The sequence below is a fragment of the Ciceribacter azotifigens genome, from assembly GCF_048159625.1.
In the GTDB taxonomy this organism is placed as follows: domain Bacteria; phylum Pseudomonadota; class Alphaproteobacteria; order Rhizobiales; family Rhizobiaceae; genus Allorhizobium; species Allorhizobium azotifigens.
Window position 1 is genome coordinate 109,582 of record NZ_JBLQTA010000010.1, and the last position, 55,569, is coordinate 165,150.

Here is a 55,569-nt window from a genome sequence, read left to right on the forward strand (position 1 = left end):
GGCTGCGATCCCTCACCGATCCGCGGCTCGCCGACGCGCTCATGGCGATCCTCCTGCTCTCGCCGCAGGTCCCGCTCATCTTCATGGGCGAGGAATTTGCCTGCGAACAGCCTTTCGTCTTCTTCTGCGATCACCCGCAAGAGGTCCGCGAGGCCGATTACCAGGGCAGGCTCCGGGAAGCGCGCAATTTCGGCTCGGACCATTCGACCGACATCGAAAGACTGCCGGACCCGAACGACCGCAAGACGTTCGAGGCCTCGAAGCTGGACTGGGCGGCCGCGGAGACGGAGCGAGGCCTGGCCTACCGGGCGTTCGTCGGCGATCTCATCGAGGCGCGGCGGCGGTTCGTCTGGCCGCTCACGGCCGGCGCGACGGCCATGGGCGGCAGGATCGTCGAGCAGAGGGAGGGTCTTGTCGCCGTCGACTGGGAATTCGCGGAAGGAAAACTGGAACTGCGGGCCAACCTTACCGGTTCATTGTCAGAAGTGCCGGCCGTGGAGGGCCGGATCGTCCACCGCTGGCCGAAGGATGCGACGACGGCACGAACCGGCGTGCTGGAGCTCGCACCCTACGCCGTCTGCCTCGCCGCCGGCCGGCACGGGTGATGCTAGGAAAAACGAAGGGAGAAAAGAAAAATGGAACGGGAGTTCTTGGACATCGTACCGCATTCGAACGGCTGGTGCTTCGTCGGGAGTGGCCTGCGCTCGCCGGCCTATCCGAGTTATCACCTGGCGCTCGCCGCGGCAAAGAAACTGCGCTCAGAGCGTAAGAGCGGCAAGCCACCCGTCCTTCGCAGCCTCGATCTCAAGGGGCGCCTGCTGCCGATCGACGACCGCCTGGTGTTTCCCGAACCACGCTTTGGCGGTTGAGAGCCGGGCCTACTTCTCCTCGGCCCTCTGCTCGAGAGCGGCCTGAAGGTCCTTCGCGAGTGCCTCGATGCGCGGCGGAACCGGGCGGCTCTCGATCTCCATCAGAAGCAGTCGCAGCCTGGCGTCGACGACGTTGCCGATCGGCTTGCGGCTTTTTCGGTCTTTGGTTTTGCTCAAGCCTGGTCCCCGGAGATTGCCGCGCGCCGCTTGCAAGGTCGAAGCGCACGATGGAACATGGCGAGGAAGATCTCCTCTCCTCATCGGAGAATATGCCCCGGCGCGATCCTTTTCAACGCATTCGCCCCAGACGAGCGCAGGCAACTTAACGTAGAAGTCTCGGGAACCAGGACCGGCCTGTCGCGTTGACCGGGAACACCCGCACTGCTGGCAACCAAGAGGATTACCGGTCGTGACCACGTATCCGCAAGGAACTGTTGCGCATCACGAGCTCGTCGACCTCATACCGGCCCTGCGCGCCTTCGCCAGGTCTCTCTGCCGAAAACCGGACGAAGCCGACGACCTCGTGCAGGAGACGTTGATGAAGGCGCTCGCCAACCTGGACAAATTCGAACGCGGCACCCGCCTCAAGTCCTGGCTCTTCACCATCATGCGCAATACCTTTCTCACCCGCAGGCGCACGGCCGATCGCGAGCCGGTCGGAATAGAGGACTGCGTCTCGCAGATGCCCCAGATCGCCGCCGACCAGGAGGGCAGTTTGCGTCTGTCCGACGTCAAGCGCGCCCTTTCACGCCTGCCACAGCACCATCGCGAGATCATCGTCCTGGTCGTGATGCTCGGCGAGCGCTACGAGGATGCGGCCGTCATCTGCGGGTGCGCCGTCGGAACGGTGAAGAGCCGCCTCTTCCGTGCCCGCCAGCGGCTGCAGGCCGAACTCGGCGAGCCCGCCGAGATCGCGAATTCGATGCCGTGAGGCCGGTCTCATCATCGAAGGGCAGCCGGCGCGGCAGGGTTGCCTCTGACTCCGCGGACAGTCCGGGAGTTCGGCGTGAGCAGCCGGCGCGGGACGCGGCCCGCGCCGGCAGGCGGTTCACGCATCGCCTCAGTGCGCGTGGGCGCCGCCCGGGCGAGCGACCTTGCTGAGGCCCGAACCGGCGGCCTGCGCATCTCCGAGCGCGGCATCGCCGATCGAGATGACGCCGGTCAGCCGCTTGTCACGGTTCACCACCGGCAGGCGGCGCACCTTGATCTTGCCCATGTTGCGCGTCACCTCGTCGATATCCTCGTCCTCGAAACAGTATTTGACGTCGCGCGTCATCACCTCGCGCACCTTCGCATCGGTGCCGAGGCCATCGGCGAGCGCGCGGGTGACGAGGTCACGGTCGGTAACGGTCCCGATCAGCCGGTCATCCTCGCCGACGGGCATGAAGCCGATCTCCCGATCGGCCATGATTTTGGCGATCTCGGCGATGCTCTGATGCGGCCTGGCGACCTGGACGTCGCGCGACATGATGTCGGACACTTTCATGGCAATGCTCCTTTCTTGAGCGGAGACGACGCCGTCATCCGCGGTCGGCGACCGGCGTTCCCGCCGCCACGACGCTTTTCGGCCGGCGGACGCGGCGTTCGTGTCCCAAACCGGAGCCAGGCCCAAAAGGTTCCCCGAAACGGCGCCTCCGGAACAAGCGTGGCAGGCAACCGTTCGGGCGAAATGAGCACCGACGGCAAAACGATCCCGGCCGGACCCGCCCTCACCTCAGACCACCCACACGCGCGGTCCCTGGCTGCGCTGAAGGAGGAAGCCTCGGGCTGCGAGCGGTGCGAGCTCTACCGAAGTGCGACCCGGCTCGTTTTCGGCGAGGGCCCTAGGGATGCGCGCGTCGTGCTCGTTGGAGAACAGCCGGGCGACCGCGAGGACATCGCCGGACGTCCCTTTGTCGGCCCCGCCGGGCGCGTGCTCGACGAGTGCCTCGCCGAGGCGGGCATCGACCGCAACATCTGCTACGTCACCAATGCGGTCAAGCATTTCAAGTTCAGCCAGCGCCGCAAGCGACGGCTGCACTCGCGACCGAATGCCGGTGAGGTGCGGGCCTGCGCCTGGTGGCTCGGAGCCGAGCTTGCCGTCCTGCGCCCGCAGCTGGTGGTCGCCCTCGGTGCGACCGCCGTTTACGCCCTCCTCGGCAACGGCATCAAGGTCACCGCGGCACGCGGGCAGGTCATCGCGCCGCCCTCCGGCCCGCCGGTGCTTGTGACGATCCATCCTTCCTACCTGCTGCGCGTCCGCGGCCATGCCGATGTCGCGGCGGCGCGGCGATCCTTTGTCGATGATCTGCGGCATATCGGCGAGCATGCAGGGAACCCTTGAGGCCTCCGGGGGTTCTCCCTGTCTCGACAATCGAAACAAAACACGGAGAAGAGACGCCATGAGCGAACTGCGCGACAACTATATCGGCTGGATTCGGGACGCCCACGCGATGGAAGAGCAGGCGATCACAATGCTCACCTCGCAGGCCAAACGCCTCGACAACTATCCGGAACTGCGGACCCGCATCGAGCATCACATCGAAGAGACCCGTGGCCAGTCCGAGGCGCTGGAGCGCGTTCTCGACCGTCTCGACGGCGATCCGTCGATGCTGAAGGATGTCGCCGGCAAGTTCACCGCAACCATGCAGGGGATGAGCGGCATCTTCGCAAGCGACGAGGTCGTCAAGGGGACGCTTGCCGGCTACACCTTCGAGCACATGGAAATCGAGAGCTACCGCGTGCTCATCGCAGCGGCCGAGGCGGTCGGTGACACGCAATCGAAGGCCGTCTTCGAAACAATCCTGCAGCAGGAGGAAGCGATGGCGAATTGGCTTGCCGCCAATACCGACAGGACGGTGAAGACCTATCTGGCCCGGGCCGAAGCCGACCTGCAGGCCAGTCACTGAGGGCCGGAAGGCCGCGACACACGGAGCAGACGATGACCGATCCCCGACGCCGACAAACGGGCGACACCGCCGCCCAAATTCGCGGTGACATCCAGCGGGGATTGACCGGAGACAAGCGGCGAGGCTTCGACCCGGCGGCCGCGCCGCTCGAAACGGACGGTGAGGCGGCGGGGACGCCGCTGACCGCGCAGGAGGCGCGCCTGGCACGCGTCGGTGAACGGGCCGGCCGCCCCGTCGACCGGTCGGAGGATTTCGACACCGCGATGCGCGGCGATGACGAGGCGGTGCCCCGGTCACTGCGCAGCCGCCACATCGCGCTGGCCATCCTTCTCGCCCTCGTCGTCGCCACTCTGGTGATCACCGTCGCCGGTCTTGGTCTGCTGTTGTGAGGACATGGGCTAGTCGGCTCCCCCCACCGACTGCCTGTCTCAGGCAATTCCGGGGGTTTCGGGTTCCGATGTCGCTTCGCGGTATTCGATCCCGGGCCTTGGTCCGTGTTGAGGCGGCGATCACCTTGTTCACTGCAAGGTCCGGTGCAGACGAGCGCCCCATTCCGCATCGCGGACGAGGGGGAAGAAGCGGGTCCGACTTTCGCTCATCCATTGGACGAGGGTGCCTTTGCCTCCACGTTTTACGCTTGCTTCGACGCAGCCATAGATGTTGACCTCCACAGAGACCTCGAAGGCGTCGGCCTTCAGTCAATGTCGGCTTCCGCGGCAGATCCGATTTCCTCATCGGTATCGTGGAAGATATCCATGTCGTCCGAAATGCGCGGCCAATCCATGTTCAGGACGATCCCTCGGGCGATATAACTGCTGTCGGAACGGTTCCCGGCGATGGAGGCCATGATATCTCGCTGGGGCCGCGTCAGTGCCATCAGCGCCCGTCTCCAATTGCGAAATCATTTGTCGTCCCAATGCATAAGCTCGCGCATCACCGCGCTCCATGAGAGCGTTGGCGATAACTCGTGCCTTCTGCGGAAGATCATTCAACCCTTCGGTGTCGATATTGTCGAACACCCGGAGCCCGAATTTTTTGGTCGCGATCCTGATGAATTCCGCCAATCGCGCCTTCTCGCTGCGATGCTCCGCACGGAACTCGGCGGCAACCGTCAAGATTTCTTCACGCCGAGCTTTCGGCACGAGTACCTCTACCCTGACGAGATCGGATGCCCCTCCAGTCTCCCGATATCTTCTGATGCGCTCTTTCACAGACATATCCATTGCTCCTGCATTGGACAAATATCGACGTATCCGGGATACGCATCCAGCCTAGCATTAGTCACGGAAAGCAGCGCCATCATTCACCGTAGATCCGCCTAGAACTCGAGCTTCCGCCCAGGCGTAGCGCGATCCCTTCACCCTGCCCCTCTGGTATCATCATCCTCAAACACCCGCACACCAGCCGTTGTCCTTCGCCTCGCTCACCAGCCACTTTGCCAGCCATTCGACGTGGCGGCCCGGCTGGTCCGGCGCCACCAGCCAATAGCCGCGTCCCTTCGCCTCAAGTGTCCGGCCGACGGCGCGGAGAACGCCCGAGGACATGGATGCGTCGACGAGCCCCTCCCATCCGATCGCAATTCCCTGCCCCGTCAGCGCGGCCTGCACGACGAGCGAATAGGTGTTGAAGGTCAGGTCGACATGGCCGGCCTGCGCCTCCCTCTTCGCGCCGAAGTGCGACAGATAGGTCGTCCATTCGAACCACGGCGCCTGCGAGGGGCTGTCGAGGTGGATCAGCGTCGATCGGGCGAGCGAGGACGGGTCGTCGAACGGTCCGTTCCTCTCGGCGAACGCGGGCGTGCACACCGGCGTGACGACCTCCGGTACGAGCAGGACGGCGTCCGCCTTCACGTCGCTCTTCGCACCGAAGACGACGGCAATCTCGTTTTCGCCGAGACGGGTCTGCTGGAAGCGTTGCGTCGCGACGATCTGGATGTCCAGTTCGGGATGGAGTTGCCGGACCGCATGCATTCTTGGCATCAGCCAGAGCGCGGAGAAGGCATAGTCCGTCAACAGCCGGATCGTCCCGCGGTCGCGCTCGGCATGGAACCCGCGCACGGCGTCGTCGATGTCCCCGACCGCGCGCCGGGCGATCTCGAACAGCTGCCGCCCCGCCGGGGTGAGCTCGACGCCACGGTGGACGCGCTCGAAGAGCGCGACCCCCACTTCCTCCTCTGCCCGCCGGATGTGATAGCTGATCGCCGGCTGCGACATGTTCAGGACGTTTGCCGCGGCTGTCAGACTGCCCTGTCTCGTCGCCTCGACGAAGACGCGCATCCAGCCGAGGTCAACCGGTCGCTCTCGCATCGAAAATCCTTATGGCAAGCATCGAGAAAACCCGTCTTCACAGGGAAGGAAAATAGACCGACGAATACGGAAATCAAATAACAAGGGGAATGAAAATGAGGAAGACTCCTGCTGTCGCCGGCGTCACGCTGGCGATCCTTTTCTCCGTTTCGATCGCCGGAGCTGTCCATGCCGGTGAAGACGCGGCCTGTAAGACCATCCGGATGTCCGATCCCGGCTGGACTGACATCACCGCGACGAACGGCGTCGCCGGCGTTCTGCTTTCGGCGCTCGGCTACGAAGCCGAGGTCAAGACGCTTTCGGTGCCGATCGGCTACGAGGCAATGAAGAACAAGGAGATCGACGTCTTCCTCGGCAACTGGATGCCGGCGCAGAACGCCTTCATCGAGGACCTGAAAAAGGCCGAGGCCATCGAGATCGTCGCCCGGAACCTCGAAGGCGCGAAGTTCACGCTTGCCGTGCCGTCCTATGTCGCGGCCGAGGGCGTCAAGGACTTCTCGGACCTTCAGAAGCATGCCGACGAATTCGACCGCTCGATCTACGGGATCGAGCCCGGCGCACCCGCCAACGGCAGCATCCAGAAGATGATCGACGCGGGCGAGTTCGGTCTCGGCGACTGGAAGCTCGTCGAATCGAGCGAACAGGCGATGCTGGCCCAGGTGGAGCGGGCGGGCGAGAAGAAGGCGGCGATCGTCTTCCTCGCCTGGGCACCGCATCCGATGAACAACCGGTTCGAGCTCACCTATCTTTCCGGCGGGGATGCCTATTTCGGACCGAACTACGGCGGGGCCGAGGTCTATACGCTCGCCCGGACCGGCTGGCCGGCAATGTGCCCCAACGCGGCACGCTTCTTCAAGCAGCTCACCTTCGATATCGCCATGGAGAACACGCTGATGGGGAAAATCCTCGGGGGCGAGGAGCCGAAGGCAGCGGCCGCCGCCTGGCTGAAGGAGAACCCGCAGTCGCTCGGGCCATGGCTCGAGGGCGTGACGACCTTCGACGGCGCTCCGGGCGCCGAGGCCGTCAAGGCAACCCTCGGGCTCTGAGCAGGAAAGACGTTATGGCGCGACCCAATATCCTCGTCCTGATGGTGGATCAGCTGAACGGAACGCTGTTTGCCGACGGACCTGCCGAGTTCCTGCACACGCCGAACCTGAAGGCGCTGGCGGAGCGCTCCGTGCGCTTCGCCAACACCTATACGGCAAGCCCCCTCTGCGCACCGGCGAGGGCCTCCTTCATGTCGGGCCAGCTTCCGAGCCGCACACGTGTCTACGACAATGCTGCCGAATTTGCCTCCGACATCCCGACCTTTGCCCACCACCTGCGCGCGGCCGGTTACCAGACCTGCCTCTCGGGGAAGATGCACTTCGTCGGACCCGACCAGCTTCACGGCTTCGAGGAAAGGCTGACGACGGATATCTACCCCGCGGATTTCGGCTGGACGCCCGACTACCGGAAGCCCGGCGAGCGGATCGACTGGTGGTATCACAATCTCGGCTCCGTGACGGGCGCCGGCACGGCCGAGATCACCAACCAGATGGAATATGACGACGAGGTCGCCTACCACGCGACCCGCAAGCTCTATGATCTCGCGCGCGGCAATGACGACCGACCATGGTGCCTGACCGTCAGTTTTACCCACCCGCACGACCCCTATGTCGCGCGCAAACGATTCTGGGATCTCTACGAGGATTGCCCGGCGCTCGACCCGAAAGTCGGCGCCATCCCCTTCGACCAGCAGGATCCCCACTCACAACGCCTTCTCGTCGCCTGCGACCACGACGCATTCGAGATCAGCCAAGAGGACGTGCGGCGGGCGCGGCGCGGCTATTTCGCCAACATCTCCTATGTCGACGAGAAGATCGGCGAAATCATCGACGTGCTGGAGCGGACGGGGATGCGTGAAAACACCGTCGTGCTCTTCGTCTCCGACCACGGCGACATGCTGGGAGAACGCGGCCTCTGGTTCAAGATGAGCTTTTTCGAAGGGTCGGCACGCGTGCCGCTGATGATATCGGGCGCCGGCTGGAAGCCTGGGCTCGTCAGAACGCCCGTTTCCACGCTCGACGTTACCCCGACGATCGCAGCGATGGCCGGCATCGACATCGCGTCCGTGCGCCCCTGGACCGACGGTGAGGATCTCGGTCCCGTCGTCCGGGGAGAAGGCAACCGTGGATCCGTCCCCATGGAATATGCCGCGGAAGGCTCCGAGGCGCCGCTCGTCGGGCTCCGGGCCGGACCGTACAAGCTGACGCTCTGCGAGAAGGATCCTCCGCTTCTTTTCGATCTGGAAGAAGACCCCGACGAGTTGCGGAACCTCGCCGGGGACCCTCGCCACGCTGACGATCTCGCCCGCCTGACCGCCGAATGCAGGGAGCGCTGGAACCTTCGAGCCTTCGACGCCGCCGTCCGGGAAAGCCAGGCGAGACGCTGGGTCGTCTACGCCGCGCTTCGCAACGGCGCCTACTATCCGTGGGACTACCAGCCGCTGCAGAAGGCCTCGGAGCGCTACATGCGAAACCACATGGACCTGAACGTGCTGGAGGAAAGGCAACGGTTCCCGCGCACGTCCCCTTGAGCGCTCCGCGACACCGAGATGGAACGCCGATAGCTGCGCGCGCCCGACAGCGAACCGGGCTGGTCTGCCGAACTATTTGATTGTTCCGCATTTTTCTGCTAGGAACTGCAACTATGACGATGCATTTTGGATCGATGATCGTGCCTGCGGAATTCCCGGAGCTTGGCGCTCTCGTCTGGAACCGCGATCCCGCACGTCCAATGCCTGCCAGGGACGTATTTTCGCTCTACGAGCGCAACTGGCGCTTTGTGAACCGTGAACATCTCACCGACAGGGAACGCCTTCTCATTGACGAACTCACCGAAGAGTTCGGAAACGGCCGGATGCTGACCGCCTGATCGCGACGAACGTGCTCATGGCTTCGGAATGAACGAGTTCTGCTGTGACCTGCGGTAGGAAATCCAATGAGCTTCAGTCGACGTCAACATGAAAACATCGCGGACGTCCTCCGCTCGATGAACGGCGACCTTCTGCTCAGTTGCAGGTGCTTCTTTGGTGGCGGGACCGCAATCGTCCTGAAGAACGGCGAATACCGCCAGTCGCTCGACCTCGATTTCCTCTGCGCCGATCTCGATGGATACAGAAGACTGCGCAATGTATTCTTCGAGCAGGGGATCGGGGCCGTCTTTCCGGCCGAGGTCAAGCCTCTTCGGGAGATCCAGGCGGATGGTTACGGAATCCGCACCCTCCTCGAGCACAAGGGACAGCGCATCAGGTTCGAGATCGTGCGAGTAGCCCGCATCGACCTGAGCGGGAGTGTCGACCCTGTTCTTCTGGTGCCCATCCTCAGCGTCGAAGACATGTTCGCGGAAAAATTGCTCGCAAACGCCGACAGGTGTTTCGACCGGGCTGTGTGCTATCGTGATGCCATCGATCTTGGCCGTCTGGTCGAAACGCACCACCGCATTCCCGCCGTCGCAGTGGAAAAGGCCGAAAGGGCCTACGGCGCGGATATTGCCCGCAAGATGGCCGGGGTGCTGAACCTGCTGCTGGACCGAGGACTGGTCAAGGCGGTCGCGCGCGAACTCGACATGAGTGACGATGCCGCAATCTTCGCCGTTTCGAGCCTCCGGTTGGAAGCTCTGCGCATCTGGCCGGACGCGGGAATTCAGATCGAACAAGGTTCGGCCGGACACGCGCTGGAGGAACGAAACAACGCCTGACGCCCGGCCGACCCACCCGCTCAGTGTCCTGCTGAGCGGTGACTAAGCCGTCGCACCTTCTCGTATACGACGGCGAGATATCATCGTCCCCACTCCATCGCCCTCACCCGGCCATCGGCGGCGCAAGGCGGGCAAAGCCCTCCTGGCGGCGGTAGGGGAAATGCGGATAGGGTGCCGTGGCGGCGCTTGCTGCGTCGAGCCTCGCGACCTGCTCGTCCGTGAGCGACCAGCCGACCGCGCCGAGGTTCTGGCGCAGCTGCTCCTCGTTGCGGGCGCCGATGATGACGGAGGCGACGGTCGGCCGGCGGGTCAGCCAGTTGAGCGCCACCTGCGGCACGGTCCTTTCGGTCTCCTCGGCGATCACCTCCAGCGCATCCACGACGCGGTAAAGGTGCTCGTCCTCCACCGGCGGGCCGAAACTTGCCGTCTCATGCAGCCGGCTGCCCTCGGGCAGGGCCACGCCGCGGCGGATCTTGCCCGTCAGGCGTCCCCAGCCGAGCGGGCTCCAGACGAGGGCACCGAGCCCTTGGTCTGCTCCGAGCGGCATCAGGTCCCATTCGTAATCGCGGCCAATCAGCGAATAGTAGACCTGATTGGCCACATAGCGCGGCCAGCCATGCCGGTCGGCGACGGCGAGCGCCTTCATGATCTGCCAGCCGGAGAAATTCGACACGCCGACATAGCGGACCTTGCCGGCACGCACGAGGGTATCGAGGGTCGAGAGAACCTCCTCGACCGGCGTCGCCGCATCAAAGGCATGAAGCTGCAGGATGTCGATATAGTCGGTGTCGAGCCGTTTCAGCGCATCCTCGACGGCACGGATCAGCCGGAAGCGCGACGTGCCGGCGTCGTTCGGTCCCTCGCTCATCGGCAGGCCGGTCTTCGTCGAAATCAGCGCCTGGTCGCGCCGGCCCTTAAGCGCCGCGCCGAGCACGGTCTCGGACGCGCCGGCCGAATAGACGTCCGCCGTGTCGAAGAGGTTGACGCCGGCCTCGAGGCAGATGTCGACAAGACGGCGGGCCTCCTTGTCGTCGGTGTTGCCCCAGGCCCCGAAGAGCGGGCCCGAGCCGCCGAAGGTGCCGGCGCCGAAACTCAAGGCCGGAACCTTGAGGCCCGAGCGTCCGAGAAAGCGATAGTCCATGGGATTGTCCTTTCAGAGGATGGAGAAGATCAGATGGCGGAAGCGGAGCGCTGGCCCGTCGCGGCGGCGGTCACCGCCACGATGACCGCGGCCGTGGGGAAGAGGGCGGCCGCAAGCGGCACGAAGGCGAGGCCGGGCCCATGATCGATGACCGCACCGCCGGCCCAAGCACCAATGGCGTTGCCGAGGTTGAAGGCGGCGATGTTGAAGGAGGAGGCGAGGCTCTGGCCGGCGCCATCCGCCCGCGACAGGACCCACATCTGCAGCGGCGCGACGGTCGCGAAACCGGCGGCCCCCAGAGCACCCGTCAGAAGGACGGCCGTGACGGGCGAGCCGAGACCCGGAAACATGAGGGCGAGCACCAGCGCGAGCACGACGAGCGTCCCGAAGACGGTGGCAAGAAGGTTGCGGTCGGCAAGCCGTCCGCCGACCAGATTGCCGATCACCAGACCGCCGCCGAAGACGAGCAGGATCGGAGACACGGCGGCCGCCTCGAAGCCGGTGATGCGAGTGAGCATCGGAGCGATATAGGTGAACACGGCGAAGACGCCGGCATAGCCGAGAACCGTGGTGACGAGCCCGAGAAGGACGGGGACGCGCAGGATGGCTGAGAGGTCGCGCCGCCAGTCGCCTGTATCCGACGGCCGTCCGTCCCGCGGCACGAGTAGGGCGATGATCGCTATCGCCGCAATCCCGACCAGAGTCACTGCGAGGAAGGTCGCGCGCCAGCCAAAGTGCTGGCCGATCCAGGTGCCGAGCGGTACGCCGAGAATGTTGGCGGCGGTCAGGCCGGTGAACATGACGGCAATCGCCGAAGCCTTGCGATCCTCGGAAACCAGCCCGGTCGCGACCACCGAGCCCACGCCGAAGAAGGTGCCGTGGGCGAGTGCGGTGAGGATGCGGGCGGCCATGAGGATATTGTAGTCGGGCGCAAGGGCGCAGGCGGCGTTGCCAACCACGAAGACCGCCATCAGCGCCACGAGGACCGTCTTGCGCGGCCAGCGCGCGGTCAGCACGGTCAGAACCGGAGCGCCGACGACGACGCCGAGCGCGTAGCCGGAGATGAGCAGGCCGGCCGCTGCGATCGACACGCCGAAGTCGGCGCTCACCTCCAGCAGCAGTCCCATGATGACGAATTCGGTGACGCCGATGCCGAAGGCCCCGGCCGTCAGTGCGTAAAGAGCGAGCGGCATGATGACTCCTGTGATGGTGATGTCCGACACAGGAGATAGATATGGCGAGGGAGATGATATAGTATGCCGCTTGGCACATCATTTGTGAAATAGAGGAACAATGGCGCGAGCGGAAATCAATCGGTCCGGCGAAATGGAAGTGTTCGTCAGGATCGTCGAGCAAGGCGGCTTCTCGGCTGCGGCGCGCGCCTGCCGCATCACGCCGTCGGCGGTGAGCAAGCTCGTCGCCCGCCTCGAGGCAAGGCTCGGCACACGGCTCGTCAACCGTTCGACGCGTGCCTTCCAGCTCACCCCGGAGGGCTGCGCCTTCTATGAGCGGGCGACACGCATTCTCGCGGACATCGAAGAGGCCGAGCGCGCGGCAGGTGCCGGCGAGCAGCCGGTCGGGCGTATCCGGCTCAACACCAGCGCTTCCTACGCGACCCATATCCTGGCACCCGTTCTGCCGGAATTCCTGGACCGTTATCCCGAGATCACGCTCGATCTCGTGCAGACCGATATGATCGTCGACCTGCTTGCGGAGCGGACCGACGTCGCGGTGCGTGCCGGCCCGATGCGGAACTCCAGTCTCGTCGCCCGCAAGCTCGGGGAGGCGAGAATGGTGGTCGTCGCATCACCGGCCTATCTCGCACGCCTCGGCACGCCGCGTTCTATCGAGGACCTCGACCGGCACAACCGGCTCGGCTTCGGCTATGTGCGGACGGTCGATGGCTGGCCGATGCTGAAGGACGGCGAGACCGTCATCGTTCCGGCTGTGGGGCGCATCCAGGCGAGCGACGGCGAGGCGCTGCGCCGGCTGGCGCTCGAAGGCAACGGGCTCGCACGGCTCGCAGAATTCACGGCGCGCGAGGACATAGCCCAGGGTCGCCTTGTGCCGGTGCTGGAGGATTTCAATCCCGGTGACCGGGAGGCGTTCCACGCCATCCACATCGGCCAGGGCGGACCGCTCCCCTCGCGCGTGCGCGCCCTCCTCGACTTTCTCGCGGAAAGGGGACGGATTTCGTAGGCGCGCCTCCGGCCGGCCACGATGCCGGGGTTGCGCCGAGCGTCATTCGAGCCCGACGGCCCGCAGGATCGTCGCAAGATCCCGCTTCATGCTCCCCGACATGACGAAGTCGCCACGCAGCGCCTTTAATGCGTAACGTTCCCGCTCGATCTCGGCCGCGGTCCGGAATCCGAGTCGCCTCAGGATCGGAAGCGGCGGGCACCAGCCGTGGACCGCGTGCTGGAGGAGGAACGTCGCGACCAGCGCCGACAACCCGTAGAACCGCCTGTCGACCCGGGACCCGAGCACCAGTCCGAGGAGCGAGAACGTGGCCGCGTTCGCTTCGAGCACCCGTTCGACGTCCCATTCCTCGTCGAGGGTCCTGAGGCGCGCATCGATATATTGCGGCATGTTGGCGAAGAAGTGTATCCGCTCGCGCAGTTCGTCATCGATCCTGCGGTTGATCTCCGGAGCGGTCCTTTCGCGGACGCGGCTTGCCGTGGCGGTCATGGATAGCCTCCTGCGGAACACGGTTGCGGGACCGAACATCCGCCGCCGGCCTTTGTTCCGCCAAGGGAGATCCGCCAGCATGGCAGCGGTCGGATCATGGCCGGCGAAACAGCGCCATCGAACGGGCGGCGATCACCCGCGTCTGTCCTTCCTTCGAGGTCTCCCCGGTCTGGCCGTCGCTCGTCGTAAGTTCGAGCACCCACCCGGCGCCGCCGGTCTTCGGTAACCGGCAGTGAAGGTCGCGGTCCTCCGGATTGAAGATCAGCAGGATGTCGCTCCAGACACCTGCCTGCTGTTCGAGATCGGACCGGTGCAGCCGAAGGGTCAGGGCGTTGCCGCCGAGCCAGTGCTCGGGACGCTGCGGCCCGCCCTTGTGGTTGAACCAGTCGATCAGCGTGCCATCGCGCCAGTTTGCCCGCCGCAGGAGCGGCTGGGCGCGGCGAAGCGCAATCACCTTCCGGGCAAACTCGCGCAACTGGTGACAGCCTTCCGGCAGGTTCTCCCAATGCAGCCAGCTAACTTCATTGTCCTGGCAATAGGCATTGTTGTTGCCCATCTGGGAGCGGCCGAACTCGTCGCCGGCCACCAGCATCGGCGTGCCGTGGGAGAAGAACAGGGTGGCGAGGAAGTTCCGCCGCTGCCGCTCGCGGACCGCATTGATGGCCGGATCGTCGGTCGGCCCCTCGGCACCGTAATTGTGGCTCCGGTTATGATTGTGGCCGTCGTTGTTGCCTTCCTGATTGGCCTCGTTGTGCTTGTGGTCGTAGGAGACCAGATCGTTGAGCGTGAAGCCGTCATGGGCGGTGATGAAGTTGACGCTCGTCCACGGGCGGCGACCGGAGAAATCGAAGATATCGCCGGAGCCGAGCAGGCGTGCCGCAAAATCGGGGGCGCAGTTGTCCGCGTCGAGCCAGTAGTCGCGGCAGGAATCGCGATACTTGTCGTTCCATTCCGCCCAGCCCGGTGGGAAGCCGCCGACCTGGTAGCCGCCCGGTCCGATGTCCCACGGTTCGCCGATGAGCTTTCTGGTCGCAAGCACCGGGTCCTGGGTGATGGCGTCGAAGAAGCCGCCGCGCCGGTCGAAGCCCTGTGGTTCGCGCCCGAGGATGGTGCCGAGATCGAAGCGGAAGCCATCGACCTCGAATTCCTCCGCCCAGTAGCGCAGGGAATCCATCACCATCTGCAACACGCGCGGATGGGAAGTGTTCACCGTGTTGCCGGTCCCGGTGTCGTTCACATAGTATCGGTGGGAGTCCGCCATGGTGCGATAATAGGCAAAATTGTCGATGCCCTTCATCGACAGCGTCGGGCCGAGCTCGTTACCCTCGGCGGTGTGGTTGTAGACGACGTCGAGGATGACCTCGATGCCGGCGTCGTGGAAGGCGCGGACCATCGTCTTCAGTCCGTCCGCGTCTTGCGGCCCGCAATAGCGGGCGGCGGCCGCGAAGAACCCTATGGTGTTGTAGCCCCAGTAGTTGCGCAATCCCTTGTCGAGCAGGAGGCTGTCGTCGAAGAAGGCCTGGATCGGCATCAGTTCGACGGACGTGACGCCGAGACTGCGGATATAATCGACGGACGCCGGATGCCCGAGTCCTTCAAACGTGCCCCGCAAGTCCTCCGGAATGGCGGGGTTTAGCTTGGCAAAGCCGCGGACATGGGTCTCATAGACGATGGTATCCGCCCACGGCACCCGAAAGTCCCTGCGTTCGGCGCCCCCTTTCCGGCCCGGGCCAAGCACCCGGCATTTCGGCACACATGCGGCATTGTCGAGGGTGCTGAAGGAGAGGTCCTTCTCCGGGCTGTCGATCTCGTAGCCGAAATTGGCCTTCGAGGGCTTGAGTTCACCCACGAGTTCACGGGCATAGGGATCGAGAAGCAGCTTGTTCGGATTGAACCGGTGACCGTTCTCCGGATCAAAGGGCCCGTGCACCCGGAAGCCGTAGAGTGCGCCCGGCTTAACGCCGGGCACATAGCCGTGCCAGACCTCATTGGTGTATTCCGGGAGCTGTAGCCGGGCGACCTCCAGCTGGCCGGTTTCGTCGAAGAGACAGAGCTCCACCTTCTCCGCATGGGACGAGAAGAGCGCGAAATTCGTTCCCCCGCCGTCGGAGGTGGCGCCGAGGGCGTGCCCGTAGCCGGCGACGATCTTGAGGCCGGCGCTGCGATTATCCATGGACATCCCCTTCTGCGGATCGAGACCGCACCTCAATTCTCCGGCCTTCGCTTTTGTTCCCGCCGCGTCAATCGCGACCGCCGAGGAAGAGCGCCGTCGATAGATAGCCGAGGCTGAACGGCGCTCCGAAGGCGTAAAGCAACAGAACGACCACGAGCGGATCGTTCGCGAAGTCGCCGCCGGGCAATCCACCTGCCCGCAAGACAACGAACACACCCACGGAGACTCCGATCAGGAAGCAGCTTGCAAGATTGACGAGGACGAATGGATCAGACGCTGCATTGGCGTGTCTCCTCACGCCGACAACGGCTGGCACGAAGGACGGTTCCCCGTCCGACCGGAACGCTTGGCCCGATTGCGCGTTTACCGGCGGGATGAAGGATGTGTAGACGCATGGCCAAGGAGCAGCAGAACCTCGAAATCATGGAGCACCGCGCGTTTCAGGAGACGTTCTGGAGGGTCGAGCGGTTCGCCTGGCTGCTTTTCGCAGTCGTCCTCGTGGCGGTCACCCTCGGCATGACCGGTTCCGGCGGCCTGCTCTCGCGCTCGACGCTCTTGTCCGACCGCTCCGTTGCGGACGTGCCCCGATTTTCGCGTTGGGAAGCGCCCGACGAGATCTGCGTCACGCTCGCGCCGTCGAAGGATCAGAACCTGACGCTCGCAGCGGCATTCTTCTCCAAGTTCCAGATCGAAACCATGCAGCCTCCCCCTGCGCACACCGATCCGGGGCAGTCGTCGACGGTCTACCATTTCGGTTCGTCGGAGACGGAGCCGCTCCTGGTATCGATCAACCTGCGGCCGCTACATCCGGGGCAGGTCTCCTATTTCCTCGGCCTCAACGGCGAGCGCGTGTCGGCCGAGACCTTCGTCTGGCCATAGGGGGAAAGCATGGATTCGGTCATCCGCGGCTTTGCCATCTACTTCGTGCTTCTGATCGCCATCCGCTTTTCCGGACGGCGAACGATCGCGCAGATGACGGCCTTAGATTTCGTGCTGCTGCTGATCATCGCCGAAACCACCCAGCAGGCGATGCTCGGCGAGGACTTTTCGATCGTCAACGCCGCGACCCTCATCCTCACCCTGTTCGGCATCGACATCGCGCTCTCCTACGTCAAGAAGTGGCTGCCGAAGGTCGCGATCATGGTCGACGGAACACCGACGGTTCTCGTCCGTGACGGTGAAGTGGATACCGACGCGCTCCGCTGGGCCCGGCTCGACGAGGAGGACCTGCTCGCCGCCGGCCGGCAGCAGGGAGTGACCAGCCTCGACCAGATCCGCTTCGCGATCCTCGAGGCGAGCGGCGGGATCAGCGTCATTCCGAAAAAATGACGGGCGGCACCGGAGACACCGATGCGTTTCAGATGCCGAGCGCATCGCGCAAGGCGAGCCCTTCAGGCGTGCGGAAATCGAGATCGGCCTCGATGTGGTCGATGTGATGCAGCATCAGATTCGCCGCTTTCTCCCCGTCACGCCGCTCGAGGGCGTCGAGGATGTCGGCGTGCTCGTTGTGTCCGCAACTCGAGACACCCGTTCGGCCGTAAAGGGCAATCACCAGCGACGAACGCGCGATCAGTTCCTCCATGAAGCGCTTGAGGATCAGGTTGCCGGAGATCGATGCCACCATCAGGTGAAAATCACCGGAGGCCTTGATCTCCGCCCGGCGGGCGGCGGGGCCACGCTCGTTCATGTGGGACGTCTCTTCCTCGAGATGGCGCCGAAACGCCACGATGTCCGCCGCGGTGATGCGGTCGGCGGCCGCAATCGCGATCCCCGGTTCGATCAGCCGGCGCGAGGCGAAGACCTGGCGGGCCTCTTCCGGAGACGGACTGGAGACGAAGGCGCCGCGATTGCGCTCCATTCTCACGAGCCCCTCGAAGGCGAGCATCTGCAGCGCGGCCCGTGCCACCGTCCGGCTCGCGTCGAACAGCGCGCCGACCTCGCTTTCGGTCAGCTTGGTGCCGGGGGCAAGGCGTCTGTCGACTATGGCGCTCCTGAGCGACTCCCGGATCGCCGCCGACCGGTCGTCCGGCGCACTCTCCGAAGTGCTCGCCTTTTCCGTGGCATCCATGGCCTGTGTCCCGCTTCGCATTTCGCTCCAAACTAGCCGATCCGGCGATGAATGCAAAGATGCAGTGATATTGTGTACAATCTGCCCATAACATCGCCACCAGCCGTCCAGAATCTGGGCACAACGGACCATCAGCGGTCCGATGAACGACAGTCGACGCGCAATAGCCTTTCCGTTCCAGTCGGTTGATGCCTACCGGCCGGAACTGGCACGGGCGATGCATGCTCTCTTGCGGACCTGGAGAGCGCGTGCATGAGCAAAGCCGCAGACATAGACATCGCATCGATCACCAAGATCTACGGCACCACGACGGCCGTGGATGCGGTCAGCCTGAAGATCCGCGCCGGCACCTATTGCTGCCTCCTCGGCCCCTCGGGCTGCGGCAAGACCTCGACGCTCAGGATGATCGCCGGCCACGAGACGGTCAGCAGCGGCGACATCCTGCTCGGCAACACGATGGTGACCGACCTGCCGCCCGCCCGGCGCGGGACGGCGATGATGTTCCAGTCCTATGCGCTCTTTCCCCATCTCGATCTCGTCGACAACGTCGCCTTCAGTCTCAAGATGAAGGGCATGGGGCGGGAAGCGCGCCGCGCCAAGGCGCTCGAGATGCTGGCGCTCATGCAGCTCGAACCTTATGCAACGCGGAAACCGGCGCAACTCTCCGGCGGCCAGCAGCAGCGCGTCGCGCTTGCCCGCGCCCTGATCACCGATCCGGCGGTGCTCCTCCTCGACGAACCGCTCTCGGCGCTCGACCCCTTCCTCAAGGTGCGGATGCGCGCAGAACTGAAGAAGCTGCAGACCTCGCTCGGCATCACCTTCGTGCACGTCACCCACAGCCAGGAAGAGGCGATGGCGCTCGCCGACCTCATCGTGGTGATGAACGAAGGCAGGATCGAGCAGGCGGCGCCGCCACGCACCGTCTTCGAGCGGCCCGCGACCGCTTTCGTCGCCCGCTTCATGGGCGATCACAACGTGATTTCCGGCCGCGTCGTCGCATCGGACGCGGCGGGGCAGACGATCGAGGTGCCGAACGGCGGCCGCTTCCACGCAGATGGGCCGGCGGCGGAGACCGGCGCGCCGGCCGACATCGCGGTCCGCACCGATCGCATCCGCCTCGGCGAGCCGATCGCCCATGGCTGCGGCTTCCAAGGCATCGTCGGCAATATCGAATATCTCGGCGCGACCGTGCGGCTCTCGATCGCAGGCGCCGGCCTCGACGAATTCACCGTCGTGACGCGGGATACCGACTTCTTCGCCCGCCAGCCGAAGATCGGAGAAGCCGTCCCGCTCTCCTGGGCCTCGAGCGACGCGATCGTCCTCGGCCGCCCGCGAGGCCGCAATCCCTGAGCAACCAAGAAAAACCACAGAGGAGAACTGCGCATGACCGAGACCAATACGAAGAAGCAGGGTATTACCCGCCGCAACCTGCTGAAGACCGCCTCCGCGGCTGCCGGCCTCGCCGCCGGCTCCGGCGCAATCACCGGCTTCCCGACGATCTGGGCACAGAACCCGATCACGCTCCGCCAGTTCGGCACGGGCGTGTCGAACATCAACGCCATCGCCGAGAAGTGCAAGGCCGAGCTCGGCATCACGCTCGAGATGACGGCGACCGACAGCGACGCCGCCGCCCAGCGCGCCGTCACCCAGCCGAACTCCTACGACATCGCCGACGTCGAATACTGGATCCTGAAGAAGGTCTATCCGACCGGCGTGATCCAGCCGATGGAGACGAAGAAGCTGAAATACTACGACAAGGTCGTACCGCTGTTCAAAACCGGCAAGCTCCTGCCCGACAGCGTGATCGCGCAAGGGACGGCGCCGCACACCGTCGGCTATGTCGAAAGCAAGGACGCCAAGACCTTCGCTTCCGGCGAGACCGAGTTCTTCACGATGATGCCGACGATCTACAATGCCGATACGCTCGGCATCCGTCCGGACCTCGTCGGCCGCGAGATCACCAGCTGGGCCGACATCATGGACCCGGCGTTCAAGGGCAAGACCTCGATCCTCAACATCCCGTCGATCGGCATCATGGATGCGGCGATGATCATGGAGGCGATGGGCAAGATCAAGTATGCCGACAAGGGTAACATGACCAAGGAAGAGATCGACAAGACGATCGACTTCCTGATCGAGGCCAAGCAGGCGGGCCAGTTCCGCGCCTTCTGGAAGTCGTTCGACGAGAGCGTGAACCTGATGGCCTCCGGCGAAGTGGTCATCCAGTCGATGTGGTCGCCGGCGGTGGCCGCCGTCCGCTCCAAGGGCATCGCCTGCAAGTACCAGCCGCTGAAAGAGGGCTACCGCTCGTGGGGCGGCGGTCTCGGCCTCGCCTCGCACCTTTCCGGCGCGCAGCTCGATGCAGCCTACGAATACATCAACTGGTACACGTCCGGCTGGGTCGGCGGCTACCTCAACCGCCAGGGCTACTATTCCGCCTGCATGGAGACGGCCAAGGAATTCATGTCTGCCGACGAGTGGGGCTACTGGATCGAGGGCAAGCCGGCGGCAGGGGACATCCTCTCCCCCGAAGGCAAGGTCATGGAGAAAGCGGGTGCGGTGCGCGACGGCGGTTCCTTCGAAGAGCGCATGGGCAAGGTCGCCTGCTGGAACTCGGTGATGGACGAGGACCGCTACATGGTCCGCCGCTGGAACGAGTTCATCGCGGCGTGATTTCCACCCTCCCCTCGAGGGGGAGGGTCGGCGCATCGCGCCGGGGTGGGGTGCAGGTTTCCAATGGGTCACCCCCACCCGCGGCTTCGCCGCGACCTCCCCCCTCAAGGGGGAGGTCTCAGCACGGTCTCTCCCCCCTTGTGGGGAGATGGCCGGCAGGTCAGAGGGGGTATTCAATGCGGCTAACCGAGGGTGCAAGAACCATGACCGCAGTGCGATTTATCGGCGTTGGCGAGGACCGACCTGAGCGCTCCATCCGCCTGCCGGGCTGGCTCGCCTCCTATCTGCAGGCCGCGCCGCTGGTGCTCATCCTCGACGTCTTCCTTCTCGTTCCGATCGTCATGATCGGCGTCGTCAGCTTCTGGGACTACGATTTCGCCCAGATGTATCCGGATTTCGTCACCTTCAACTATTCCGAGACGCTCGGCTCGTGGGTCACCTGGAAGACCTATCTCAACACGATCAAGTTCGCGGCGATCGTCTGGGCGATCACGCTCTTCGTCGGCTTCTGGGTCGCCTATTTCCTCGCCTTCCATGTTCGCAGCGCCGCGATGCAGACCGTGCTCTTCCTCGTCTGCACGGTGCCGTTCCTCACCTCGAACATCATCCGCATGATCTCGTGGATCCCGGTCCTCGGGCGCAACGGGCTCATCAACAGCGCGCTTGTCTCCTCGGGCATCGTGACAGAGCCGGTGGAATGGCTGCTCTATTCCGATTTCGCGGTCGTGCTCGCCATGGTGCATCTCTACACGCTGTTCATGGTGACGCCGATCTTCAACACCATGATGCGCATCGACCGCTCCCTCCTGGAGGCGGCGCGTGACGCCGGCGCATCCGGCTGGCAGACGCTGGCAAACGTCGTCATTCCGCTCGCAAAGCCCGGCATGGCGATCGGCACGATCTTCGTCGTCACGCTGGTGATGGCCGATTTTTCGACCGTGCAGGTGATGTCCGGCGGCCAGAGTGCCTCGGTCGCACTGATGATGAAGAACCAGATGTCGCTGCTGCAATATCCGGCAGCCGCGGCGAATGCGGTCGTCCTGCTCGTCCTCGTCCTCCTGATGGTCGCAGCCATCCTGCGCGTCGTCGACATCCGCAAGGAGCTCTGACATGTACCGGGAAAAGCGTTCGCGCGAATTCTATGTCCTCGCCGCCTTCTTCGGGCTCTTCGTGCTGTTCCTCTACGGTCCGCTCTCGGCGATCCTCATCCTCTCCTTCCAGGGGCCGAACGGCGGCCTCACCTTCCCGCTGAACGGCGTGTCGCTGCACTGGTTCGCCAATCTCCTCGAACAACAGGCCGTCGGCGATTTCGGCGGTTCCTTCCGTCGCTCCTTCGCGCTCGGTCTGATGGTGATGGTGGTCACCGTCCTCGTGTCGCTGCTTGCGGGGCTCGCCTTCCGCCGCCGCTTCGTCGGGGCGTCGGCGCTCTTCTATCTCTCCGTCGCAAGCCTCGTCGTCCCCTCGATCATCATCTCGCTCGGGATCGGCGTGCTCTTCAGCCAGCTCGGATTGCAGCCGGCCTGGTATTCGTCGGCCTTCGGCGCGCACCTCACCTGGACGCTCCCCTTCGGCGTCCTGATCATGTTCGCCGTCTTCAACCGCTTCTCGCCCGCTTACGAGGAGGCCGCCCGCGACCTTGGGGCGAGTGCCTGTCAGACCTTCCGCCATGTCGTGCTGCCGATGATCGCGCCCTCCCTCGTCGGTATCGGCCTCTTCGGCTTCAGCCTCTCCTACGACGAGTTCGCCCGGTCGCTGATGACGTCCGGCACCTACAACACGCTGCCGCTCGAGATCTACGGCATGACCACCAACGTCACCACGCCGGTCCTCTATGCGCTCGGAACGGTGACCACGCTCTTCTCCTTCCTCGTGATCGGCGGGACGCTGGCGCTGATCTCCTTCATCAATCGCCGTCGTTGCGACGGTTGAGGTTGCCCATTCATGCGCATCGCCGTCATCAATCCGAACACGACCGCCAGCATGACCGCAACCATCGGAGATGCCGCCCGTCGCGTCGCCAATCCCTCGACCGTCATCGATGCGATCACCTCGTCGATGGGGCCGGCCTCAATCGAGGGCTATTACGACGAGGCACTCGCCGTGCCGGGGCTGCTCCTCGAAATCGTCAGGGCGGAGAAACAGGGCGCGGCGGCGGCGATCATCGCCTGCTTCGACGATACCGGCCTCGACGCCGCCCGCGCGCTCGCGTGCATTCCGGTCATCGGCATCTGCGAGGCGGCGTTGGCGGCGACCAGCTTCATCGCCCAGCGCTTCTCCGTCGTCACGACCGTGGAGCGCTCGCGTATTCCCGTCGAGGCGCTCGTCCACCGCTACGGCATGGCGGGGCGCTGCATGGTCCGCGCCGCGGACATTCCCGTCCTCTCGCTCGAAGACCCGCAATCGGACGCCCGCGACCGTCTGCGCAGCGAAATCGCCGCGGCGCTGAAAGGTGATCGGGCGGAAGCGATCGTGCTCGGCTGTGCCGGCATGGCCGATCTCGCCCTCGATCTCCGGCGCGAATTTTCCGTACCCGTGGTCGACGGCGTTGCCGCCGCCGTCAAGCAGGCGGAGGCGCTGGTGGCCATGGGCTTGTCCACGGCCAAGCGAAGCGCTTATGCTCGGCCGGTCGACAAGCGATATGACGGGGCGATGGGGGCCTTCGCGCCGTCAGCCATGGGGGTGTGATGGACGAGCCGCAGCCGGAAATCCGCATTCTCGACGGTGCCGGGGTCGAGCGCCTCGTCGGCTGGGCCAAAGACGAAGGCTGGAACCCCGGCCTCGCCGACGCCGCGGCGTTCCGGATGGCCGACCCGGACGGCTTCCTCGGCTGCTTCCTCGGCGGAGAACTCGTCGCCGGCATATCCGCCGTCGCCTACGGAGAGGACTTCGGCTTTATCGGTCTCTATATCTGCCGTCCGGAGTATCGCGGCAGGGGCTACGGCAAGCTGGTCTGGGATGACGGCATGACCCGTCTAGGAACGCGCACGATCGGGCTCGACGGCGTTCCGGCACAGCAGGCGAACTATGCCCGCATGGGCTTCGTCGCGGCCTATGACACGCTGCGCTGGAGCGGGCGGCCCGCGCATCCGCAACCGGGGGCCCATGTCGTCGCAGTGACACCGGAGCTTGTTCCCCGGATCCTTGCCTATGACCGCCCCCACTTTCCGGCCGAACGGGACGGCTTCTTGCGAGCATGGCTGGATGAGCCCCGCCACGCCCGGGCGGTGCTACGGAACGGAAGCGTGCACGGCTATGCCGTCGTCCGGGAGTGTCACGAGGGTTTCAAGATCGGGCCGCTCTTCGCCGACGGCCTCGAGGATGCCAAGGCCCTTGTCGCCGCCTGCGCGGCGGCCTCGGGCGGCGGCACGCTTCATATCGACGCTCCCGTCGGCCAGGAAGCTTTCGCCGAACATCTCTGGGCACTCGGTTTTTCGGAAGGGTTCGCGACCAAGCGGATGTACCGGGGGCCGGCGCCGAGACTTGTGATGGACGACATCTACGGCACGACGACGCTCGAACTCGGCTGAATGGCCAATACCCTACCGATGTGAGGAGCGTCCGGTAAGCCGCCATTCCCGCGGAGACATGCCCTTCCAGCCGAGGAACGCGCGTGTGAAGTGCGCATGATCGGCATATCCAAGGTGCAATGCGATCTGCGAAAGTGACATTTCCGGCAGCGAGAGCAACATCTCCGCCTGACGTTCCAACACGACCGTCAAGACCTTGTCGAAGCTGGTGCCTCGCTCCGCCAACCGTCGCTGCAAAGTACGCCTCGGTAGCCCAAGACGACGGGCCACCCGGTCAATCGTGGGGCGGCCATCCAGTAATTCCAGGAGGACCAGATGCTCGATGCATGTCAGGAGGTCGTCGCCAATCGGAGCGTCGGAGCAATCCGGAGTAGCCGGCGGCTCTGATCGCACGGGCTTCAGTGCATCAAGCTGGTCGGCCGGGAAGTAGAGGACAGCTTCGGTGCCGAGGACAAGTGCAGCGCCCAACGTGCGCTCGGCTTCCGACCGCGCCTCGATCTGCGACCCCGATACGACGGCCCGAAGCGGCGTCCAGTTCCTTCCGAGAAATGATCGTATCAGATCTGTCATGTAACCGAGGGCCAGGAACTCGTTCTTCTGCCGTCCAGTTTCATTGCAATCGGTCAAGCTGTAGCTCCACCTCGCCACATCATCCCGAACGGTGAGATCTATCCGGGTGCATGATTGCAGCAGTGAACCCATCAGTTGGTTTGCGCTGAAGATCGCCGCTTCCAGCCGCTCGGCGGCCAGGACGCGTTCCCCGAGAACGCCAAGGCCCGCCACCCCGGACTTCAGAGAAAGACGCGCGGGGAGCACCGGGTCACCAACCTCCTGGGAGGCGAATTCAAGCAAGCGAAGCTGGCTACGCAGCGGAATAAGCCGTTCGGGGTAATCGGTAATCCCGAGCGGAACTTCGGCACGCGAGAAAACGCGAGCGACGTTTCCCCCCGCCCGTTCAACGGCATCGACGATCGGCCCCAGGGACCGCGCTTTTGTCAGCCCGAACCGTGCCATAAGGCGGATATTGTCACCGGCGTGGCACCAAATGGCAAGAATGCAGGGCGTTCCAGGGCAATATTCGTCGAGCAGAGATGAGAGGGGCACAGACGGCAAACGAACTCGGGAGGAGTCGAACCAATGAAAACATCAGCGAGATTTCGTTGCACAGTTTGTGCAATCGTTCCAATCCTAATCGGCGTCGGCGTCCAGTCCTCGATCGCCATGGCCGAAGGCGCAAAGGCGCCAACCCTCGCCATTGCCGATTTCGACTTTAAGGATACCTCTGGCGAAATCCGGGACCAATCAGCCATACATCAGAAGCGGCTGTCTGCGCTCGTGTCGACGGTGCGGGAACAATTGTCGGAAGACCGCAGGGTCGACGTCACCTCCATGGATTGCGGACATGACCAATGCACTCCGCGTGGATTGGGGCTCGCGACGCTGTCAAGGCAGGCGAAAGCAGCCGGCGCGAGTCATCTGCTGATTGGCGAGGTCCACAAGATGAGCACTCTCGTTGGATGGGTGAAATACGCATTGCTCGATCTCCAGTCCAATCGGCCGACTTGCGACCGTTTCCTGACCTATCGTGGCGATACGGACGAAGCCTGGCACCGCGCCGCAAAATTCGTCGTGCAGGACGTCGAACGGAACTGTCTTCCCTGAGTGCGTATCTCGTCACCAGGTTTTCCTGCGGCCGGTTCGAGACTTCGTCGGATGACAAGCGCAGATCGTTCAGAGCGTACTGCCACGTTCCGGCTGCGACGGCGTCTGGGTTGCCGGTGAGGCGCCGTACCGACCGGGGTGAGCTGTGGGAAGTTCCAGCGTCAAGGTGGTTCCCACACCCACCCTGGATTCGATCTTCGCGTCGCCGCCGCTCTGGCGGACGAAGCCGTAGACCATGGCGAGCCCGAGGCCCGCTCCGCCGTCTTCGCTTCGGGTGGTGAAATAGGGCTCGAAGGCCTTGTCCACGGCTTCCGGCGACATGCCGACGCCGGTGTCCTTCACCGATACGGAAACGGCACCGCCATCCGCCCGCGCCCCGACCTCGATGGCGCCGCCATCGGGCATCGCCGCAGCGGCATTCAGGCAGAGATTGAGGACCGACTGCTCGAAGAGCGCCGGGTCGACGTCGATCGTCGGGAGGTCGCTCGCCAGGTCGAGCCGGATGTGACATTTCGGGCCGACGGCGATCTCCAGAATATCGGCCATGCCGCGCAGAAGGGCCGAAAGGTCGACCGTGCTCGGACTGATCGGATGCTGGCTGCCGACCGACAGCATGCTCGCCGCAAGGGCCCGGCCGCGATCGGCCGCCTTCCGGATGCGGGCGATATGACGTTTCTGACGGTCGTTGAACCCCTGCTCCCTTTCCAGGAGCCCCAGACTGCCGGTTATGATGCCGATCATGTTGCCGACTTCGTGGCTCACCTGATGGGTCATCCGCATGATCCCGTCGAGGCGCTGGGCTTTGGCGGCCTCCGCCTCCTGGCGGTCCGTCTCGGTCACGTCGCGCGCGAGAAGCACGATGCCGCCGTCCGGCTGCCGGGACAGCGAGATCTCGATGACGCGGCCGGCGTCCGAGCGATGGCGCAGCACTGCGCGTTCGGCGAGCCGCCCCGCCTCGTCCGCTTGCGGCAGGAGGACCGGGTCAATCTCCGGGATCTGTTCGACAAACCGGCGCAAGGGAAGCTTGCGCGCGGAACCCGATTGTCCAACGAGCTCGATCACGCGGCGGTTCATGGTGATGGGGCGCCCGGCGGCATCGAAGAGCGCGATGCCCTCGTTCATGTTGCGGAAGGTCGAGCGAATGGTACGGGCAGCGGCCTCGGCGGTACGGCGCAGGCGCGACACGCGGTCGACGCTTTCCTTGAAGGCCGAGAAGGCGACCAGCAGCCGCACCAGTTCCGTCTCCGAGCCGGAATAGGCCGGCAGCGCGACATTGCTTTCACCCTTGGCGAGGGCGTTCATGCCGTTCGAGAGCGCGACGATGCCGCGCGAGACGCGCATGACGGAGCGGATCGAAACCACCGCGACGACGAGAACGAGGAGCGAGGCCACGGCGACGATCACCAGCAGACGGCTCAGCGCCGCCGACGTCGTCGCGAGGTCCTCGTTGAGGCTGCGGGTTATCACCTCGCTCTGTGTTTCCGTTGCGTGGGAGAGCTGGCGGGAGACAGAATGGAGACGCGTCACAGCGCCCCGGATCGCGAACATTTCCAGCAGATAGCGTGTCTGCGCGTCGAACACGCGCTTGTAGGGTTCGAGGTCTGCCGCCGCGACAGCGACCGAAGGTGCTGAGGTTTCCGCGACGTAGCGGCGCAGCAGCTCCCCGAGCTGGAAGAGGCTGTCCGAATTGGATGCCGCCTGAACGATCCCGTTGAGGCGCCGCCGCAGACCGGCGTCGACGATGATCTGCCCGGTGGCGATTTCGCCGAGTGCCGCCGCCGCGTCCGCCTTGTGCCTCTGCGCGGCTTCTGCGTCGTCGACCAGGCGCACGGTCTGCGTGCGGATCGTCTGCAGAAGCTCCAGAACCTCCCGGCTCGCGAAACCCTTCTGCGCGTTCTCGCGCGACTGGCTCTCTATGGTCTTCAACAGATTGTCGACCTGGACCACGACGGCGCGGCTCTCACTGGAGACGCGGTACGGCGATGTCGCATTCATGAGGAAGGGCGCGCTCGACACGAGGTCGGATACCTGCCGCGAGACCAGCGACGCCTTGGCGAGACCGGAAAAGGCCTGGAGCCCGTAGGCCGCCATCTCGTCGCGTGCCTTCTGGAGGCCGTAGATCGCCGTAACCGCCAGGCTGAGCGCCAGGAAGCAGATGAAGAGAATGGCAAAGGGCAGTCGGAATGCGATGGAGGACAGGAACGGACGACTGATCACAGCGCCGGCTCGGCATCGTCGGTGTGGAGGACGTAGCCCTTGCCCCGGCGCGTCTGGATATGACGCGGCAGATCCGGGTTGCGCTCGATCTTGCGCCGCAGCCGCAGGATCAACACGTCGACATTGCGATCGACGTAGCGATCGCTTTCCGCCCCGAGGCGATCGAGGATCTGGGCGCGGCTCACAGGCACGTTAGGACGCTCCGCCAGGATCTCGAGCAGCGCAAATTCCGCCGTCGTCAGCGTGCGGCTGCGATCGACGAGGCAGACCGCGTGTCGGCCCTTGAGGTCGACCGCCCAGTCGCCGAGGCGGAGCGACGATGACGGTTGCTGCTCGCGGTCGCCTTCCCTTTCCTGTTTCAGCGAAGGGACTGTCCGTCGAAGCACCGCCTTCATGCGCGCGGTGAGTTCGATCGGCTCGAAGGGCTTGACGACGTAGTCGTCCGCGGCGGTTTCGAGCCCGAGCACGCGGTCGGTCGCACTTCCCGCGGCCGTGACCATGACGATGCCCACGCTGGCCTGCGCGCGAAGGCGCTGGGCGAAGGCGCGCCCGGAAGTGCCCGGAAGATTGTGGTCGACCAGGACCAGATGCACGGACTCATGCTCCAGCAGCCTGGCCGCCTCCTCCGCCGAGCCTGCGGTGACGGGCTGCCAGCCTTCGGCCTCGACGAGATCGGAGATGAGTTCCGCCATGTCCGGATCGTCCTCGACGATCAGAATCCTCACCTTCTCCTGTAGCATGCGTCCGTCCTCCCGGCGCCATCATAGGCGGACGGAGGACAATGTTCAAAGGCTCGCTCGTTATGGTCGTCCGTCACATTTGTAACTTTTGTAACGCCTGCAACACCCCTCGGCCCTGCGGCGAAACATCGGTAACCATTCTTAAATTGCAGCGTGCGCCGGATCTGGCATGCTGTCTCGCAGGACCGGAACGGGGAGGTTCCGGGGGAGGAGCGTCAAAGTGCGAACAGTCGCTGTCATCAGTCTGGGAGTGACCCTTTGGCTCGGCTCGATGCAGCCGGGCGCGGCGGCGACAACTCTCAACGTCCTCTGCGGCGTCGACGAGAGCTGGTGTTCGGTTATGAAGGCGGCCTTCCAGGCGAAGACCGGCACCGAGATCACGATGGTGCGCAAGAGCACAGGCGAGATTCTCGACCAGGTCCGGGCCGAACGCGACCGGCCGACGGTAGACGTCTGGTGGGGCGGCACCGGCGACACGCATCTTCAGGCGGCCTCCGAAGACCTTCTCCAGCCGTACAAGTCGCCACAGGAGCGGGATCTCCTGCCGTGGGCGCAGAATTTCTACGCCATGTCGGGTGGGCGATCGGCTGGGGTTTATGCCGGCGCGCTCGGCTTTGCCTACAATTTAAAACTTCTGGGCCAGTACAAGGTGCCCGCTCCGACCTGCTGGCGTGATCTCACCAATTCCGCCTATCGCGGGCTGATCCAGTCGGGCAATCCCAACTCCTCAGGAACCGCATTCACGACGCTTGCGACTTTCGTACAGCTCTTTGGTGAGGAGGAGGCGTTCCGGTTCATGGAGATCCTCGACCGCAACATCGCTGACTACACGAAGGCCGGCGCCGAACCGGTCAAGGCGGCCGCCCGGGGCGAAACCCTGATCGGAATATCGTTCATGCATGACGCCGTGACGCAGAAGGAGGCCGGCTCTCCCCTGGTGATCGTCGCGCCCTGCGAGGGAACGGGCTACGAGATCGGCGCCGTCAGCATCGTGAAAGGCGCCCGCAATCTCGATGCGTCCCGTGCATTCGTCGATTTCGCCCTCAGCCCCGAGGGACAGGCGACGGGGATCGCCGCTGGACAGAACCAGGTTCCGTCTAATGCGAAGGCGGCGCTGCCCGCGACGGCACCCGACATCTCAATGATCAAGATGGTGGACTACGACTTCGCCACCTTCGGCTCCCCTGAAGAGCGAAGTCGGTTATTGAGACGCTTCGACACGGACATACTCGCCGTCCACTGACGGCTCTGAGAGCTCCAGACCCGATCCAGGTTCCAGGAAACGGACCGCGACAGCGCGGCACCGATGGGCCCTGCCGTGCCCGCGAGGATCACGGCCCGGTCCCGAACAGAAGTCAGACGCAACGCAACAGGAGGAAAGCCATGCGACTGAAATCCCTCTCGATCCTGCTCTTTGCCGGCACCGCGCTCGGTGCCGTCGAGGCCCGTGCCGCAGGCGAACTCAACCTCATCTGCTCGGCCGATGTCGTCATCTGCGAACAGATGAAGGGCGACTTCGAAAAGAGCCACGACATCAAGGTGAACATGGTCCGCCTGTCGTCGGGCGAAACCTATGCCAAGATCCGCGCCGAAGCCCGCAACCCGAAGACCGACATCTGGTGGGCCGGTACGGGTGACCCGCACCTGCAGGCGGCATCCGAGAACCTGACGCTCGAATACAAGTCTCCGGCACTCGACCAGTTGCAGGACTGGGCGCAGAAGCAGGCGGAAAGCTCGGGCTACCGCACTGTCGGCGTCTATGCCGGTGCGCTCGGCTGGGGCTATAATTCCGAGATCTTCAAGACGAAGGGCTACAAGGAGCCGGCCTGCTGGGCCGATCTGCTCGCGCCGGAGCTGAAGGGCGAAATCCAGATCGCCAATCCGAACTCGTCCGGCACCGCCTACACGGCACTTGCGACCCTCGTGCAGATCATGGGCGAGGATCAGGCCTTCGACTACCTGAAGAAGCTCAACGCCAACGTCTCGCAATACACCAAGTCCGGTTCGGCACCGGTCAAGGCCGCAGCGCGCGGCGAGACCGGCCTCGGCATCGTCTTCATGCATGATGCCGTCGCCCAGGCAGTGGAAGGCTTCCCGGTCAAGGTCGCGGCACCATGCGAGGGCACCGGCTACGAGATCGGCTCGATGTCGATCGTCAAGGGTGCCCGCAATCTCGACAACGCCAAGGTCTGGTACGACTGGGCCCTTTCGCCTGAAGTGCAGTCGCGGATGAAGGATGCGAAGTCCTTCCAGCTGCCGTCCAACAAGACCGCCGAGGTGCCTGAGCAGGCGCCGAAGTTCGAGAACATCAAGCTCATCGACTACGACTTCAAGACCTACGGCGACTCGGCGAAACGCAAGGCGCTGCTGGAGCGCTGGGATCGCGAGATCGGCGCGATCGCCAACTGACGAAGCAATGGCTGCCGCACCCGGCGACTACGCCGGGGTGCGGCCCGGTCCTGAACTTTTCGAACGTGACGAGAGCGAGGTTCGCCGTGACGAATGGCAATCGCAGACTGGACATCGTCCTTGCGCTGGGGGCGGCGGCGCTGACGCTCATGCCCTGGTACCGGATTGAGGGCGGCTACTTCGGTTTCGGCTGGATCGCCGATTTTCCTTCCACAGCCGAGACGGCTCCGGGGCTGCTGCAAATCACGAGCCACGGCAAATTCTGGCTCGTCGGTGTGGTGCTGTTCCTCGCCCTCGCAGGCCTCGCCCGCAGCCTACGGGATCCGGCACGGCGTGGCCGCGGCCTGGTTCTCGCCGGCGCCCTCGGCCTCCTGTTTCTCTCGCTTCAGGGCCTTGCGGTCAGCTTCACCGGCTGGACCTGGACGATCAGCGAGACCCTGTTCGGCTTGCTTGCGGACGGCCAGCCCTCCATGGGGGCCGGCGCCGTCCTGATGTCGCTGGTCTTCGTGCTTCTTGTCGCCTTCGGCCTCGCCGAGCGAGGCGTGATGAAGGGCGACGCCTTCATCGTCGGCTCGATCTCCGTGCTCGTCTTTCTGGTGACGGTCTTCGTCTTCTATCCGATCGGCAGCATGTTCGTCGGCGCGGTGCAGGATTTCGACGGCTCCTTCAATCCCGACAATTTCATTCGCAATGCCCAGGACCCGGGCATCTGGAGCCTCGGCTGCGTGTCCGGCGGCGAACGTTGCGGTGTCGCCTGGCGCACCCTTTTCCTCGCGATCATGACGGCGCTCGGCTCGACCCTGCTTGGGCTTGCCTTCGCGCTTCTGTCGACCCGCACGCACTTTCCTTACAAGAAGGGATTGAGGCTGCTGACTGTCCTGCCGATCATCACGCCGCCTTTCGTCATCGGCCTCGCCCTGACGCTGCTCTTCGGACGCGCCGGCGTCGTCACCGAAGTAGTATCCGGGCTGTTTGGGCTCGAGCCCGGCCGCTGGCTCTATGGTTTGACCGGCATCTGGATCGCGCAGGTTCTTTCGTTCACGCCGATCTCCTTCCTCGTGCTGATCGGCGTCGTCGAAGGGGTAAGCCCTTCGATGGAGGAAGCCTCGCAGACCCTGCGCGCCGACCGCTGGCGGACCTTCGTTCGCGTGTCGCTGCCGCTGATGAAGCCCGGCCTCGCCAATGCCTTCCTGATCGGCTTCATCGAGAGCATGGCCGATTTCGGTAACCCGCTGGTGCTGGGGGGAAGCCATGGTGTCCTGTCGACGGAGATATTCTTCGCGGTCGTCGGATCGCAGAACGATCCGTCCCGCGCTGCCGTGCTCGCGATCGTGCTCCTCTCCTTCACGCTTTCGGCCTTCCTCGCGCAGCGCCTCTGGCTCTCCGGCAAGAATTTTGCGACCGTCACCGGCAAGGGCGACAACGGCGTTCACATCGCGCTTCCGCGCGGCCTCTCCGTCGCCGTGCACGCGGTGGCGATCCCGTGGATGATGTTTACCGTGGTGGTCTACGGCATGATCCTCTTCGGCGGTTTCGTGAAGACCTGGGGCCTCGACAATTCGCTGACCCTCGACCACTACGCACGTGCCTTCTCGATCGGCTTCGAAAGCGGCGGGATTGCCTGGACGGGCGTGGCGTGGAACTCCTTCTGGACGACCATGGAGATTGCCCTCGTCTCGGCACCGCTCACTGCCACTGTCGGGCTGCTCACCGCCTATATCATCGTCCGCCAAAAATTCGCCGGCCGAAACCTCTTCGAATTCGCGCTGATGATGAGCTTCGCCATTCCGGGAACGGTGATCGGCGTCAGCTACATCATGGCCTTCAACCTCCCGCCGGTCGAAATGACCGGTACTGCGCTCATCCTGATCGCCTGCTTCGTCTTCCGCAACATGCCGGTCGGCGTGCGCGGCGGCATCGCGGCGATGAGCCAGCTCGACAAGAGTCTCGACGAGGCGTCGCTCACATTGAGAGCCGACAGCTTCCGGACGATCCGCAAGGTGATCCTGCCGCTGATGAGGCCGGCGCTCAACGCCGCGCTCGTCTATTCGTTCGTGCGGGCCATCACCTCGATCAGCGCCGTCATCTTCCTGGTCAGCGCCCAGTACAACATGGCGACCTCTTACATCGTCGGTCTCGTTGAGAATGGCGAATACGGTGTGGCGATCGCCTACTCCTCGATGCTGATCGTGGTGATGCTCGCGGTCATCACCGGTTTCCAGTTCCTCGTCGGAGAGCGCCGCCTGCGCCGCGAAAATCGTGTCGCCGCAGCCCCCCGAACTCCCTCTGTCGCCATCGGTCAGGAGAAAGCCGTATGACCAGCCACAAGCCCGGTTCCGTCGTCTTCGAAAATGTTCGCAAGAGTTTCGGCGTCTTCACTGCAATTCCCGATCTTTCCCTCACCATCGAGCCGGGCACGCTGGTGACCCTGCTCGGCCCTTCCGGCTGCGGCAAGACGACAACCTTGCGCATGTTGGCCGGCCTCGAACACCCGACCTCGGGACGCATCCTGATCGGCGGCAAGGACGTCACCATGCTGCCGGCGAACGCTCGCGACGTGTCGATGGTGTTCCAGTCCTATGCCCTCTTTCCGCACATGACCGCCCTCGAAAACGTCGCCTATGGTCTCGAATCCTCCCACCTCGGCAAGAAGGTGGCGCGGGAGAAGGCCGAGCACGGACTGGAGCTCGTCGGACTTGCCGGAATGGGCGGGCGTCTGCCGGCCGAGCTCTCCGGCGGCCAGCAGCAACGCGTCGCCGTCGCGCGCGCACTGGTGCTGGAGCCGCAGGTGCTGCTTCTCGACGAACCGCTTTCCAACCTCGACGCACGCCTGCGCCGCAAGGTGCGCACAGATATCCGAGACCTTCAGCAGCGGCTGGGCTTTACCGCGGTCTACGTGACCCACGACCAGGACGAAGCCCTCGCCGTATCAGACCGGATCATCGTCATGAAGGACGGGGAGATCGCCCAGTCCGGCGCACCGCGCGAACTCTACGAGGCGCCCGCCTCCCCCTTCATCGCGGATTTCATGGGCGAAGCAAACGTCATTTCCTGCGAGGTCCTTTCCGTCGATGCCGACCGCGCGCTCGTCAAGGTCGGCAGCCTCGAACATCATCTGCCGGGAAACAATGCGAAGCGTGGAGCCGCGAAGCTCGCGGTGCGGCCGGGTGCGATCCGCCTCGGCGGCGGTGAGGAGCCGGGGCTCAGGGGCCGGGTCCTGCATTCCGCCTATCTCGGCGACCACATCGAGTACGAAGTCGAAACGGACGTCGGCGCCTTCTTCGTCGTCGACCATTCCGTCGAGCGCGGTTTCGCTCCTGCCGCCGACGTCACACTGGCTTTCAAGAACCGTGGCATTGCACTGATCACGACATGACATCTCCACCGAAGGAAAGAAGTATGAGCATGCAAGACACCGATATCGATCAACGGTTTTCGCTGGCGCGGTCCATTGCGGAGGAGGCCGGGCGACTTGCGCTTGGCTATTTCGAGAACCGGGGCAGCCTCGTGATAGAGACGAAGCGCGACCTTCAGGACGTCGTCTCCATCGCCGACCGCAACGTCGAGACGCTGATCCGGGACCGGGTGGGGGCGGCCTTCCCGCAGGACGGTTTCCTCGGTGAGGAATTCGGCCACGTTGAAGGGGCCTCCGGCTTCACCTGGGTCGTCGACCCGATCGATGGAACGGCACCCTTCGTCAACGGCATGCCGACCTGGTGCGTCTCGATCGCCGTCCTTCACGGCAATGCCCCGGTGGTCGGCGTGGTGCACGTGCCCTGCGACAACGAACTCTATGCCGCCGCGGCGGGCCGCGGCGCGAGCCTCAACGGCAAGCCGCTCACACTCGATCCGACCCGCACGATCCAGAACGCCATGACCGGTATCGGCTGCAACACCTATGTGGCTCCCGAACGGGTCGGACGGATCATCGCCGGCCTGCTCGGCATCGGCGGCAACTTCATCCGCAACGGCTCCGGTGCCCTGATGCTCGCCTATGTCGCCGCGGGCCGCCTCGTCGGCTATTACGAGCCTTATATGCGCGCCTGGGACTGCATGGCCGGCTACTGCCTCGTGAAGGAAGCCGGCGGCGACTATCTGCCGTTCCCGACCGAAGGCGAAGCCCTGATGCAGGGTCATCCTGTTCTGGCGAGCAATCTCTCCGCCTATTCTGAACTGTTGGCGCTCGATCAGGGCTGACCGCCGCAAGGCCGGGCCGACGCCGGAGAATGATGCAGCCCCGCGACCCGGTCGCGGGGCTTTTTCGTCGTGCCTGGTTGCGCGTGGGACGACCGCGCGGCGACCTTTCCCCGCAGTGTCATTCCCTGAAAAATGGAACGGGAATTCCAGGCACTCCCGGCGCCCGTCACGCTCCTTTCCACGATTTTCCGGATTCTTCGCCAGAGGTCCTCATTCGCCCGTTGACGGCTATCCGAAAAAATGGAATAAATTATCTGCATTTTGACACGCACGGTCTGTTTATTCCGTTTTGCGCATCGCGTGGGGAGCGCGGGCCGAATCCACACGGCCGGAAAATCCGGCTTCCGGCAGGAGCAAGGTGAAGCCGGGCACCACTGAGGAGGAAAGAAATGAAGAAGTACATTCTTGGCGCTGCGCTGTCGGTCCTGATGGGTACGGCCGCTCACGCGGAAACGATCGGCGTCTCGATGGCGCTATTTGACGACAACTTCCTGACCGTCCTGCGCAACGGCATGTCCGACTACGCCAAGACGCTCGACGGTGTGACCCTGCAGATCGAAGACGCTCAGAACGACGTCGCCAAGCAGCAGAGCCAGATCCAGAACTTCATCGCCGCCGGCGTCGATGCAATCATCGTGAACCCGGTTGATACCGACGCCACCGCCGCCATGTCGAAGATCGCCGCCGATGCCGGCGTCGCACTCGTCTACGTCAACCGCGAGCCGGTCAACGTCAACGAACTTCCGGAAAAGCAGGCGTTCGTCGCTTCGAACGAGGCCGAGTCCGGCACGCTCGAAACCAAGGAAGTCTGCCGTCTGCTCGGCGGCAAGGGCAAGGCCGTCGTGATGATGGGCGAACTCTCGAACCAGGCCGCGCGCATGCGTACCCAGGACGTGAAGGACGTCCTTGCCACCGACGAGTGCAAGGGAATCGAGATCGTCGAAGAGCAGACGGCCAACTGGTCGCGCACCCAGGGTTCCGACCTCGTGACCAACTGGCTCTCGGCCGGTCTGGAATTCGATGCCGTCATCGCCAACAATGACGAAATGGCAATCGGCGCGATCCAGTCGCTCAAGGCCGCAGGCCGCAGCATGGACAGTGTCGTGATCGCAGGCGTCGACGCCACGCAGGATGCTCTTGCCGCGATGGAAGCCGGCGACCTCGACGTCACCGTGTTCCAGAACGCAGCCGGCCAGGGCAAGGGCTCTGTGGACGCCGCCCTCAAGCTGGCCAAGGGCGAGGCTGTCGAGAAGAAGGTCTACATTCCCTTCGAACTCGTCACCCCGGCCAACCTCAAGGACTATCAGGCCAAGAACTGATCTCGCAAGCAAGGCTTTCGGAATGCGGGTTTCGGCCCGCATTCCTGTACAGTTAGGGAGGAGAAGTCGCGATGGTCAGCCCGTCCACCATGGCCGCCGTGCGCAAGAGCGGCGCCGTTCCGAACGCCGAATACCTTCTGGTCGCCGAAGGCGTGCGCAAGGAATTCCCAGGTGTCGTCGCCCTGGACGACGTGTCCTTCCGTCTGAAACGTGGCAGCGTGCATGCGCTTATGGGCGAAAACGGCGCGGGCAAGTCGACGCTGATGAAGATCCTCGCCGGCATCTACCAGCCCGACCAGGGAACGGTGCGGCTGAAGGGCGCCGAAATCGAGCTCAATTCGCCGCTCGACGCTCTGGAGAACGGCATCGCCATGATCCATCAGGAACTCAACCTGATGTCGTACATGACGGTCGCCGAGAACATCTGGATCCGCCGCGAGCCGTTGAACCGTTTCGGCTTCATCGACCATGCCGAAATGAACCGTCGGACAGCAGCGCTCTTCAACCGCCTCAACATATCGATCCACCCCGAAACGCCGGTAGGCGAGCTTTCGGTCGCCAACCGCCAGATGGTCGAAATCGCCAAAGCGGTCTCTTACGAATCCGACGTCCTCATCATGGACGAGCCGACCTCGGCACTCACGGAACGCGAGGTGGACCACCTCTTCCAGATCATCCGCGACCTGCGTGCCCAGGGGATCGGCATCGTCTACATCACCCACAAGATGAACGAGCTCTTCGAGATCGCCGACGAATTCTCCGTCTTCCGCGACGGCAAGTATATCGGCACGCACGCCTCTAGCGACGTCACCCGCGACGACATCATCCGCATGATGGTCGGCCGCGAGATCACCCAGATGTTCCCGAAGGAGGACGTTCCGCTCGGCGAAGTCGTGCTGTCGGTCAAGAACCTCACACTCGACGGCGTGTTTCAGGATGTTTCCTTCGACGTGCGCGCCGGCGAAATCCTCGGCGTCGCCGGCCTCGTCGGTTCCGGCCGGTCGAACGTCGCCGAGACACTCTTCGGCGTGACACCTGCCTCATCCGGGGAGATCGCGATCGACGGCAAGCGCGTTGTGATCACTAGCCCGACGGAAGCGATCCGCAACCGCATGGCATTCCTGACCGAGGATCGCAAGGATACGGGCTGCCTGCTGGTCCTCAACGTCCTCGAGAACATGCAACTCGCGGTTCTTCAGGACCGCTATGTCCGCAACGGGTTCGTGCAACAGAGCGAACTTTCAGCGGATTGCGAAGAGATGTGCCGGAAGCTTCGGGTCAAGACCCCGAGCATGGACGAGCGCATCGAAAATCTTTCGGGCGGCAACCAGCAGAAGGTCCTGATCGGCCGCTGGATGCTGACGAACCCCAGAATCCTGATCCTCGACGAGCCGACCCGCGGGATCGACGTCGGCGCAAAGGCCGAAATCCATCGCCTGGTTACCGAGATGACCCGGAAGGGCGTCGCGGTCATCATGATATCATCTGAAATGCCGGAGGTTCTCGGCATGAGCGACCGCATCATGGTGATGCACGAGGGGCGCGTCACCGGCTTCCTCGACCGGGCGGAAGCCACACAGATCAAGGTCATGGACCTGGCGTCGCGCTGATGCCGTCCAGGACTGACAGGGAGGTTAGAATGAACCAACAGACCGCGACCAAGGGCGATGTCGACCTGAAGACGGGGACGCCGCGCACGCGCAGGATGCCCCCCGAGGCAAACATCTTTCTGGTTTTGATCGGCATCGCGCTCGTCTTCGAACTGCTCGGCTGGCTGCTCGTCGGCCAGAGCTTCCTGATGAACCCGCAGCGTCTGACCATCATGATCCTGCAGGTATCGGTGATCGGCATCATCTCCGTCGGTGTGACGCAGGTCATCATTACCGGCGGCATTGACCTCTCCTCCGGTTCGGTGGTCGGCATGACTGCGATGTTCACCGCGAGCCTCGCCCAGGCGTCGACATGGTCGCGGGCGCTCTATCCGAGCCTGACCGACCTGCCATTCTTCATTCCGATCGGCGCAGGAATCCTGATCGGCCTGCTTGCCGGCTTCATCAACGGACAGCTGATCGCCAGGACCAAGATCCCGCCTTTCATCGCCACGCTCGGCATGATGGTGACGGCACGCGGTATTTCGAAGTGGTACACGAAGGGCCAGCCGGTTTCGGGCCTCACCGACCAGTTCAACTTCATCGGGACGGGCGTCTGGCCGGTGATCGTCTTCCTCGTGGTCGCGCTGATCTTCCACATCGCATTGCGCTACACCCGCTATGGCAAGTTCACCTATGCGATCGGCGCCAACGTGCAGGCCGCCCGCGTCTCCGGCATCGATGTCGAGAAGCACCTGATCAAGGTCTATGCGATCGCAGGCATGCTGGCGGGTCTCGCCGGCGTCGTCACCGCCGCCCGTGCCCAGACCGCACAGGCCGGCATGGGCGTGATGTACGAGCTCGACGCGATCGCGGCGGCCGTCATCGGCGGCACATCCCTCTCGGGCGGTGCGGGCCGCATCACCGGCACGGTGATCGGCACGATCATCCTCGGTGTGATGACCTCCGGCTTCACCTTCCTGCGGGTCGACGCGTACTACCAGGAGATCATCAAGGGCATGATCATCGTCGCCGCCGTCGTCGCCGACGTCTATCGCCAGAAGAAGCGCAAGGTCTGACGAACTCCTCCCCGTCAAACCGAACTGGCGGCGCCCCGGCGCCGCCATTCTTTTTGTAGGCCTCCCCAAGGTCAATGTTTGACGAGCATCAATGCGCGAGGCTGGGAACCAGCGTCTAATTTTGCTAGACCTAATAGACAAGGCGCGCAGGTCGCGGGACCGAGTGTCGCTGCGGCTGGGAGGCGGCGATGGAAGGGCATGAGCAGAAGACCGGGCCGGCCCGCATGTGGGAACTGTTCCCGCACGACGCGGATGTCGGCGTGCGCGGCTTCGGCGCAAGTCCGGCCGAAGCCTTCGAACAGGCGGCCCTTGCGCTGACGGCGGCGGTGACCGACGAGCCGGTCGAATCCAGAACGTCGGTTGAGGTCGAATGCAGGGCCCCGGCCCTCGACCTGCTCTTTGTGGAGTGGCTCAACGCGGTCATCTACGAGATGGCGGTCCGCCGGATGCTCTTCGGCCGCTTCGAGGTCAGGATCGACGCAGACACGCTGAAAGGCACGCTCTGGGGCGAACCGGTCGACATGCTGCGGCATGCGCCGGCGGCGGAGCCCAAGGGGGCAACCTACGGTGAATTGCAGGTGAGACAGGCCGCTGATGGCACCTGGTCTGCGGCCTGCATCGTGGATGTCTGAGGGAGTATGGGATGGACCCGGCACGTTTCACCCAAGTCGACCCGTTCACGTGGTGCATCGAGCCGACGGGCGCCATGCGTGTTCCGGCGATCATCTATGCGGACGAGGCGCTGATCCAGGGGATGGACGAGAAGGTCTATCTGCAGGCCTCCAACGTCGCATCGCTGCCGGGCATTGTTGGTGCCTCCTACGCCATGCCGGATGCCCATTGGGGCTACGGCTTTCCAATCGGCGGGGTCGCCGCCTTCGACGCCGACCACGGCGGCATCGTTTCGGCGGGCGGCGTCGGCTTCGATATTTCCTGCGGTGTACGCACCATGCTGACGGGCATCCGCGTCGAAGCCCTGAAACGGGTCGCGCATGGCCTTGCGCAGGCGCTCTACCGCGATATCCCGGCCGGCGTGGGCAGTGAAAGCACGATCAGTCTCGACGACTTCGAGATGGACGACATGCTGCGGGGCGGCGCGCGCTGGGCGATCGACATGGGCTGGGGCGAGGAACGTGACCTTGAGCGCATCGAAGAGAACGGCCGCATGGCCGCCGCCCGGCCGGAATTCGTCTCCAACCGTGCCAAGGAACGTCAGCGCCGCGAGATGGGCACACTGGGGTCGGGCAACCACTATCTCGAAGTGCAGGCGATCGACGAGATCTACGATCCGGAAGCGGCTCGCGTCTTCGGACTGCAGACAGGCGAGGTCGTCGTCACCATCCATTGCGGTTCGCGTGGGCTTGGCCACCAGATCGGCAGCGACTTCCTGCTCGAGATGGTCGGCGCGGCGAAGGAGGCCGGCATTATCCTGCCGGACAAGGAACTCGCCTGCGCGCCGATCAACTCCGACGCGGGCCGCCGCTACCTCGGCGCCATGCGCGCCGGCATCAACTGCGCGCTCGCCAATCGCGAGATCCTCGGCCATTTCACGCGGCGGATTTTCCGGCACTTCTTCCCCGGCAACGAACTCACGCTGCTCTTCGACGTATCGCACAACACCTGCAAGGTCGAAGAGCACGAGGTCGACGGACGGCTCCGCGCCCTGCATGTCCACCGCAAGGGAGCGACGCGGGCTCTGGGCCCGGGCCATCCCGATCTGCCCGAAGCCCTGAGGGTTGCGGGTCAGCCGGTACTGATCGGCGGCAGCATGGGGACCAATTCCTACGTGCTGGCCGGCCTTGCGACAAGCGAGGAAAAGTCGTTCTCCTCCGCCTGCCATGGTGCCGGTCGGGCCTTGTCGCGCCATGCGGCGGCCAAACAGTGGGGTGGCCGCCAGGTGGTCGAAGAACTGGCTCGCCGCGGCATCATCATTTGCAGCCCGTCGATGCGCGGGGTCGCGGAAGAAGCGCCTGGCGCCTACAAGGATGTGGGTGCCGTGGTCACCGCCGCCGAGCAGGCGGGACTTGCCCGCCGGGTGGCGAAGCTTTCCCCACTCGTCTGCATTAAGGGTTGAACCTTCGCGCGAAGATATCTTCCGGCAGTTGCCGTCAGACGGCGACCCATCGCCGCTCGGCGAAGGAGCGTGCCATCGCATGGACGGACTGCTCGATGCGCAATCCGTCCTCGAAGTCGATCACATGAGCCTTGTCGCCGCCGATCGCGGCGATCAGCTCGCGGCATTCGATCACCTTCAAATCGTTGAAGCCGAGGCCGTGGCCGGGTGCCGGAATGAAGCGGTCGTAGGGCGGATGGTGGGGTGCGGCTAGCACCGTGCGGAACCCCTGCTCCTCGGCCCGGCCGCTTGCCTGATAGATCTGGAACTCGTTCATCCGCTCCTGGTCGAACAGGATCGAGCCCGCCGAGCCGAATATCTGGAGGGCGATGCGCCCCTTGCGGCCCCAGGCGGAGCGGTTTGCCATCAGCACCGCGGAAATGCCGCCCTCGAGCGTCATCAGAACGCTTGCGACATCGTGGTTCTCCACCGCCCGGTTTGCGCCCTCCTTCAGGGGCCGCTCCGCATAGGGTTTCACGAGATCGGCGACGACCGTCCCGACATGACCGAAGAGCGTGAAGAGCAGCGAAAGCGGGTGGACGGCGAAATCGTCGAGCGCACCGTAGCCGGACGTGGCCTCGCTCTTCCAGTAGAAGGGCAGGAAGGGGTCGGCCATGAAATCCTCGTCCATCTCGACGCGGACATGGTTGACGGTGCCGATCGCACCCTCGTCGATCAGCCTGCGGATATGGCGGATCATCGGGTTCTGGATGTAGTTGTAGCCCATGACGGCCGTGCGTCCGCTCCTCGTCGCTGCGTCCCGCATGCGGAGCGCGTCGGCATAGGCGGGCGCCATCGGCTTCTCGCACCAGACGTGCTTGCCGGCGTCGAGGGCGGCAATCGCCATTTCGGGGTGGAGGGCGTTGGGGGTCGTTACCGAAATCACGTCGATTTCCGGATTGGCAAGCAGGTCGCGCCAATTGCCGGTCGCAGTCTCGAAGCCGAATTCGGCGGCCTTCTTCCCCGCGAGCTCGGCATTAACCTCGGCGAGCGCTACCAGCCGCGGACGCGCCACGTCACCGAAGACGCTCGCGACATTGTTCCATGCGAGCGCGTGGCACTTTCCCATGTAACCGGTGCCGATCAGTCCGATTCCGAGACCTTTCATGCCTTCCTCCCAGAAGCAGGATTTCAACGAATGCAGGTCAGGCTTGCGGGTTGTCGCGCCTGAAGATCCAGTCGTGATCCGGATGATTCTTGAACCGCCATTTGCGCAGCGGCCCCGCCATGACGTTCAGGTAATACATCTCGTAGCCGTAGGGCGAGCCGCAGGGATGATGGCCCTTCGGCACCAGGACGACATCGCCGTCGGAGACCGCCATGGTTTCGTCGAGCGAGCCGTCTTCGGTGAAGACGCGCTGGAAGCCAAAGCCCTGGGCGGGGTTCAGACGGTGATAATAGGTCTCCTCGAGATAGGTCATCTCGGGGTAGTTGTCCTCGTCGTGCCGGTGCGGCGGATAGGACGACCAGTTGCCCGACGGCGTGAAGACCTCGGTGACAAGCAGGCTGTCGGCAACGTCGCGGTCTTCCATGGCGATCGGATAGATGTAGCGGGTGTTGGCACCCTTGCCGCGCTCGGTGAGCGCAATGCCTTCCGGGCCGATCACCTGTGCCTCGCGGCCCGGCATGGCGGGCGCGGTGCAGACAGCGAGCGTGCAATCGGTGGTCGCGATCGCCGACCAGTCGCTGCCGACAGGCACGTAGACGCAATGCGGGGGCTTGCGCTCGAAGACGTTCATGCGATCGCCGAGCTCGCCGAAATCCTTGTTCCCGCCCGAAACCTCCGCCTTGCCTTCGACGAGGACGAGGATCACTTCCGTGTCGCCCGTCTTCTCGGCCGCCTTTTCGCCAGCCTTCAGGCGATAGAGCCCGAAGCCGACATAGCCCCAGCCCGCACTTTCCGGCGTGATGTCGTGAACCTTGCCGCTCGTGCCTTGCGGCTTGCGCAGAAGATCGCTCATGCCTCGTCTCCCTTGTCGGTCTCCCGGCTTTCGGCAGGCTTTTCGCCGGTGGACGAGCCCGTCGCATCCGGTGCCAGGAACAGCTGCCAGCCGGCGTAGCCGGCCGCGGCCAGAAAGATGATCGCCCAGCCTGTCGCTCCGTTTGACCATTCGACCACGGCCCAGATCGCCGGTAGGACAACCGTCAGGATGCGTAGCCAGAGCGGCCGGAAGAACGGATGCTGCGGGTCGAGGAATTTCACGCCGTCTCCTTGTCCAGGCCGGCGCTCTTCGCCATGGCCTTCAACGATTTCAGTCCGAGGCTCTGGTATTCGAAGGGATTGCGGACATCGGGGTCCTGCTCGGCTTCGATGACCAGCCATCCTTCGTAACCATGCCCGGCCGCGATCCGCAAGACCGGCGGGAAGTCGACGCCGCCTTCGGCATCGCCCGGCACGGTGAAGACGCCGCGGCGCACGCCTTCGAGGAAGGAGAGGTTCTCGTCTCGGACCTCTTTCGCGACGACCGGACGGACGTTCTTCGCATGGATGTGGCCGACGCGGTGCATGTACTTCTTCGCGACCCGTTCCGGGTTGCCACCGCCGAAGAGGCAGTGGCCGGTGTCGAGGAGAAGATGGGCGTGCGGGCCGGTATTCTCCATCAGCCGGTCGATCTCTTCCTCGCTCTCGACGATCGTCCCCATGTGGTGGTGATAGACGAGCGTGATGCCCTGCCCCGCGGCATATTCCGCGAGCGCCTCGACGCCGGCGCCGAAGGTCTTCCAGTCGCCGTCGGAGAGCTTCGGCCGGTCGTTGACGGCCACCGCGTCATCGCCGTGGATGGCGTTCGAGGTCTCGCAGACGATGATGACCTTCGAGCCCATGGCCTTCAGGAGGTCGAGCGCCGGCTGCATCGCCGCCTTTTCCTCTTCAATCGAATTGGTCAGCAGATTCAGCGAATGCCAGCCGGAGACGAAGCGGAGCCCGCGCGGCTCGAGCACGGCCTTGAGGCCCGCCGGGTCGGTCGGAAACTTGTGGCCTTTCTCGATGCCGTCGAAGCCGATCTTCGCCGTCTCGTCCAGGCACTGGTCGAGGCTGATATGGGCGCCGAGCGTGCGGTCGTCGTCGTTGGACCAGGCGATCGGATTGGTTCCGTAGAGGATCATGTCTAGCGTCTTTCCTTCAGCGCTGCTTCATAGCGGGTGCGGGCTTGGTTGACTTCCTGGCGGGCGGAGACTTCGGGCACCGCGACGTCCCACCAGAAGCCGCCGGCCTCCGGGGTGGGATAAGGATCGGTGTCGATCACGATGACGGTCGCGACGGTGGTGTCGCGAGCGGCGGCCAGCGCTTCTTCGAGTTCGGCGATCGAAGACACCTTGCGGGCGGCGGCGCCCATCGAGGCCGCATGGGCGGCGAAATCGATGGCGATCGGGTTCACATTGGTGTGCGCGTAGAGATTGTTGAACTGCGCGCCGCCGGTCTCCATCTGCAGACGGTTGATGCAGCCGTAGCCGCGATTGTCGGTGATCACGACGGTGATCTTGACCCCCATCGCGACGGCGGTCGCCAGCTCGGAATTCATCATCATGTAGGAGCCGTCGCCGACCATGACGACGACGTCGCGGTCCGGTTCGGCCATCTTGATGCCGAGACCGCCCGCAATTTCGTATCCCATGCAGGAGAAGCCGTATTCCATGTGGTAGGAGAGCGGCAGCTTCGCCTTCCAGAGCTGGTGCAACTCGCCCGGCATGGTACCGGCCGCGCACATGACGACCGTGTTGTCGCGCGAGGCGCGCTGCACGGCGCCGATCACCTGCATGTCCGTCGGCAGCGCATTCCCGTCCTTGGGCGCAGCGGTGACGGCATCCGCTCTGGCGAACCAGGCGTTCTTGAGGTCGGCGTCGGGCGCGGGGAAGACCGTGTCTCCGAGCGCCGCCGACAGGCGTTCGAGGCCGATCCTCGCATCCGCCGTCAGCGCGATCGCGTCGTGCTTGGCGCTGTCATAGGGCTGGACGTTGAGGGCGAGGATCTTGCGCGCCGGGTTCTTGAAGAGGGCCCAGGAGCCGGTGGTGAAATCCTGGAAGCGCGTGCCGACGCCGAAGACGAGATCGGTATTTTCCGCGACGATGTTGGCGCAGCCCGTTCCCGTCACGCCGACGGCCCCGAAATTGAGCGGATGGTCCCAGGCGAGCACCGACTTGCCGGCCTGCGTCTCGACGACGGGGATGCCGTGCTTTTCGGAAAAGGCCTTCAGCGTTTCGGTCGCGCCGGAGAAGTGTACGCCGCCGCCGGCGACGATGACCGGGTTCTTCGCCGCCTTCAGGGCCGCGATCGCCGCTTCGAATTCCGCCGCATCCGGTTCGGGGCGGCGCTGGCGCCAGCCCCGCCTTTCGAAGAAGCTCTCGGGATAGTCATAGGCTTCTGCCTGGACGTCCTGACAGAAGGCGAGCGTCACCGGTCCGCAATCGGCCGGATCGGTCATCGTGCGCATCGACCGTGGCAGCGCTGTGAGCAGTTGTTCCGGACGGGTGATGCGATCGAAATAGCGGCTCACCGGCTTGAAGCAGTCATTGACCGACATCGTGCCGTCGCCGAAATCCTCGAGCTGCTGAAGGACGGGATCGGGACCGCGATTGGCGAAGACGTCTCCGGGGATCAAGAGGACCGGCAGCCGGTTGACGTGGGCGAGCGCCGCAGCCGTCACCATATTCGCCGCGCCCGGCCCGATCGAGGAGGTGACCGCCATGGCGCGGCGCCGGCGAAGCTGTTTCGAATAGGCGATCGCCGCATGGGCCATCGACTGCTCGTTCTGGCCGCGATAGGTCGGAAGCTGGTCCCGGACCCCGTAAAGCGCTTCCCCGATGCCGGCGACGTTGCCGTGGCCGAAGATCGCCCAGACGCCGGCGATATAGGTCTCGCCGTGCTCATTCATCTGGTTGGCGAGGTAGCGCACCATCGCCTGCGCCGCCGTCAGTCTCACCGTCTTCATGCCTTTCCTCCCCTGGCGCGCGCCTTGTCCCAGACCGCGCAAAGACCGCTGTACCGTCCCGCCATCTCCGCGACTGCCTCGGCGTCGGTGACCGCGCCGGCAAGCCAGCCGCGGGCCGCGTCGCCGAAGATGGTACGCCCGACGGCAAAGCCCTTGACCAGATCGAAGCCGGCCGCAAGCGCAAAGCTCTCCTCCAGTTCGGCGGCTGGAGCATCGAGACCGAGCACCACGATGCCGCGGGCATAGGGATCGTTGCGGCGGACCGCTTCGCAGGCATTGGCCCAGGAGCCCTCGGTCTTCATCGGCTCCAGCTTCCACCAGTCGGGATAGACGCCGATCTCGTAGAAGCGGTCGATGATCCTGGCGACCGTATCGTCATCCGTCGGTCCAACCTTCGAAGGAATGACCTCGAGCAGCATTTCGAGCCGGTTGCGGCGAGCCGCGGCGAAGAGCCTTGCGACCGTCTCTTCCTGGTTCGCCCTGAGTTCCGGCGGATCGTCCGGATGGTAGAAGCAGAGCACCTTGACGACATGCTCGACCGGCCATTCGCAAAGACCGCCGAAATCGGGACCGATCTCCGGCTCCAGCGTCAGGGGCCGGGAGCCCGGCCACTCGACGGGGCGGCCGATCCAGAGACCGGAGCCTGCGGCGCGGTAGAGCGTGTCACGTCCGAGCCGCCCGTCGCAGAGAATGCCGTAACCGCTGCCGCCCGCCGCAACCTGCTGGGCGGCCTTCAGGCAGAGTTCCTTGAAGGCGCCGATGCGTTCCGGTGCGACGCCCGCTTCCTCGGCCATGGCTTCGAGCTGCATGCGGTGATCGAAGGCAAAGACGCGCATGACCGGCCAGTCCGTCTTGCGGTTCGTCGACCAGTGCACCTGTTCGAGGGCGGCATCCTTGCGCAGCGCCTTGTTGCGGATACCGTGCTCGAAGAAGTACTGGAGCTCCTCCCAACTCGGATAGGCCGGCGTGCAGCCGTGGCGGGAGACGGCGAAGGCACCGCAGGCATTGGCGTATTTGAGGCTGGTCGGCCAGTCCTCGCCGGTGAGCCAGCCCTTCAGGAGGCCCGACATGAAGCCGTCGCCGGCGCCGAGGACATTGAACACCTCGATCGGGAAGCCAGGACCCTTCTGGCCGGCGTCGAGGCTGTCTGGAATTTCGCCCTCGAAGACCACGGCGCCCATCGGGCCGCGCTTGCAGACGAGCGTCGCCGGCGTGATGCGGCGCACCGCGCGCAGCGCCTGAAGCGTGTCGGTCGATCCGCCGGCGATATGGAATTCCTCTTCCGTGCCGACGATCAGGTCGAAGAGCGGCAGCGTCGACTGCAGCTTGGCGGTGACGGCTCCAGATTCGATGTAGCGGCTCTCGCCGGCGCCATGACCGGCGAGCCCCCAGAGGTTCGGCCGGTAGTCGATGTCGAGGGCGGTCTTCGCACCGTTCTCGCGTGCGAGCCTGAGCGCCTTGAGCACAGCCTTTTCGGTGTTCGGATGGGAGAGATGCGTACCGGTCGCGCAGACACAGCGCGCATCGGCGATGAAGGCCGGATCGACGTCGCCCTCGCACAGTGCCATGTCCGCGCAGTTCTCGCGATAGAATATCAGCGGAAACTGGTCCTGGTCGCGAATGCCGAGGATGACCAGCGCCGTCAGGCGCTCGGGATCGGTTCTCACCCCGCGCACGTCGACGCCTTCGCGGACCAGTTGCTCGCGGATGAAGCGCCCCATGTGCTCGTCGCCGACGCGGGTCAGAAGTGCCGACTTGAGACCGAGCCTTGCCGTTCCGGCGGCGATGTTGGTCGGCGAGCCCCCGATATACTTGTTGAAGGAGGCCATGTCTTCGAGCCGTCCTCCGACCTGCACTCCGTAGAGATCGACCGATGAACGGCCAATCGTGATCAGATCGAGTGATGTCAAAAGCCTGCCTCCCTGTTCGCAGGCGACGCGGATCGCCTGTCGTCCACGCAGCGCTCCCGCCAGTCCGCTGCCCTACAGGTTTTGAACTTTATATTCCATTTTTAGACATTTCAACATAGATATTCAATTTTCTTGCCGGGCCGTCCCGACCGCGACAGAGAGCGTGATTGCAAGGCAGAGCGTCGCCGAAAGCGAGCGGAAAGCGCCGAAGTCGACCTCGGAGACAAGCAGGGTCTGGGCGTTGAATTTCCGCAGCGGGCTGACGATCGTGTCGGTGATCGCCACCACCGGAATGCCCCGCGCCGAAACTGCTTCGACGATGTCCAGCGTCTCGGTGGAATAGGGCGCAAACGTCACGGCGAGCAGCGCGTCGCCGGGGCGGACCGCGTGGCGGTTGTCGAGCTTGCCGACAGCACTGTGGAGCATGGCCGGCACACCCATCTTCTCGAAGGCATAGGCCATGTAGCTCGCGACCGGGAAGGACCGGCGCATGCCGATGATGTGAACCATGTCGGCTCCGGCGAGCGTTTTCACCGCCTCTTCCAGGGCCGCCGGATCGACCGTCTTCAACATGCCTTCGAGCGAGGTGCGCCCGGCCTCGACGAACTCTGCGAGCAATGCGGATGGGCTGCCTTCGGCCTTTTCACGCAGGTGGTGGAGCCGGGTCGAATAGTCCGGCCAGCCCCCGACATAGGACTCGCGGAAGAGTTTCTGCATCTCGGAAAAGCCGGAAAAGCCGAGAATCTGGCAGAAGCGCATGAAGGCCGATGGCTGCACGCCGGCGCCCTCCGCCATTTCCGCGACGGTCGAGACGGCGATCCTGTCCTTGTTGGAGGCGACGTAATCGGCACATTGCCGCAACCGCTTCGGCAGTTTTTCGGAGACCTGAAGAAGCCTCTCCTCGAAGCCCTTGATGCTCGTCGGCGCGCCGATCTCTGCCATCGTCTTCCTTCCCTTAAGTCTATTGACATAAACGATGCCGCAATCTAGCAAAATAGAACGTATATTCCAAATGAAGATTTCGACGGCGCCTGCCGCCCGAAATCTCTCCGCAGGTCAGCGACGCCGCCTATAGGACGCGGCGCAGGGAGGAAAGCAAGATGGTAACGAGACTGGCGCTTCTTGGCGCGGGACGAATCGGCAAGGTGCACGCAAAGGCGATCGCCGAGGACAAGCGGGCGAAGCTGGTGGCGGTCGCCGACGCCTTCCCCGAAGCGGCGAACGCCATCGCCTCTGCCGCCGGCTGCGCCGTCAGGACGATCGACGAGATCGAGGCCGACAAGGACATCGACGCGGTCGTCATCTGCACGCCGACCAACACCCATGCCGACCTCATCGAGCGCTTTGCCAAGGCCGGCAAGGCGATCTTCTGCGAAAAGCCGATCGATCTCGACGTCGTCCGCGCCAAGGCGTGCCTCGAAACCGTGCGCCGGACCGGCGCCAAGGTAATGCTCGGCTTCAACCGCCGCTTTGACCCGCACTTCCAGGCCGTGCGCCGGGAGATCGATGCCGGCACGATCGGAAAGGTCGAGATGGTGACGATCACCAGCCGCGATCCGGGCGCCCCGCCGGCCGAATACATCAAGGTCTCGGGCGGCATCTTCCGCGACATGACGATCCATGACTTCGACATGGCCCGCTTCCTCCTCGGCGAGGAAATCGACACCGTGGTCGCGACCGGTTCCGTCCTCGTCGATCCGAAAATCGGCGAACTCGGCGACTACGACAGCGCCTCGCTGATCCTGACGACGAAGAGCGGCCGCCAGGCGGTCATCTCCAACTCCCGCCGCGCCACGTACGGCTACGACCAGCGCATCGAAGTGCATGGTTCGCTGGGCGCCGTGTCGGCCGAGAACCAGCGCCCGGTCTCAATCGAGGTGGCGACGAAGGACGGCTATACCCGTCCGCCGCTGCACGACTTCTTCATGACCCGCTACACGGCCGCCTATGCGGCGGAAATCTCCGCCTTCATCGACAGTCTCGAAAAGGGCACCGCACCCTCGCCGTCGGCCGAAGACGGGCTGATCGCGCTCGCGCTCGCCGATGCGGCACTGAAATCGGCGAAAGAGAACAAGGTGGTCCGCGTCGAGTTCTGACGCGGGCTCCCCGGCACATATGAGAACTGACGATGCCGGCGCAACTGCCGGCATCTTTTCTGGTGATAGGCCTGCTCAGCGCACCGGCCGCGTAAAGAGGCTCGTCCAGCCGGCGATGAAGCGTTCGCGCTGCGCCTTGTCCTGCGCCGCGAGAAGCGCCGGCCCGATGCGGATCGGTCGTCCGATGCCCGATTCCATCAGGGCGGGCGGCCCTTCGACGCCGTCGGGCAAAGGCCCCTTCTCGGAAAAGAAAAATGCCTTGTCGCGGGCAACGCGCTGGCCCCGGCCGGACAGCAGATAGTCGAGGAAGCGGGCGGCAAGGTCGGGACGGGCAGATTTCTGCGGGATCATCACGCCGCGCGACAGCACCAGCGTATAGTCGCGCGGCACGACGATCCTGAGGTTCCGGTTCTGCAGATAGGCCGCATAGGCATAGGAACCGAGAATATTATAGGCGATGCGGATCCGGCCGCTCGCAATTTCGCCGAGCACCTCGTTGTTGCAGCATCGGGTCACGACCTCGGCACGACTGAAGCTCTCGAGCAGGCGACCATAGACGGTCGGTGCCTGACGGGCATCGTTGAATGCGAGAAGGTAACCGATGCCGGAAGCCTGCACGTCATAGGTGCCGATGCGGCCGCGATAGAGATCCGGCTTGCGCCGCAGGAGATCGGAGAGCTCTTCGTGAGTGTGCGGCACATCCTCCGGCGGCACGCGTGAGCCGTCGTAGACGATGACCGCGGGCTCGAAGGTGAAACCGTAGACCTCCTCCCGCCAGTTCGCCCAGTCCGGAACCTGCGCCGTCACGAAGGAGCGGTGCGGCCGGGCACAGCCGTCGTTCGCAAGCTTGACGAGCTGGTCGACCGACGAGGAAAGCCAGAGGTCGCCATGGACGCGTCCGTCCCGGCAGGCTTCTTCCGCCTCGCGGAAGAGATCATTGGTCACGTAGTCGGTGAATTCGACGGTGACGTCCGGCATCGTCTCCTGGAAGTCCAGGATCAGCGGGCGGATCGCGTTGAGGTCGGTCGCGCCATGGATGGCGAGCTTCGCCCGTTCCCCTGAAGGAGCGGGAAAGACCGCGTGTTCCCCTTCGATCGCAAGGGCCTGCGTCGACCAGAGGCTGGCGATCAGGACGACGGCAGTGGCAGCGAAACGGTTCATGACTTCCCCTTGGCGCGCAGCGGCAACTTCAACACGACGGTGAAACCGTGCTCCTCGCTCCTCGAACGGAACGTCAGTTCGCCGCCAAGGGCTGCCGCCACCTCCGAGGAGATGGCAAAGCCGAGGCCGGCACTCCCCTCGCCCGACTTCGAGGTCACGAACCGCTTCGTCACCTGGCCCCAGTCCGGCTCCGGGATGCCGGGACCATCATCCTCGACCTCGACCAAGCCGAATTCGGGTGTATGGACTACGCGCACCTCAAGCCGCGAGACCGTGCCGTGGCGCAGCGAATTGTCGATGACGTTGACGATCGCTTCCCGCAGGCTGAGTTCGTCTCCGAGCACCACGACATCCTCGTCCGGCGCCTCGAAGGAGACGACGATATCGGGGTCAATCGTGATGGGGATGGCGGCCCGGAAGGCCTTGCGGGCGACCCGCGTCAGGTCGAGCGGCACGAGCTGGGCGGAATCGAAGCGGTGGATGACCATCGCATGATTCAGCAACTGGTTGGTGAAACGGGCGAGCTCACCGGCGCGGTTGCGGATCCGCTCGAGATGCCGGCGGTCGCTTTCGCGCAGGTTGCTTTCATCGATCAGGCTGACCTGCGCCGAAAGGGCGGTGAGCGGCGTGCGGATCTGGTGGGCGCTGTCGGCGATGAACCGCTGAAGGAGCTTCACACGTTCGTCGAGCCGTCGCACGAAGTGGTTGATCGACGAGACGAAGGGCGAGAGTTCCCGCGGCACGTCAACGGCGAGCGGCGTCAGATCCTGAGGATCGCGGGCCACAAGCGTCTCGCCGAGCGCGGAAACCGGCCGCAGCGAATAGCGGATCGCCAGCGCCGTGCCGGCGAGTGCGAGCCCGCTCATGGCGGCCACGAGTGCGAGCGCGCGCGCGCTGAGTTCGGAGGCGAGCGCCTGGCGTGCCTGGATCGTCTGAGCGATCACGACATGCGCCCAGCCGGATGTGGAGGGATCGGAAATCGCCTTGCCTGCCACGATCACCCGCAGCGGTTCGCCGCGATAACGCATGTTGAGGAGAACCGGACCGGGCCTGGCGCGCGAAAAATCGACATCGGGCGTCAGGTCCTCATAGCCCGTCATCGTCTGCCCGTCGGGGTCGATCACCCGGTAGAAGATGCGGTCGCGACCGGCAAGTCCGAGCAGCTCGAAGGCAGACGACGGCAGGTTGACGACGAGCTTGCCGTCCTCGACGGTCAGTCCTTCGAGCATCTGCAGGGCGGCACCCTGCAGGAGCCGATCGTAGGCATCATCCGCGGCGGCTCGCACATAGAGCCAGGCAGCGCTCATCAGGATCGCGGCGCCGACCGCCAGAACGATCGCGACACGCAGCAGAAGACGGGAGAAGAGCGAAGATTCAGGCCTGTACATCGGCAACCAGTTGATAACCGAGGCCGCGGACCGTGACGATCCGCGCCTGGGCGCCTTCGAGCTTCTTGCGCAGCCGCCCGACATAGAGCTCGATCGCGTTGGGGCCTGCCGGCTCGTCGAAGCCGAAAAGCTGGTCGAGAAGCTGGTCCTTGCTGAAGACGCGACCCGGCCGGGTCGCCAGGATTTCGAGCAACGTCATCTCCCGACGCTTCAGTTGCACCTCCCGCTTGCCGACACGCACGCTCCTGTTGGCACGATCGAGCACGATGTCGCCACAGGCGATGATGTTGGTCGCCTCGCCGCCGCTGCGCCTGCGCATCAGCGCGCGGGCGCGCGCCTCGAGTTCGCGGAAATCGAAGGGCTTGACGAGATAGTCGTCGGCGCCGAGATCGAGCGCGCTCACCCGGTCGTCAATCTCCGAGCGCGCCGTCAGCACCAGAACGGGAACGGCGTTTCGGCTCTGGCGCAATCGCTTCAGAATCGAGAACCCGTCCAGGCCCGGCAGCATCACGTCGAGAATGACGAGGTCGTATTCGGTGAAATCGAGGATGTCGGACGCGGCACGCCCGTCCGTCTCCCAGTCGACCGTATGCCCGATCGTCTCGAAGCGACGGACAATCGCTTCACCGACATCGTGAGTATCTTCCACCAGCAGAATGCGCATGCATCGAGCGTGGCACGGATGGCAGCGCCGATCAAGCGCCGGCGCAGGCCGGGCATGCCTAACGCTTCTCAACACCCGTGACAGCATTGTGACAGGTTCGCGTCCTAAAACAGACTTGCCTGATCCGGGAGAGAGTGTCGGACAGGTGTGGGGAGGAGCACTCAAAAAACCGACTGCCGAATGCGACCCGAGGCTGAGCCTCGTCGCGGCGATGCCCTTTTGAGGGCGACCGCCGGCATGTCGTCTCTCTTCCCCGATCATGGAGCACCTTCTTCACGCGACGAGGGGCGCACCGCAAGACGAACCGCGCGAGGCGGTCCCGAGAAATGACGACGGGAACGCCTGACGCCGAAGATCATATGGGAGAGAGATGATGATCCGTTTTCTGACCAAGACCCTGGCGGGAGCCGCACTGGTGACGCTCGCCGCCGGCTCGGCTGCCTTCGCCGAACCGACGAAGCCGGAGTGCCTCGCAGGCGCCAAGCCGGGCGGCGGCTTCGACCTCACCTGCCGGCTGGCCGCCAATGCGCTGCTCGAAACCAAGGAAATTTCCGAGCCGATGGCCGTGACCTACATGGAAGGTGGCGTCGGAGCGGTTGCCTACAACCACGTGATCGGCAAGCGCGCAACCGACGGCAACCTGATCACCGCCGCGTCCTCCGGCTCGGCGCTGCTCATCGCACAGGGCAAGTTCGGCAAGTATGACGAAAATGCCGTTCGTTGGCTCGGTGCGCTGGGTGCCGACTACGGCGTGCTCGTCGTTTCGGCCGATTCTCCCTACAAGACGCTCGGCGAACTCGTCGAGGCCTACAAGGCCGATCCGAACAGCTTCGCCATTGGCGGCGGCGGTGCCGTCGGCTCGCAGGACTGGATGAAGGGTTCGCTGCTCGCCAAGGCTGCCAACCAGGATCCGAAGAGCATGCGCTACGTTGCGCTCGAAGGCGGCGGCGCTGTTTTGACGGCGCTTGAAGGCGGCCATATCAAGGTGGGCTCCGGCGACGCCGCCGAAATGGGCAAGCATCACGTCGCCGGCAAGGTCCGCATCCTCGCCGTCATGGCGCCGGAACGCCTGTCCGGCGAACTCGCCAACGTGCCGACCGCCCGCGAGCAGGGCTTCGACATCGACTGGCCGGTCTGGCGCGGCTATTATGTCGGCAAGGACGTATCCGACGCCGATTATGACTGGTGGGTCTCTGCCTTCGAGAAGATGAGCAAGACGCCGGAATTCGCCAAGGAACGCGAAGCTCGCGGCCTGTTCGAGTTCACCCTGCTCGGCAAGGATTTCGACAAGCGCGTCAAGGACGACGTCGCCCGTTTCAAGATCCTCGCAAAGGAAGCCGGCATGTAATTGCCGCCTGAACCCGCACGACGGGACCTTCCGGGAGCAATCCCGGAAGGTCGTTTCCGGGCCGCTTTCCGGTCGCCGCAGGAGCCTCGTGCTCGTCACGTCCGCGACCCCGATATCCCGCCCGTGGCACACGGCAGAGCCGTTGCCCGCAGATGCTGACCGCTCGTGCAAAGAGTTCCCTCTCGAAGAGGTGGAGACCAGACCATGTCAGACCATAGCAGAACCTCCCTCCTTACCGGCCGCATCGGTGCGATCTGCGTGCTCGCCTTCGCCGTCGTCTACGGCATCGGTGCGAGCCGCATAGACTACTCCTTCTCTTCCGATCCGCTCGGCCCGAGGGTCGTGCCCCTGATGCTCGCCGGCATCCTCGGCGTGCTCGCGCTCTTCTACCTGCGTTCGCCGGGAAGTGCGGAGGGCTTTCCCTCCGGTGCGCTGCTGGTGCGTGTGCTGGCCGTACCGGTGATCCTGATCGCCTGCGTCGCGATCTTCGAGCCGGCCGGCTTTGCCGCATCGATCTTCCTCCTGACCTTCGGCACCGGGATGATCTTCGGCGCTCCGCCGCTCAAGGCCCTGATCGGGGCCGCGGGTCACGCCGCGCTCTGGTGGGGCATCTTCGCATGGCTGCTCGAGGTCTATTTGCCGGTTGGCGCGCTCTTCGGCTGAGCCACAGGCACC

General features: G+C 64.4%; 56 protein-coding genes (1 of these 56 only partly in view). 33 read left to right on the plus strand and 23 right to left on the minus strand.

Annotation, left to right across the window (positions count from 1 at the left end):
* Both treZ and ACM6UT_RS15305 read left to right on the plus strand, forming a co-directional pair.
* On the plus strand, nt 1–605 hold the 3' portion of the coding sequence (treZ, locus tag ACM6UT_RS15300) for a malto-oligosyltrehalose trehalohydrolase (RefSeq protein ID WP_416798203.1). It extends 1,264 nt beyond the left edge of the window; the window shows 605 of its 1,869 coding nt (coding positions 1,265–1,869); its start codon lies beyond the left edge, outside the window; it ends in the stop codon at nt 603–605.
* A 30-nt stretch (nt 606–635) separates the two neighbouring features.
* Nucleotides 636–869 carry a hypothetical protein gene (locus ACM6UT_RS15305; RefSeq protein ID WP_416798204.1) on the plus strand — a complete coding sequence of 78 codons (234 nt, stop codon included), beginning with the start codon at nt 636–638 and terminating at the stop codon, nt 867–869.
* 9 nt (nt 870–878) lie between these two features.
* Here the strand turns inward: ACM6UT_RS15305 and ACM6UT_RS15310 are convergent, their stop codons facing one another.
* Nucleotides 879–1,046 carry a hypothetical protein gene (locus ACM6UT_RS15310; protein ID WP_416798205.1) on the minus strand — a complete coding sequence of 56 codons (168 nt, stop codon included), beginning with the start codon at nt 1,044–1,046 and terminating at the stop codon, nt 879–881.
* Nucleotides 1,047–1,278: 232 nt separating this feature from the next.
* Here ACM6UT_RS15310 and ACM6UT_RS15315 point away from each other — a divergent pair, with 232 nt between their 5' ends.
* The gene (locus tag ACM6UT_RS15315) at nt 1,279–1,800 is read left to right on the plus strand and encodes a sigma-70 family RNA polymerase sigma factor (RefSeq protein WP_416798206.1); all 522 of its coding nucleotides are present in this window, start codon (nt 1,279–1,281) and stop codon (nt 1,798–1,800) included.
* A gap of 129 nt (nt 1,801–1,929) precedes the next feature.
* Here ACM6UT_RS15315 and ACM6UT_RS15320 read toward each other — a convergent pair whose 3' ends face one another.
* The gene (locus ACM6UT_RS15320) at nt 1,930–2,355 is read right to left on the minus strand and encodes a CBS domain-containing protein (RefSeq protein ID WP_416798207.1); all 426 of its coding nucleotides are present in this window, start codon (nt 2,353–2,355) and stop codon (nt 1,930–1,932) included.
* 183 nt (nt 2,356–2,538) lie between these two features.
* Here ACM6UT_RS15320 and ACM6UT_RS15325 point away from each other — a divergent pair, with 183 nt between their 5' ends.
* Genes ACM6UT_RS15325 through ACM6UT_RS15335 form a run of 3 tightly spaced genes read left to right on the plus strand, consistent with a single transcriptional unit; the run spans nt 2,539 to nt 4,146 of the window.
* Nucleotides 2,539–3,192, plus strand: a complete 654-nt coding sequence (locus ACM6UT_RS15325) for a UdgX family uracil-DNA binding protein (RefSeq protein WP_416798263.1) — start codon at nt 2,539–2,541, stop codon at nt 3,190–3,192.
* A 58-nt stretch (nt 3,193–3,250) separates the two neighbouring features.
* Nucleotides 3,251–3,757 carry a ferritin-like domain-containing protein gene (locus ACM6UT_RS15330; RefSeq protein ID WP_416798208.1) on the plus strand — a complete coding sequence of 169 codons (507 nt, stop codon included), beginning with the start codon at nt 3,251–3,253 and terminating at the stop codon, nt 3,755–3,757.
* A 32-nt stretch (nt 3,758–3,789) separates the two neighbouring features.
* The gene (locus ACM6UT_RS15335) at nt 3,790–4,146 is read left to right on the plus strand and encodes a hypothetical protein (protein WP_416798209.1); all 357 of its coding nucleotides are present in this window, start codon (nt 3,790–3,792) and stop codon (nt 4,144–4,146) included.
* Between the two features lie 342 nt (nt 4,147–4,488).
* Here the strand turns inward: ACM6UT_RS15335 and ACM6UT_RS15340 are convergent, their stop codons facing one another.
* Nucleotides 4,489–4,974, minus strand: a complete 486-nt coding sequence (locus tag ACM6UT_RS15340) for a hypothetical protein (protein WP_416798210.1) — start codon at nt 4,972–4,974, stop codon at nt 4,489–4,491.
* Between the two features lie 168 nt (nt 4,975–5,142).
* Nucleotides 5,143–6,063: a choline sulfate utilization transcriptional regulator gene (locus ACM6UT_RS15345; protein WP_416798211.1), complete on the minus strand. Its 921-nt coding sequence runs from the start codon at nt 6,061–6,063 to the stop codon at nt 5,143–5,145.
* 89 nt (nt 6,064–6,152) lie between these two features.
* Here ACM6UT_RS15345 and choX point away from each other — a divergent pair, with 89 nt between their 5' ends.
* The 4 genes from choX (at nt 6,153) to ACM6UT_RS15365 (ending at nt 9,804) form a co-directional block, all read left to right on the plus strand.
* Nucleotides 6,153–7,109, plus strand: coding sequence for a choline ABC transporter substrate-binding protein (gene choX / locus ACM6UT_RS15350; protein WP_416798212.1), 957 nt, complete (start codon nt 6,153–6,155; stop codon nt 7,107–7,109).
* Nucleotides 7,110–7,123: 14 nt separating this feature from the next.
* On the plus strand, nt 7,124–8,641 hold the full coding sequence (betC, locus tag ACM6UT_RS15355) for a choline-sulfatase (protein WP_416798213.1): 1,518 nt from the start codon (nt 7,124–7,126) through the stop codon (nt 8,639–8,641).
* A gap of 113 nt (nt 8,642–8,754) precedes the next feature.
* Nucleotides 8,755–8,979 (plus strand): hypothetical protein, encoded by a 225-nt coding sequence (locus ACM6UT_RS15360; protein ID WP_416798214.1) that lies wholly within the window; start codon nt 8,755–8,757, stop codon nt 8,977–8,979.
* A 117-nt stretch (nt 8,980–9,096) separates the two neighbouring features.
* On the plus strand, nt 9,097–9,804 hold the full coding sequence (locus ACM6UT_RS15365) for a nucleotidyl transferase AbiEii/AbiGii toxin family protein (RefSeq protein WP_416798264.1): 708 nt from the start codon (nt 9,097–9,099) through the stop codon (nt 9,802–9,804).
* Nucleotides 9,805–9,907: 103 nt separating this feature from the next.
* Here the strand turns inward: ACM6UT_RS15365 and ACM6UT_RS15370 are convergent, their stop codons facing one another.
* The gene (locus tag ACM6UT_RS15370; protein WP_416798215.1) at nt 9,908–10,945 is read right to left on the minus strand and encodes an aldo/keto reductase; all 1,038 of its coding nucleotides are present in this window, start codon (nt 10,943–10,945) and stop codon (nt 9,908–9,910) included.
* Nucleotides 10,946–10,974: 29 nt separating this feature from the next.
* The gene (locus tag ACM6UT_RS15375; protein WP_416798216.1) at nt 10,975–12,138 is read right to left on the minus strand and encodes an MFS transporter; all 1,164 of its coding nucleotides are present in this window, start codon (nt 12,136–12,138) and stop codon (nt 10,975–10,977) included.
* Between the two features lie 100 nt (nt 12,139–12,238).
* Here ACM6UT_RS15375 and ACM6UT_RS15380 point away from each other — a divergent pair, with 100 nt between their 5' ends.
* Entirely contained in the window at nt 12,239–13,144 is a 906-nt protein-coding gene (locus ACM6UT_RS15380; RefSeq protein ID WP_416798217.1) for a LysR family transcriptional regulator, read from the plus strand.
* Between the two features lie 42 nt (nt 13,145–13,186).
* Here the strand turns inward: ACM6UT_RS15380 and ACM6UT_RS15385 are convergent, their stop codons facing one another.
* The 3 genes from ACM6UT_RS15385 to ACM6UT_RS15395 form a co-directional block, all read right to left on the minus strand.
* On the minus strand, nt 13,187–13,633 hold the full coding sequence (locus ACM6UT_RS15385; protein ID WP_416798218.1) for a hypothetical protein: 447 nt from the start codon (nt 13,631–13,633) through the stop codon (nt 13,187–13,189).
* Nucleotides 13,634–13,727: 94 nt separating this feature from the next.
* Nucleotides 13,728–15,806 carry a glycogen debranching protein GlgX gene (gene glgX, locus ACM6UT_RS15390; protein ID WP_416798219.1) on the minus strand — a complete coding sequence of 693 codons (2,079 nt, stop codon included), beginning with the start codon at nt 15,804–15,806 and terminating at the stop codon, nt 13,728–13,730.
* A gap of 67 nt (nt 15,807–15,873) precedes the next feature.
* Nucleotides 15,874–16,026, minus strand: coding sequence for a hypothetical protein (locus tag ACM6UT_RS15395; RefSeq protein WP_416798220.1), 153 nt, complete (start codon nt 16,024–16,026; stop codon nt 15,874–15,876).
* Nucleotides 16,027–16,199: 173 nt separating this feature from the next.
* Here ACM6UT_RS15395 and ACM6UT_RS15400 point away from each other — a divergent pair, with 173 nt between their 5' ends.
* Nucleotides 16,200–16,685 (plus strand): hypothetical protein, encoded by a 486-nt coding sequence (locus ACM6UT_RS15400; RefSeq protein ID WP_416798221.1) that lies wholly within the window; start codon nt 16,200–16,202, stop codon nt 16,683–16,685.
* Nucleotides 16,686–16,694: 9 nt separating this feature from the next.
* Complete coding sequence (locus tag ACM6UT_RS15405) at nt 16,695–17,135, plus strand: DUF421 domain-containing protein (RefSeq protein ID WP_416798222.1); 441 nt, start codon at nt 16,695–16,697, stop codon at nt 17,133–17,135.
* 28 nt (nt 17,136–17,163) lie between these two features.
* On the opposite strand, the gene ACM6UT_RS15410 is transcribed toward ACM6UT_RS15405, so the two are convergent.
* Nucleotides 17,164–17,874, minus strand: a complete 711-nt coding sequence (locus tag ACM6UT_RS15410; RefSeq protein ID WP_416798223.1) for a GntR family transcriptional regulator — start codon at nt 17,872–17,874, stop codon at nt 17,164–17,166.
* Nucleotides 17,875–18,126: 252 nt separating this feature from the next.
* Between ACM6UT_RS15410 and ACM6UT_RS15415 the strand changes: the two genes are divergently transcribed.
* The 6 genes from ACM6UT_RS15415 (at nt 18,127) to ACM6UT_RS15440 (ending at nt 24,074) form a co-directional block, all read left to right on the plus strand.
* The gene (locus tag ACM6UT_RS15415) at nt 18,127–19,224 is read left to right on the plus strand and encodes an ABC transporter ATP-binding protein (RefSeq protein ID WP_416798224.1); all 1,098 of its coding nucleotides are present in this window, start codon (nt 18,127–18,129) and stop codon (nt 19,222–19,224) included.
* A 33-nt stretch (nt 19,225–19,257) separates the two neighbouring features.
* Nucleotides 19,258–20,547: an ABC transporter substrate-binding protein gene (locus tag ACM6UT_RS15420; RefSeq protein ID WP_416798225.1), complete on the plus strand. Its 1,290-nt coding sequence runs from the start codon at nt 19,258–19,260 to the stop codon at nt 20,545–20,547.
* Between the two features lie 203 nt (nt 20,548–20,750).
* Complete coding sequence (locus ACM6UT_RS15425; RefSeq protein ID WP_416798226.1) at nt 20,751–21,656, plus strand: ABC transporter permease; 906 nt, start codon at nt 20,751–20,753, stop codon at nt 21,654–21,656.
* Nucleotide 21,657: 1 nt separating this feature from the next.
* Nucleotides 21,658–22,476, plus strand: a complete 819-nt coding sequence (locus ACM6UT_RS15430) for an ABC transporter permease (protein ID WP_416798227.1) — start codon at nt 21,658–21,660, stop codon at nt 22,474–22,476.
* Between the two features lie 12 nt (nt 22,477–22,488).
* Nucleotides 22,489–23,232 (plus strand): aspartate/glutamate racemase family protein, encoded by a 744-nt coding sequence (locus tag ACM6UT_RS15435; RefSeq protein WP_416798228.1) that lies wholly within the window; start codon nt 22,489–22,491, stop codon nt 23,230–23,232.
* Nucleotides 23,232–24,074 (plus strand): GNAT family N-acetyltransferase, encoded by an 843-nt coding sequence (locus ACM6UT_RS15440; protein ID WP_416798229.1) that lies wholly within the window; start codon nt 23,232–23,234, stop codon nt 24,072–24,074. Before ACM6UT_RS15435 ends, ACM6UT_RS15440 begins: the two co-directional genes overlap by 1 nt.
* Nucleotides 24,075–24,086: 12 nt before the next feature.
* On the opposite strand, the gene ACM6UT_RS15445 is transcribed toward ACM6UT_RS15440, so the two are convergent.
* A complete protein-coding gene (locus ACM6UT_RS15445; RefSeq protein ID WP_416798230.1) occupies nt 24,087–25,088 on the minus strand; it encodes an AraC family transcriptional regulator in 1,002 nt (333 codons plus the stop codon).
* Nucleotides 25,089–25,211: 123 nt separating this feature from the next.
* On the opposite strand from ACM6UT_RS15445, the gene ACM6UT_RS15450 reads away from it, so the two are divergent.
* Nucleotides 25,212–25,736, plus strand: coding sequence for a DUF2380 domain-containing protein (locus ACM6UT_RS15450; protein ID WP_416798231.1), 525 nt, complete (start codon nt 25,212–25,214; stop codon nt 25,734–25,736).
* A 69-nt stretch (nt 25,737–25,805) separates the two neighbouring features.
* Here the strand turns inward: ACM6UT_RS15450 and ACM6UT_RS15455 are convergent, their stop codons facing one another.
* Nucleotides 25,806–27,953, minus strand: a complete 2,148-nt coding sequence (locus ACM6UT_RS15455; RefSeq protein ID WP_416798232.1) for a two-component system sensor histidine kinase NtrB — start codon at nt 27,951–27,953, stop codon at nt 25,806–25,808.
* Nucleotides 27,950–28,693, minus strand: a complete 744-nt coding sequence (locus ACM6UT_RS15460) for a response regulator transcription factor (RefSeq protein WP_416798233.1) — start codon at nt 28,691–28,693, stop codon at nt 27,950–27,952. The genes ACM6UT_RS15455 and ACM6UT_RS15460 overlap by 4 nt, the downstream gene beginning before the upstream one ends.
* A 271-nt stretch (nt 28,694–28,964) precedes the next feature.
* Here ACM6UT_RS15460 and ACM6UT_RS15465 point away from each other — a divergent pair, with 271 nt between their 5' ends.
* The 10 genes from ACM6UT_RS15465 to ACM6UT_RS15510 all read left to right on the plus strand — a co-directional run bounded on the left by ACM6UT_RS15465 (nt 28,965) and on the right by ACM6UT_RS15510 (nt 41,360).
* On the plus strand, nt 28,965–29,936 hold the full coding sequence (locus ACM6UT_RS15465) for an ABC transporter substrate-binding protein (RefSeq protein WP_416798265.1): 972 nt from the start codon (nt 28,965–28,967) through the stop codon (nt 29,934–29,936).
* A 140-nt stretch (nt 29,937–30,076) separates the two neighbouring features.
* Nucleotides 30,077–31,102, plus strand: a complete 1,026-nt coding sequence (locus ACM6UT_RS15470; protein WP_416798234.1) for an ABC transporter substrate-binding protein — start codon at nt 30,077–30,079, stop codon at nt 31,100–31,102.
* Between the two features lie 86 nt (nt 31,103–31,188).
* Entirely contained in the window at nt 31,189–33,420 is a 2,232-nt protein-coding gene (locus ACM6UT_RS15475; RefSeq protein WP_416798235.1) for an ABC transporter permease, read from the plus strand.
* Nucleotides 33,417–34,478, plus strand: coding sequence for an ABC transporter ATP-binding protein (locus tag ACM6UT_RS15480; RefSeq protein WP_416798236.1), 1,062 nt, complete (start codon nt 33,417–33,419; stop codon nt 34,476–34,478). The genes ACM6UT_RS15475 and ACM6UT_RS15480 overlap by 4 nt, the downstream gene beginning before the upstream one ends.
* Before the next feature lie 23 nt (nt 34,479–34,501).
* Nucleotides 34,502–35,299, plus strand: a complete 798-nt coding sequence (locus ACM6UT_RS15485) for an inositol monophosphatase family protein (protein WP_416798237.1) — start codon at nt 34,502–34,504, stop codon at nt 35,297–35,299.
* Nucleotides 35,300–35,688: 389 nt separating this feature from the next.
* Nucleotides 35,689–36,618 (plus strand): sugar ABC transporter substrate-binding protein, encoded by a 930-nt coding sequence (locus ACM6UT_RS15490; protein WP_416798238.1) that lies wholly within the window; start codon nt 35,689–35,691, stop codon nt 36,616–36,618.
* Between the two features lie 71 nt (nt 36,619–36,689).
* Entirely contained in the window at nt 36,690–38,228 is a 1,539-nt protein-coding gene (locus ACM6UT_RS15495; RefSeq protein ID WP_416798239.1) for a sugar ABC transporter ATP-binding protein, read from the plus strand.
* Between the two features lie 29 nt (nt 38,229–38,257).
* Nucleotides 38,258–39,286: an ABC transporter permease gene (locus ACM6UT_RS15500; RefSeq protein ID WP_416798240.1), complete on the plus strand. Its 1,029-nt coding sequence runs from the start codon at nt 38,258–38,260 to the stop codon at nt 39,284–39,286.
* 188 nt (nt 39,287–39,474) lie between these two features.
* The gene (locus ACM6UT_RS15505; RefSeq protein WP_416798241.1) at nt 39,475–39,918 is read left to right on the plus strand and encodes an archease; all 444 of its coding nucleotides are present in this window, start codon (nt 39,475–39,477) and stop codon (nt 39,916–39,918) included.
* A gap of 11 nt (nt 39,919–39,929) precedes the next feature.
* Complete coding sequence (locus ACM6UT_RS15510) at nt 39,930–41,360, plus strand: RtcB family protein (protein WP_416798242.1); 1,431 nt, start codon at nt 39,930–39,932, stop codon at nt 41,358–41,360.
* Nucleotides 41,361–41,394: 34 nt separating this feature from the next.
* Here the strand turns inward: ACM6UT_RS15510 and ACM6UT_RS15515 are convergent, their stop codons facing one another.
* From ACM6UT_RS15515 to ACM6UT_RS15545, 7 genes are all read right to left on the minus strand, one after another.
* The gene (locus tag ACM6UT_RS15515) at nt 41,395–42,507 is read right to left on the minus strand and encodes a Gfo/Idh/MocA family protein (RefSeq protein WP_416798243.1); all 1,113 of its coding nucleotides are present in this window, start codon (nt 42,505–42,507) and stop codon (nt 41,395–41,397) included.
* Between the two features lie 37 nt (nt 42,508–42,544).
* Nucleotides 42,545–43,360 carry a 5-deoxy-glucuronate isomerase gene (iolB, locus tag ACM6UT_RS15520; RefSeq protein ID WP_416798244.1) on the minus strand — a complete coding sequence of 272 codons (816 nt, stop codon included), beginning with the start codon at nt 43,358–43,360 and terminating at the stop codon, nt 42,545–42,547.
* Nucleotides 43,357–43,602: a hypothetical protein gene (locus ACM6UT_RS15525; RefSeq protein ID WP_416798245.1), complete on the minus strand. Its 246-nt coding sequence runs from the start codon at nt 43,600–43,602 to the stop codon at nt 43,357–43,359. Before ACM6UT_RS15525 ends, iolB begins: the two co-directional genes overlap by 4 nt.
* On the minus strand, nt 43,599–44,504 hold the full coding sequence (iolE, locus tag ACM6UT_RS15530) for a myo-inosose-2 dehydratase (RefSeq protein WP_416798246.1): 906 nt from the start codon (nt 44,502–44,504) through the stop codon (nt 43,599–43,601). Before iolE ends, ACM6UT_RS15525 begins: the two co-directional genes overlap by 4 nt.
* Nucleotides 44,505–44,506: 2 nt before the next feature.
* On the minus strand, nt 44,507–46,327 hold the full coding sequence (gene iolD, locus ACM6UT_RS15535) for a 3D-(3,5/4)-trihydroxycyclohexane-1,2-dione acylhydrolase (decyclizing) (protein WP_416798247.1): 1,821 nt from the start codon (nt 46,325–46,327) through the stop codon (nt 44,507–44,509).
* Nucleotides 46,324–48,237 carry a bifunctional 5-dehydro-2-deoxygluconokinase/5-dehydro-2-deoxyphosphogluconate aldolase gene (locus ACM6UT_RS15540; protein WP_416798248.1) on the minus strand — a complete coding sequence of 638 codons (1,914 nt, stop codon included), beginning with the start codon at nt 48,235–48,237 and terminating at the stop codon, nt 46,324–46,326. The genes iolD and ACM6UT_RS15540 overlap by 4 nt, the downstream gene beginning before the upstream one ends.
* A gap of 123 nt (nt 48,238–48,360) precedes the next feature.
* Nucleotides 48,361–49,179 carry a MurR/RpiR family transcriptional regulator gene (locus ACM6UT_RS15545; protein WP_416798249.1) on the minus strand — a complete coding sequence of 273 codons (819 nt, stop codon included), beginning with the start codon at nt 49,177–49,179 and terminating at the stop codon, nt 48,361–48,363.
* A 158-nt stretch (nt 49,180–49,337) separates the two neighbouring features.
* Here ACM6UT_RS15545 and iolG point away from each other — a divergent pair, with 158 nt between their 5' ends.
* Nucleotides 49,338–50,333: an inositol 2-dehydrogenase gene (gene iolG, locus ACM6UT_RS15550; RefSeq protein ID WP_416798250.1), complete on the plus strand. Its 996-nt coding sequence runs from the start codon at nt 49,338–49,340 to the stop codon at nt 50,331–50,333.
* 75 nt (nt 50,334–50,408) lie between these two features.
* Here the strand turns inward: iolG and ACM6UT_RS15555 are convergent, their stop codons facing one another.
* The 3 genes from ACM6UT_RS15555 to ACM6UT_RS15565 are packed head-to-tail and all read right to left on the minus strand — an operon-like array spanning nt 50,409 to nt 53,546.
* Complete coding sequence (locus ACM6UT_RS15555) at nt 50,409–51,494, minus strand: ABC transporter substrate-binding protein (RefSeq protein ID WP_416798251.1); 1,086 nt, start codon at nt 51,492–51,494, stop codon at nt 50,409–50,411.
* Nucleotides 51,491–52,882, minus strand: a complete 1,392-nt coding sequence (locus tag ACM6UT_RS15560; protein WP_416798252.1) for a sensor histidine kinase — start codon at nt 52,880–52,882, stop codon at nt 51,491–51,493. Before ACM6UT_RS15560 ends, ACM6UT_RS15555 begins: the two co-directional genes overlap by 4 nt.
* Complete coding sequence (locus tag ACM6UT_RS15565) at nt 52,869–53,546, minus strand: response regulator transcription factor (RefSeq protein ID WP_416798253.1); 678 nt, start codon at nt 53,544–53,546, stop codon at nt 52,869–52,871. Before ACM6UT_RS15565 ends, ACM6UT_RS15560 begins: the two co-directional genes overlap by 14 nt.
* Nucleotides 53,547–53,919: 373 nt before the next feature.
* On the opposite strand from ACM6UT_RS15565, the gene ACM6UT_RS15570 reads away from it, so the two are divergent.
* Nucleotides 53,920–54,894 (plus strand): Bug family tripartite tricarboxylate transporter substrate binding protein, encoded by a 975-nt coding sequence (locus ACM6UT_RS15570; protein ID WP_416798254.1) that lies wholly within the window; start codon nt 53,920–53,922, stop codon nt 54,892–54,894.
* A 204-nt stretch (nt 54,895–55,098) separates the two neighbouring features.
* Entirely contained in the window at nt 55,099–55,557 is a 459-nt protein-coding gene (locus ACM6UT_RS15575; RefSeq protein ID WP_416798255.1) for a tripartite tricarboxylate transporter TctB family protein, read from the plus strand.
* Nucleotides 55,558–55,569: the final 12 nt, after the last annotated feature.

Coding starts and splice junctions, on each gene's coding strand:
- ACM6UT_RS15305 (WP_416798204.1), top strand. CDS start 636: ATGGAACGGGAGTTCTTGGACATCGTACCGCATTCGAACGGCTGGTGC.
- ACM6UT_RS15320 (WP_416798207.1), bottom strand. CDS start 2,355: ATGAAAGTGTCCGACATCATGTCGCGCGACGTCCAGGTCGCCAGGCCG.
- ACM6UT_RS15325 (WP_416798263.1), top strand. CDS start 2,539: ATGAGCACCGACGGCAAAACGATCCCGGCCGGACCCGCCCTCACCTCA.
- ACM6UT_RS15330 (WP_416798208.1), top strand. CDS start 3,251: ATGAGCGAACTGCGCGACAACTATATCGGCTGGATTCGGGACGCCCAC.
- ACM6UT_RS15335 (WP_416798209.1), top strand. CDS start 3,790: ATGACCGATCCCCGACGCCGACAAACGGGCGACACCGCCGCCCAAATT.
- ACM6UT_RS15340 (WP_416798210.1), bottom strand. CDS start 4,974: ATGTCTGTGAAAGAGCGCATCAGAAGATATCGGGAGACTGGAGGGGCA.
- ACM6UT_RS15345 (WP_416798211.1), bottom strand. CDS start 6,063: ATGCGAGAGCGACCGGTTGACCTCGGCTGGATGCGCGTCTTCGTCGAG.
- choX (WP_416798212.1), top strand. CDS start 6,153: ATGAAAATGAGGAAGACTCCTGCTGTCGCCGGCGTCACGCTGGCGATC.
- betC (WP_416798213.1), top strand. CDS start 7,124: ATGGCGCGACCCAATATCCTCGTCCTGATGGTGGATCAGCTGAACGGA.
- ACM6UT_RS15360 (WP_416798214.1), top strand. CDS start 8,755: ATGACGATGCATTTTGGATCGATGATCGTGCCTGCGGAATTCCCGGAG.
- ACM6UT_RS15365 (WP_416798264.1), top strand. CDS start 9,097: ATGAACGGCGACCTTCTGCTCAGTTGCAGGTGCTTCTTTGGTGGCGGG.
- ACM6UT_RS15370 (WP_416798215.1), bottom strand. CDS start 10,945: ATGGACTATCGCTTTCTCGGACGCTCGGGCCTCAAGGTTCCGGCCTTG.
- ACM6UT_RS15375 (WP_416798216.1), bottom strand. CDS start 12,138: ATGCCGCTCGCTCTTTACGCACTGACGGCCGGGGCCTTCGGCATCGGC.
- ACM6UT_RS15380 (WP_416798217.1), top strand. CDS start 12,239: ATGGCGCGAGCGGAAATCAATCGGTCCGGCGAAATGGAAGTGTTCGTC.
- ACM6UT_RS15385 (WP_416798218.1), bottom strand. CDS start 13,633: ATGACCGCCACGGCAAGCCGCGTCCGCGAAAGGACCGCTCCGGAGATC.
- glgX (WP_416798219.1), bottom strand. CDS start 15,806: ATGGATAATCGCAGCGCCGGCCTCAAGATCGTCGCCGGCTACGGGCAC.
- ACM6UT_RS15400 (WP_416798221.1), top strand. CDS start 16,200: ATGGCCAAGGAGCAGCAGAACCTCGAAATCATGGAGCACCGCGCGTTT.
- ACM6UT_RS15405 (WP_416798222.1), top strand. CDS start 16,695: ATGGATTCGGTCATCCGCGGCTTTGCCATCTACTTCGTGCTTCTGATC.
- ACM6UT_RS15410 (WP_416798223.1), bottom strand. CDS start 17,874: ATGGATGCCACGGAAAAGGCGAGCACTTCGGAGAGTGCGCCGGACGAC.
- ACM6UT_RS15415 (WP_416798224.1), top strand. CDS start 18,127: ATGAGCAAAGCCGCAGACATAGACATCGCATCGATCACCAAGATCTAC.
- ACM6UT_RS15420 (WP_416798225.1), top strand. CDS start 19,258: ATGACCGAGACCAATACGAAGAAGCAGGGTATTACCCGCCGCAACCTG.
- ACM6UT_RS15425 (WP_416798226.1), top strand. CDS start 20,751: ATGACCGCAGTGCGATTTATCGGCGTTGGCGAGGACCGACCTGAGCGC.
- ACM6UT_RS15430 (WP_416798227.1), top strand. CDS start 21,658: ATGTACCGGGAAAAGCGTTCGCGCGAATTCTATGTCCTCGCCGCCTTC.
- ACM6UT_RS15435 (WP_416798228.1), top strand. CDS start 22,489: ATGCGCATCGCCGTCATCAATCCGAACACGACCGCCAGCATGACCGCA.
- ACM6UT_RS15440 (WP_416798229.1), top strand. CDS start 23,232: ATGGACGAGCCGCAGCCGGAAATCCGCATTCTCGACGGTGCCGGGGTC.
- ACM6UT_RS15445 (WP_416798230.1), bottom strand. CDS start 25,088: ATGGCACGGTTCGGGCTGACAAAAGCGCGGTCCCTGGGGCCGATCGTC.
- ACM6UT_RS15450 (WP_416798231.1), top strand. CDS start 25,212: ATGAAAACATCAGCGAGATTTCGTTGCACAGTTTGTGCAATCGTTCCA.
- ACM6UT_RS15460 (WP_416798233.1), bottom strand. CDS start 28,693: ATGCTACAGGAGAAGGTGAGGATTCTGATCGTCGAGGACGATCCGGAC.
- ACM6UT_RS15465 (WP_416798265.1), top strand. CDS start 28,965: ATGCAGCCGGGCGCGGCGGCGACAACTCTCAACGTCCTCTGCGGCGTC.
- ACM6UT_RS15470 (WP_416798234.1), top strand. CDS start 30,077: ATGCGACTGAAATCCCTCTCGATCCTGCTCTTTGCCGGCACCGCGCTC.
- ACM6UT_RS15480 (WP_416798236.1), top strand. CDS start 33,417: ATGACCAGCCACAAGCCCGGTTCCGTCGTCTTCGAAAATGTTCGCAAG.
- ACM6UT_RS15485 (WP_416798237.1), top strand. CDS start 34,502: ATGAGCATGCAAGACACCGATATCGATCAACGGTTTTCGCTGGCGCGG.
- ACM6UT_RS15490 (WP_416798238.1), top strand. CDS start 35,689: ATGAAGAAGTACATTCTTGGCGCTGCGCTGTCGGTCCTGATGGGTACG.
- ACM6UT_RS15495 (WP_416798239.1), top strand. CDS start 36,690: ATGGTCAGCCCGTCCACCATGGCCGCCGTGCGCAAGAGCGGCGCCGTT.
- ACM6UT_RS15500 (WP_416798240.1), top strand. CDS start 38,258: ATGAACCAACAGACCGCGACCAAGGGCGATGTCGACCTGAAGACGGGG.
- ACM6UT_RS15505 (WP_416798241.1), top strand. CDS start 39,475: ATGGAAGGGCATGAGCAGAAGACCGGGCCGGCCCGCATGTGGGAACTG.
- ACM6UT_RS15510 (WP_416798242.1), top strand. CDS start 39,930: ATGGACCCGGCACGTTTCACCCAAGTCGACCCGTTCACGTGGTGCATC.
- ACM6UT_RS15515 (WP_416798243.1), bottom strand. CDS start 42,507: ATGAAAGGTCTCGGAATCGGACTGATCGGCACCGGTTACATGGGAAAG.
- iolB (WP_416798244.1), bottom strand. CDS start 43,360: ATGAGCGATCTTCTGCGCAAGCCGCAAGGCACGAGCGGCAAGGTTCAC.
- iolE (WP_416798246.1), bottom strand. CDS start 44,504: ATGATCCTCTACGGAACCAATCCGATCGCCTGGTCCAACGACGACGAC.
- iolD (WP_416798247.1), bottom strand. CDS start 46,327: ATGAAGACGGTGAGACTGACGGCGGCGCAGGCGATGGTGCGCTACCTC.
- ACM6UT_RS15545 (WP_416798249.1), bottom strand. CDS start 49,179: ATGGCAGAGATCGGCGCGCCGACGAGCATCAAGGGCTTCGAGGAGAGG.
- iolG (WP_416798250.1), top strand. CDS start 49,338: ATGGTAACGAGACTGGCGCTTCTTGGCGCGGGACGAATCGGCAAGGTG.
- ACM6UT_RS15555 (WP_416798251.1), bottom strand. CDS start 51,494: ATGAACCGTTTCGCTGCCACTGCCGTCGTCCTGATCGCCAGCCTCTGG.
- ACM6UT_RS15560 (WP_416798252.1), bottom strand. CDS start 52,882: ATGTACAGGCCTGAATCTTCGCTCTTCTCCCGTCTTCTGCTGCGTGTC.
- ACM6UT_RS15565 (WP_416798253.1), bottom strand. CDS start 53,546: ATGCGCATTCTGCTGGTGGAAGATACTCACGATGTCGGTGAAGCGATT.
- ACM6UT_RS15570 (WP_416798254.1), top strand. CDS start 53,920: ATGATCCGTTTTCTGACCAAGACCCTGGCGGGAGCCGCACTGGTGACG.
- ACM6UT_RS15575 (WP_416798255.1), top strand. CDS start 55,099: ATGTCAGACCATAGCAGAACCTCCCTCCTTACCGGCCGCATCGGTGCG.